At 55.0% G+C, this 56,261-nt stretch carries 54 protein-coding genes, 1 other RNA gene, 1 pseudogene and 2 CRISPR repeat arrays (2 of these 58 cut by a window edge); of the genes and pseudogenes, 35 read left to right on the plus strand and 21 right to left on the minus strand.

Annotated features, from left to right (window positions below):
• From lon to VGM55_RS07940, 5 genes are all read left to right on the plus strand, one after another.
• Positions 1-814: the 3' portion of an endopeptidase La gene (gene lon, locus VGM55_RS07920; RefSeq protein ID WP_331635168.1), read on the plus strand. It extends 1,541 nt beyond the left edge of the window; the window shows 814 of its 2,355 coding nt (coding positions 1,542-2,355); its start codon lies off the left edge, out of view; its stop codon occupies positions 812-814.
• A gap of 209 nt (positions 815-1,023) precedes the next feature.
• Complete coding sequence (gene hupB, locus VGM55_RS07925) at positions 1,024-1,296, plus strand: nucleoid-associated protein HU-beta (protein WP_008454620.1); 273 nt, start codon at positions 1,024-1,026, stop codon at positions 1,294-1,296.
• A 236-nt stretch (positions 1,297-1,532) separates the two neighbouring features.
• Positions 1,533-3,407 carry a peptidylprolyl isomerase gene (ppiD, locus tag VGM55_RS07930; RefSeq protein WP_154185343.1) on the plus strand — a complete coding sequence of 625 codons (1,875 nt, stop codon included), beginning with the start codon at positions 1,533-1,535 and terminating at the stop codon, positions 3,405-3,407.
• 139 nt (positions 3,408-3,546) lie between these two features.
• Positions 3,547-3,903 carry a ComEA family DNA-binding protein gene (locus VGM55_RS07935; protein WP_154185342.1) on the plus strand — a complete coding sequence of 119 codons (357 nt, stop codon included), beginning with the start codon at positions 3,547-3,549 and terminating at the stop codon, positions 3,901-3,903.
• 130 nt (positions 3,904-4,033) lie between these two features.
• Positions 4,034-4,435: a YbgC/FadM family acyl-CoA thioesterase gene (locus VGM55_RS07940; RefSeq protein WP_154185341.1), complete on the plus strand. Its 402-nt coding sequence runs from the start codon at positions 4,034-4,036 to the stop codon at positions 4,433-4,435.
• Between the two features lie 34 nt (positions 4,436-4,469).
• On the opposite strand, the gene queC is transcribed toward VGM55_RS07940, so the two are convergent.
• On the minus strand, positions 4,470-5,165 hold the full coding sequence (queC, locus tag VGM55_RS07945) for a 7-cyano-7-deazaguanine synthase QueC (RefSeq protein ID WP_331635169.1): 696 nt from the start codon (positions 5,163-5,165) through the stop codon (positions 4,470-4,472).
• 75 nt (positions 5,166-5,240) lie between these two features.
• Positions 5,241-6,944 (minus strand): SgrR family transcriptional regulator, encoded by a 1,704-nt coding sequence (locus VGM55_RS07950; RefSeq protein ID WP_154185339.1) that lies wholly within the window; start codon positions 6,942-6,944, stop codon positions 5,241-5,243.
• 93 nt (positions 6,945-7,037) lie between these two features.
• Here VGM55_RS07950 and cof point away from each other — a divergent pair, with 93 nt between their 5' ends.
• Positions 7,038-7,862: an HMP-PP phosphatase gene (gene cof, locus VGM55_RS07955; RefSeq protein WP_331635170.1), complete on the plus strand. Its 825-nt coding sequence runs from the start codon at positions 7,038-7,040 to the stop codon at positions 7,860-7,862.
• Between the two features lie 91 nt (positions 7,863-7,953).
• Here cof and VGM55_RS07960 read toward each other — a convergent pair whose 3' ends face one another.
• Complete coding sequence (locus VGM55_RS07960; protein ID WP_331635171.1) at positions 7,954-9,009, minus strand: PLP-dependent cysteine synthase family protein; 1,056 nt, start codon at positions 9,007-9,009, stop codon at positions 7,954-7,956.
• 115 nt (positions 9,010-9,124) lie between these two features.
• On the opposite strand from VGM55_RS07960, the gene VGM55_RS07965 reads away from it, so the two are divergent.
• The 5 genes from VGM55_RS07965 to amtB all read left to right on the plus strand — a co-directional run bounded on the left by VGM55_RS07965 (position 9,125) and on the right by amtB (position 15,130).
• The gene (locus VGM55_RS07965; RefSeq protein WP_038475037.1) at positions 9,125-9,586 is read left to right on the plus strand and encodes an Lrp/AsnC family transcriptional regulator; all 462 of its coding nucleotides are present in this window, start codon (positions 9,125-9,127) and stop codon (positions 9,584-9,586) included.
• A 74-nt stretch (positions 9,587-9,660) separates the two neighbouring features.
• Positions 9,661-11,442 carry a SmdA family multidrug ABC transporter permease/ATP-binding protein gene (locus VGM55_RS07970; protein WP_331635172.1) on the plus strand — a complete coding sequence of 594 codons (1,782 nt, stop codon included), beginning with the start codon at positions 9,661-9,663 and terminating at the stop codon, positions 11,440-11,442.
• The gene (locus VGM55_RS07975; RefSeq protein ID WP_154185335.1) at positions 11,432-13,207 is read left to right on the plus strand and encodes a SmdB family multidrug efflux ABC transporter permease/ATP-binding protein; all 1,776 of its coding nucleotides are present in this window, start codon (positions 11,432-11,434) and stop codon (positions 13,205-13,207) included. The genes VGM55_RS07970 and VGM55_RS07975 overlap by 11 nt, the downstream gene beginning before the upstream one ends.
• 260 nt (positions 13,208-13,467) lie before the next feature.
• A complete protein-coding gene (gene glnK / locus VGM55_RS07980) occupies positions 13,468-13,806 on the plus strand; it encodes a P-II family nitrogen regulator (protein WP_002891893.1) in 339 nt (112 codons plus the stop codon).
• Between the two features lie 31 nt (positions 13,807-13,837).
• Entirely contained in the window at positions 13,838-15,130 is a 1,293-nt protein-coding gene (gene amtB / locus VGM55_RS07985; RefSeq protein WP_154185334.1) for an ammonium transporter AmtB, read from the plus strand.
• A 59-nt stretch (positions 15,131-15,189) separates the two neighbouring features.
• Here amtB and tesB read toward each other — a convergent pair whose 3' ends face one another.
• Positions 15,190-16,050: an acyl-CoA thioesterase II gene (gene tesB, locus VGM55_RS07990; RefSeq protein ID WP_038475030.1), complete on the minus strand. Its 861-nt coding sequence runs from the start codon at positions 16,048-16,050 to the stop codon at positions 15,190-15,192.
• Positions 16,051-16,250: 200 nt separating this feature from the next.
• Here tesB and VGM55_RS07995 point away from each other — a divergent pair, with 200 nt between their 5' ends.
• Positions 16,251-16,823: a YbaY family lipoprotein gene (locus VGM55_RS07995; protein ID WP_038475027.1), complete on the plus strand. Its 573-nt coding sequence runs from the start codon at positions 16,251-16,253 to the stop codon at positions 16,821-16,823.
• Positions 16,824-16,850: 27 nt separating this feature from the next.
• Here VGM55_RS07995 and VGM55_RS08000 read toward each other — a convergent pair whose 3' ends face one another.
• A complete protein-coding gene (locus tag VGM55_RS08000; protein ID WP_038475025.1) occupies positions 16,851-17,162 on the minus strand; it encodes an MGMT family protein in 312 nt (103 codons plus the stop codon).
• Positions 17,163-17,333: 171 nt separating this feature from the next.
• Between VGM55_RS08000 and ffs the strand changes: the two genes are divergently transcribed.
• Positions 17,334-17,430, plus strand: an RNA gene (gene ffs, locus VGM55_RS08005) — signal recognition particle sRNA small type.
• Between the two features lie 18 nt (positions 17,431-17,448).
• Here the strand turns inward: ffs and VGM55_RS08010 are convergent.
• Positions 17,449-18,342, minus strand: a complete 894-nt coding sequence (locus VGM55_RS08010) for a DMT family transporter (protein ID WP_331635174.1) — start codon at positions 18,340-18,342, stop codon at positions 17,449-17,451.
• 105 nt (positions 18,343-18,447) lie between these two features.
• On the opposite strand from VGM55_RS08010, the gene VGM55_RS08015 reads away from it, so the two are divergent.
• The 3 genes from VGM55_RS08015 to VGM55_RS08025 all read left to right on the plus strand — a co-directional run bounded on the left by VGM55_RS08015 (position 18,448) and on the right by VGM55_RS08025 (position 19,501).
• Positions 18,448-18,894 carry an Lrp/AsnC family transcriptional regulator gene (locus VGM55_RS08015; protein WP_038475021.1) on the plus strand — a complete coding sequence of 149 codons (447 nt, stop codon included), beginning with the start codon at positions 18,448-18,450 and terminating at the stop codon, positions 18,892-18,894.
• Between the two features lie 131 nt (positions 18,895-19,025).
• Complete coding sequence (locus VGM55_RS08020; RefSeq protein WP_038475018.1) at positions 19,026-19,280, plus strand: hypothetical protein; 255 nt, start codon at positions 19,026-19,028, stop codon at positions 19,278-19,280.
• Complete coding sequence (locus VGM55_RS08025; RefSeq protein ID WP_038475016.1) at positions 19,277-19,501, plus strand: hypothetical protein; 225 nt, start codon at positions 19,277-19,279, stop codon at positions 19,499-19,501. Before VGM55_RS08020 ends, VGM55_RS08025 begins: the two co-directional genes overlap by 4 nt.
• Before the next feature lie 75 nt (positions 19,502-19,576).
• Here the strand turns inward: VGM55_RS08025 and VGM55_RS08030 are convergent, their stop codons facing one another.
• The gene (locus VGM55_RS08030) at positions 19,577-21,004 is read right to left on the minus strand and encodes a PLP-dependent aminotransferase family protein (RefSeq protein ID WP_331635175.1); all 1,428 of its coding nucleotides are present in this window, start codon (positions 21,002-21,004) and stop codon (positions 19,577-19,579) included.
• A 91-nt stretch (positions 21,005-21,095) separates the two neighbouring features.
• Here VGM55_RS08030 and VGM55_RS08035 point away from each other — a divergent pair, with 91 nt between their 5' ends.
• Complete coding sequence (locus VGM55_RS08035; RefSeq protein WP_331635206.1) at positions 21,096-21,710, plus strand: hypothetical protein; 615 nt, start codon at positions 21,096-21,098, stop codon at positions 21,708-21,710.
• Positions 21,711-21,773: 63 nt separating this feature from the next.
• The gene (locus VGM55_RS08040) at positions 21,774-22,592 is read left to right on the plus strand and encodes a GNAT family N-acetyltransferase (RefSeq protein ID WP_331635176.1); all 819 of its coding nucleotides are present in this window, start codon (positions 21,774-21,776) and stop codon (positions 22,590-22,592) included.
• Positions 22,593-22,630: 38 nt separating this feature from the next.
• Here the strand turns inward: VGM55_RS08040 and gdhA are convergent, their stop codons facing one another.
• On the minus strand, positions 22,631-23,974 hold the full coding sequence (gdhA, locus tag VGM55_RS08045) for an NADP-specific glutamate dehydrogenase (protein WP_154185329.1): 1,344 nt from the start codon (positions 23,972-23,974) through the stop codon (positions 22,631-22,633).
• A 150-nt stretch (positions 23,975-24,124) separates the two neighbouring features.
• Complete coding sequence (locus VGM55_RS08050; RefSeq protein WP_154185328.1) at positions 24,125-26,350, minus strand: TonB-dependent siderophore receptor; 2,226 nt, start codon at positions 26,348-26,350, stop codon at positions 24,125-24,127.
• A gap of 390 nt (positions 26,351-26,740) precedes the next feature.
• On the opposite strand from VGM55_RS08050, the gene cstA reads away from it, so the two are divergent.
• From cstA to VGM55_RS08085, 7 genes are all read left to right on the plus strand, one after another.
• Positions 26,741-28,846, plus strand: coding sequence for a pyruvate/proton symporter CstA (cstA, locus tag VGM55_RS08055; RefSeq protein WP_331635177.1), 2,106 nt, complete (start codon positions 26,741-26,743; stop codon positions 28,844-28,846).
• Positions 28,847-29,011: 165 nt separating this feature from the next.
• Entirely contained in the window at positions 29,012-29,209 is a 198-nt protein-coding gene (locus VGM55_RS08060; protein WP_331635179.1) for a YbdD/YjiX family protein, read from the plus strand.
• Between the two features lie 125 nt (positions 29,210-29,334).
• Positions 29,335-29,433, plus strand: a complete 99-nt coding sequence (gene ivbL / locus VGM55_RS08065) for an ilvB operon leader peptide IvbL (protein ID WP_071842939.1) — start codon at positions 29,335-29,337, stop codon at positions 29,431-29,433.
• A 108-nt stretch (positions 29,434-29,541) separates the two neighbouring features.
• Positions 29,542-31,230: an acetolactate synthase large subunit gene (ilvB, locus tag VGM55_RS08070; protein WP_331635180.1), complete on the plus strand. Its 1,689-nt coding sequence runs from the start codon at positions 29,542-29,544 to the stop codon at positions 31,228-31,230.
• Positions 31,231-31,260: 30 nt separating this feature from the next.
• Complete coding sequence (ilvN, locus tag VGM55_RS08075) at positions 31,261-31,545, plus strand: acetolactate synthase small subunit (RefSeq protein ID WP_232012452.1); 285 nt, start codon at positions 31,261-31,263, stop codon at positions 31,543-31,545.
• Positions 31,546-31,756: 211 nt separating this feature from the next.
• Positions 31,757-32,086 (plus strand): type II toxin-antitoxin system RelE/ParE family toxin, encoded by a 330-nt coding sequence (locus VGM55_RS08080; protein WP_154185324.1) that lies wholly within the window; start codon positions 31,757-31,759, stop codon positions 32,084-32,086.
• On the plus strand, positions 32,076-32,378 hold the full coding sequence (locus VGM55_RS08085; RefSeq protein WP_038474998.1) for an addiction module antidote protein: 303 nt from the start codon (positions 32,076-32,078) through the stop codon (positions 32,376-32,378). The genes VGM55_RS08080 and VGM55_RS08085 overlap by 11 nt, the downstream gene beginning before the upstream one ends.
• 7 nt (positions 32,379-32,385) lie before the next feature.
• Here VGM55_RS08085 and lldD read toward each other — a convergent pair whose 3' ends face one another.
• From lldD to VGM55_RS08110, 5 genes are all read right to left on the minus strand, one after another.
• Positions 32,386-33,528: an FMN-dependent L-lactate dehydrogenase LldD gene (gene lldD / locus VGM55_RS08090; RefSeq protein WP_154185322.1), complete on the minus strand. Its 1,143-nt coding sequence runs from the start codon at positions 33,526-33,528 to the stop codon at positions 32,386-32,388.
• On the minus strand, positions 33,525-34,313 hold the full coding sequence (lldR, locus tag VGM55_RS08095; RefSeq protein WP_331635181.1) for a transcriptional regulator LldR: 789 nt from the start codon (positions 34,311-34,313) through the stop codon (positions 33,525-33,527). The genes lldD and lldR overlap by 4 nt, the downstream gene beginning before the upstream one ends.
• A complete protein-coding gene (gene lldP, locus VGM55_RS08100; protein WP_331635182.1) occupies positions 34,310-35,965 on the minus strand; it encodes an L-lactate permease in 1,656 nt (551 codons plus the stop codon). Before lldP ends, lldR begins: the two co-directional genes overlap by 4 nt.
• A gap of 217 nt (positions 35,966-36,182) precedes the next feature.
• A complete protein-coding gene (locus VGM55_RS08105) occupies positions 36,183-36,923 on the minus strand; it encodes an SDR family oxidoreductase (protein WP_154185319.1) in 741 nt (246 codons plus the stop codon).
• Positions 36,924-36,936: 13 nt separating this feature from the next.
• Positions 36,937-37,332, minus strand: coding sequence for a (R)-mandelonitrile lyase (locus VGM55_RS08110; protein ID WP_154185318.1), 396 nt, complete (start codon positions 37,330-37,332; stop codon positions 36,937-36,939).
• 156 nt (positions 37,333-37,488) lie between these two features.
• Here VGM55_RS08110 and VGM55_RS08115 point away from each other — a divergent pair, with 156 nt between their 5' ends.
• The 7 genes and pseudogenes from VGM55_RS08115 to cas6f all read left to right on the plus strand — a co-directional run bounded on the left by VGM55_RS08115 (position 37,489) and on the right by cas6f (position 47,774).
• Positions 37,489-38,397 (plus strand): LysR family transcriptional regulator, encoded by a 909-nt coding sequence (locus VGM55_RS08115; RefSeq protein WP_331635184.1) that lies wholly within the window; start codon positions 37,489-37,491, stop codon positions 38,395-38,397.
• 210 nt (positions 38,398-38,607) lie between these two features.
• A CRISPR array of direct repeats spans positions 38,608-39,476; the repeat unit is 28 nt; unit sequence GTTCACTGCCGTACAGGCAGCTTAGAAA.
• A gap of 203 nt (positions 39,477-39,679) precedes the next feature.
• The gene (cas1f, locus tag VGM55_RS08120; protein ID WP_414648221.1) at positions 39,680-40,666 is read left to right on the plus strand and encodes a type I-F CRISPR-associated endonuclease Cas1f; all 987 of its coding nucleotides are present in this window, start codon (positions 39,680-39,682) and stop codon (positions 40,664-40,666) included.
• Positions 40,663-43,919: pseudogene (cas3f, locus tag VGM55_RS08125) on the plus strand (type I-F CRISPR-associated helicase Cas3f). The gene cas1f and the pseudogene cas3f overlap by 4 nt, the downstream one beginning before the upstream one ends.
• A gap of 17 nt (positions 43,920-43,936) precedes the next feature.
• Positions 43,937-45,256, plus strand: a complete 1,320-nt coding sequence (csy1, locus tag VGM55_RS08130; RefSeq protein ID WP_331635186.1) for a type I-F CRISPR-associated protein Csy1 — start codon at positions 43,937-43,939, stop codon at positions 45,254-45,256.
• Complete coding sequence (gene csy2, locus VGM55_RS08135) at positions 45,249-46,202, plus strand: type I-F CRISPR-associated protein Csy2 (RefSeq protein WP_331635187.1); 954 nt, start codon at positions 45,249-45,251, stop codon at positions 46,200-46,202. The genes csy1 and csy2 overlap by 8 nt, the downstream gene beginning before the upstream one ends.
• Positions 46,203-46,213: 11 nt before the next feature.
• The gene (csy3, locus tag VGM55_RS08140; protein WP_331635189.1) at positions 46,214-47,209 is read left to right on the plus strand and encodes a type I-F CRISPR-associated protein Csy3; all 996 of its coding nucleotides are present in this window, start codon (positions 46,214-46,216) and stop codon (positions 47,207-47,209) included.
• A gap of 10 nt (positions 47,210-47,219) precedes the next feature.
• Positions 47,220-47,774 carry a type I-F CRISPR-associated endoribonuclease Cas6/Csy4 gene (cas6f, locus tag VGM55_RS08145; RefSeq protein ID WP_331635190.1) on the plus strand — a complete coding sequence of 185 codons (555 nt, stop codon included), beginning with the start codon at positions 47,220-47,222 and terminating at the stop codon, positions 47,772-47,774.
• A gap of 125 nt (positions 47,775-47,899) precedes the next feature.
• On the opposite strand, the gene VGM55_RS08150 is transcribed toward cas6f, so the two are convergent.
• Positions 47,900-48,784: a LysR substrate-binding domain-containing protein gene (locus VGM55_RS08150; protein ID WP_331635191.1), complete on the minus strand. Its 885-nt coding sequence runs from the start codon at positions 48,782-48,784 to the stop codon at positions 47,900-47,902.
• A gap of 199 nt (positions 48,785-48,983) precedes the next feature.
• On the opposite strand from VGM55_RS08150, the gene VGM55_RS08155 reads away from it, so the two are divergent.
• The 3 genes from VGM55_RS08155 (at position 48,984) to VGM55_RS08165 (ending at position 50,886) form a co-directional block, all read left to right on the plus strand.
• Entirely contained in the window at positions 48,984-49,991 is a 1,008-nt protein-coding gene (locus tag VGM55_RS08155; RefSeq protein ID WP_331635193.1) for a D-cysteine desulfhydrase family protein, read from the plus strand.
• 28 nt (positions 49,992-50,019) lie between these two features.
• Positions 50,020-50,514 carry a peptidoglycan-associated lipoprotein Pal gene (pal, locus tag VGM55_RS08160; protein WP_331635194.1) on the plus strand — a complete coding sequence of 165 codons (495 nt, stop codon included), beginning with the start codon at positions 50,020-50,022 and terminating at the stop codon, positions 50,512-50,514.
• Positions 50,515-50,592: 78 nt separating this feature from the next.
• Positions 50,593-50,886, plus strand: a complete 294-nt coding sequence (locus VGM55_RS08165; protein ID WP_331635195.1) for a hypothetical protein — start codon at positions 50,593-50,595, stop codon at positions 50,884-50,886.
• 225 nt (positions 50,887-51,111) lie between these two features.
• Positions 51,112-52,701: direct repeats of the CRISPR family, unit length 28 nt; unit sequence GTTCACTGCCGTACAGGCAGCTTAGAAA.
• Positions 52,702-52,775: 74 nt separating this feature from the next.
• Here VGM55_RS08165 and VGM55_RS08170 read toward each other — a convergent pair.
• The 6 genes from VGM55_RS08170 to VGM55_RS08195 form a co-directional block, all read right to left on the minus strand.
• Complete coding sequence (locus VGM55_RS08170; protein ID WP_331635197.1) at positions 52,776-53,246, minus strand: DoxX family protein; 471 nt, start codon at positions 53,244-53,246, stop codon at positions 52,776-52,778.
• Positions 53,247-53,265: 19 nt separating this feature from the next.
• Complete coding sequence (locus VGM55_RS08175) at positions 53,266-54,012, minus strand: DNA-binding domain-containing protein (protein WP_331635198.1); 747 nt, start codon at positions 54,010-54,012, stop codon at positions 53,266-53,268.
• On the minus strand, positions 54,009-54,845 hold the full coding sequence (locus VGM55_RS08180; protein WP_331635200.1) for a DUF692 domain-containing protein: 837 nt from the start codon (positions 54,843-54,845) through the stop codon (positions 54,009-54,011). The genes VGM55_RS08175 and VGM55_RS08180 overlap by 4 nt, the downstream gene beginning before the upstream one ends.
• Before the next feature lie 16 nt (positions 54,846-54,861).
• The gene (locus tag VGM55_RS08185; RefSeq protein ID WP_331635201.1) at positions 54,862-55,128 is read right to left on the minus strand and encodes a DUF2282 domain-containing protein; all 267 of its coding nucleotides are present in this window, start codon (positions 55,126-55,128) and stop codon (positions 54,862-54,864) included.
• Between the two features lie 90 nt (positions 55,129-55,218).
• Positions 55,219-55,986: an alpha/beta hydrolase gene (locus VGM55_RS08190; protein ID WP_331635202.1), complete on the minus strand. Its 768-nt coding sequence runs from the start codon at positions 55,984-55,986 to the stop codon at positions 55,219-55,221.
• Between the two features lie 32 nt (positions 55,987-56,018).
• Positions 56,019-56,261 carry the 3' portion of a DUF1471 domain-containing protein gene (locus tag VGM55_RS08195; RefSeq protein ID WP_414648222.1) on the minus strand. It continues 21 nt past the right edge of the window, so only the last 243 of its 264 coding nucleotides appear in the window; its start codon lies off the right edge, out of view — the gene reads right to left on this strand; the stop codon is at positions 56,019-56,021.

The following is a 56,261-nucleotide window of genomic DNA, read 5'->3' on the forward strand; positions in this document are numbered from 1 at the left end:
CGCACTGAAGAAAGGCGAGTTGAAGGTTGATGATAGCGCCATTGTTGGCATTATTCGTTACTACACTCGTGAAGCAGGCGTGCGTAGCCTGGAGCGTGAAATCTCCAAACTGTGCCGTAAAGCGGTGAAACAGCTGCTGCTGGATAAATCGCTTAAGCACATCGAAATCACCGGCGACAACCTGAAGGATTACCTTGGGGTACAGCGCTTTGACTACGGTCGTGCCGACAGCGAAAACCGTGTAGGGCAGGTAACAGGGCTTGCATGGACCGAAGTCGGTGGCGATCTGCTGACTATTGAAACCGCCTGTGTACCGGGTAAAGGCAAGCTGACCTATACCGGCTCTCTCGGTGAAGTTATGCAAGAGTCTATCCAGGCTGCATTGACCGTAGTACGTGCTCGCGCCGAGAAGCTGGGCATAAACGGTGACTTCTACGAGAAACGTGATATCCACGTTCACGTACCTGAAGGGGCAACGCCAAAAGACGGTCCAAGTGCCGGTATTGCAATGTGTACCGCACTGGTTTCTTGCCTGACGGGGAACCCTGTTCGCGCCGATGTGGCGATGACCGGTGAAATTACCCTGCGCGGCCAGGTACTGCCAATTGGTGGCCTGAAAGAGAAACTGCTGGCCGCTCACCGTGGCGGGATTAAAACCGTGCTGATCCCGGACGACAACAAGCGCGATCTGGAAGAGATTCCGGATAATGTGATTGCGGACCTGACTATTCATCCTGTGAAGCGTATTGAGGAAGTTCTGACCCTCGCGCTGCAGAATGAACCTTATGGCATGCAGGTCGTCACGGCAAAATAGTGACCTGACGCAAATACAGTCAATAAAATTGGGGCTGGTAAGTGAATTGTCACTTGCCAGCTTTTTTTTGTGTCGCTAATTTAGTGGCTGGCTGAGCTTATCGTCCACAACTCCTGTTGTAAGGGCATGACGAGCCTGTTATAACTGCTGCGCGGTCGCGCCTGAGGGACATCGGGTGCGATATAAATTATAAAGAGAGGAAGAGAAGAGTGAATAAATCTCAACTGATAGACAAAATTGCCGCAGGTGCTGATATTTCTAAAGCCGCGGCTGGACGTGCGTTAGATGCTGTTATTGCTTCTGTTACTGAATCTCTGCAGTCCGGGGAAGACGTAGCACTGGTAGGTTTTGGTACCTTTGCTGTTAAAGAGCGTGCTGCCCGTACTGGCCGTAACCCTCAAACCGGTAAAGAAATCACCATCGCCGCAGCAAAAGTACCAGGCTTCCGTGCTGGTAAAGCGCTGAAAGACGCTGTTAACTGATTTATTAGCCCCGAATGGCTGGGGTATAGGGTGTCAGGTATCGCAGGGGCGCATCATTCGATGTGCCTTTTTTATTGCCTGAAGCCGAATTTTACGCAGGTATTGATGATTTGCAGCGGGATTCTTGTCACAATACGCCTTTGCGCGCAGCTGTGGGCAGCTCAAGTTCCTAAGGATGCCAGCTTAGCGCCTGCGCAGGTTTACCAAGTCATACTACAGCGGAGTGTTGTTACACCATGATGGACAATTTACGAGCGGCGGCTAACCACGTCGTGCTCAAGATCATTCTGGGTTTGATTATCCTGTCATTCGTTCTGACTGGCGTAGGTAGCTACCTGACTGGCGGTAACAATAATTATGCCGCAAAAGTCAATGGCCAGGAGATTGGCCGCGGCCAGTTCGAGAACGCGGTGGCTAATGAGCGTAATCGCCAGCAGCAACAGCTGGGCGATCGGTTCTCTGAGCTCGCGGCTAACGAAGGCTATATGAAGCAGATGCGCCAGCAGGTGCTCAACCAGATGATTGATGAGGCGCTGCTTGACCAGTATGCCAAACATCTGGGCCTCGCCATCAGCGATGAACAGGTGAAAATGGCTATTTTCAGCCAGCCTGCTTTCCAGAATAACGGCAAGTTTGATAATGCTCGCTACAACGCGATCATCAGCAATATGGGGCTGACGGCAGACCAGTACGCTCAGGCACTGCGTAACCAGCTCACCACTGACCAGCTGATCAAAGCCGTTGTCGGCACCGACTTTATGCTTTCCGGCGAAACCGACGAGCTTGCGGCGCTGGTTTCCCAACAGCGCGTTGTGCGTGAAGCAACCATCGATGTGAAGGCGCTGGCTGCGAAACAAGAGGCGTCCGAGCAGGAAATCAACGCCAGCTACGAGCAGAACAAAAACAGCTACATCACGCCTGAGCAGTTCAAGATAAGCTACATCAAGCTGGACGCGGCTTCCATGCAGGAAGAGGCAAGTGATGCGGACATTCAGTCTTACTACGACCAGCACAAAGACGAATTCACCCAGCCACAGCGTAATCGCTACAGCGTTATTCAGACCAAAACCGAAGATGAAGCAAAAGCGATTCTCGACGAGCTGAACAAAGGCGGGGATTTTGCCGCGCTGGCGAAAGCGAAGTCTGCTGACATCATCTCTGCCCGTAACGGCGGTGATATGGGGTGGCTGGAAGCGTCAACCACGCCTGATGAGTTGAAAAATGCCGGTTTGAAAGAAAAAGGCCAGCTGTCTGGCGTCGTCAAATCTTCCGTTGGTTTCCTGATTGTTCGTCTGGACGACATCCAGCCTGCCGTTGAAAAACCGCTGGCGGAAGTCCGTGGCAGCATCGTTGATAAAGTGAAGCAGGAAAAAGCGATCGATGCTTATTATGCCCTGCAGCAAAAAGTGAGTGATGCTGCAAGCAATGATAACGAGTCTCTGGCAAGTGCAGAGAAAGTTGCTGGCGTGAAGGCTGTTGAAACCGGCTGGTTCGGTCACGACAACCTGCCGGCAGAGCTGAACTTCAAACCGGTTGCCGACGCTATCTTTAGCGGCGGTCTGGTTGGTGGGAACGGCACTCCTGGTAGCAACTCAGACATCATTACCGTCGATGGCGATCGTGCTTTCGTGCTGCGTGTCTCCGAGCACAAAGCCGAAGCGGTTAAACCGCTGGCCGAAGTCCGTGACCAGGTTATCGCATCCGTTAAGCAGCAGAAAGCCGAGCAGCAGGCAAAGCTTGATGCCGACAAACTGCTGAATGCGCTGAAACTGGGTAAAGGCAGTGACGAAATGAAGGCCGCAGGCCTGAGCTTCGGTGACGCGAAAACCCTGAGCCGTACCGGGCAAGATCCTATTAGCCAGGCTGCCTTTGGGCTGCCTCTGCCGGCAAAAGACAAGCCGAGCTTTGGCGTCGCCAACGACATGCAGGGCAACGTTGTATTGCTGTCTCTGGATGAAGTGAAAGCGGGCGCTATGCCGGACGAGCAGAAAAAAGCGATGGTGCAGGGGATTACCCAGAACAATGCCCAGATTGCTTTCGAAGCACTGATGTCTAACCTGCGTAAAGAGGCGAAGATTAAACTGGGCGATATCATCGACCAGCAGCAGTAATCCTCGCAAATTTTTGCAACGCAGTGCAATTCCTGAAGGCCGCTTTCGCGGCCTTTTCCACATTTTAAAATCGGCATTTGTTCCTGCTTTTTTGCCCCGGTATGGTGACCTGGCTGTCAACATACATGGAGGACACAGCATGACATCAGGAATTAAAGCGTTTTCACTTTCCCTCGTTCTGGCAGGCTTACTCGGCTGCGTACCGGCCTACGCTGCAGGGGAAAAAGCCAGTTCGGCTCAGGCCAGTATTTCTTCGCCACAGCTTAAAACTGCTCCTGCAAACGCCATTGAGCAAGGGGAGGGTACGGTCAGTATAAACAGCGCGTCGGCTGAAGAATTGGCTCAAAAGATGAACGGCGTGGGGCTGAAAAAGGCGCAGGCCATCGTGAGCTATCGTGATGAGTTTGGCCCGTTTAAAACCCTGGAGCAGCTACAGGAGGTACCGGGAATCGGTGCGTCACTGGTAGAACGTAATCTGGCTCGCATAAAACTTTGAGTTTACGTGCTCAGGCTTCCACCTGAAGAGAAAAGTTTGCTACGCTCAGTTAGAGGTCATACCAGTTGTCTGGGTATGACCTCATCAACCTCACCTGATTACAACAAAAACAGTACAAGGGTTTCGCGCTATGCAAACACATATCAAAGTTCGTGGATACCATATGGATGTCTACCAACACGTTAATAATGCACGTTATCTGGAGTTCCTCGAGGAGGCTCGCTGGGAAGGGCTGGAAAAGACGACGGGTTTCCAGTGGATGACGGAGCACAATATCGCTTTCATCGTGGTGAACATTAATATCAGCTATCGCCGCCCGGCGGTGCTTGGCGACCTGCTGCGCATTGACAGCAAACTTCAGCAGATTAACGGCAAAAGCGGCGTGCTTAGCCAGGTTGTGACGCTGGAGCCAGAAGGGGAAACCGTGGCTGATGCGCTGCTGACCTTTGTCTGCATTGATTTAAAAACGCAAAAGGCCGTTCCGCTGGAAGGTGAACTGCGCGAGAAGCTGGAACAGATGATGAATTCATAACGGAAGGGCGTGGCCGTCACCACGCCTCAATTGCCTATTTCAGGCCGGTTTTCTGCTTCATCGCCGCCATGGTACCGACTTTATCAGCCAGGTAATGGTTCAATCCGTTAGCGCGTAGATTGCAGGCGGCACATTCCCCGCAGCCGTCGCCCTGAATGCCGTTGTAGCAGGTCAGCGTCTCGTGGCGGATAGTTTCCAGGTGCTGCCAGTAATCGGCCAGCGCCCAGGTTTCCGCCTTATCCAGCCACATTAGTGGCGTTTCAAAACGAATATCTCTTGCCATTCCGAGGCTCACCGCGTGGTTCAGCGCTTTGACAAACTCATCGCGGCAGTCCGGGTAGCCGGAGAAGTCCGTTTCACAAACGCCGGTTATCACGGACTCCGCTTCAACCTGGTAGGCGTAAATCGCCGCCAGCGTCAGGAACAGAATGTTGCGCCCGGGCACAAATGTGCTTGGAATACTGTCATCCTCGGGGTTGTAGCCCGGGACCGGAATGCTGTCCCGCGTCAGGCTGCTGACCGCCAGTTCGTTAAGCAGGGTAACGTCCAGGACTTTATGCGCGCGGGCACCAAGCTTCAGCGACAGCTTTTGGGCTACGTCAATCTCTGCGCGGTGGCGCTGACCATAATCAAACGTCACGCAGTGCACTTCATCATATTGCTGTAAGGCCTGAATCAGGCAGGTGGTGGAGTCCTGCCCGCCGCTGAAAACCACGACTGTACGTTTCATTCTCTATCCTGTCGTTTACTGAAGTATCCGGAAAGGCGTTATGGTAACGCCCGGTAGCCACATGAACCAGCTTCTTCACGCCATACCCGGCGGCGGGAGCCAGGCTTCACAAAAATCAAACCAACCCCAGGCGTTCAGCTCAATACCGTTGACGCCGGGTGGGGCGCTTATCTGGTAGCGATAATTAAACAGCGGCGTGACCACCGCATCCCGCATCAGGCCGTGAAAGACCTCTTTCAGGCCGTCGTGGCGTTCAGGTTCACGGATGTAAACCTGCACCGCATCCAGCGTCGCCTGGAGATGAGCATAGCGGCTGGTATTAAGCAGATTAGGCCAGAGTACGTCGCTACGCAGCCACTGCTCCAGCGTGTATTCCGGCGCTTCACCGATAAGCCGATCCCCCATCACGATATCCGCTTCGGCAAGATGCTGGCAGCCGGCCCAGGTTTTGGCGTCGTGGAAAATAACGGTGAGTTCGCAGCCGCGCTCTGCAAGGTAGCGCTTTAGCTGCTGCGCCATCGCGTGAAGCTCTAACGGTAAATGGTAAACCAGGGTGAGTTTCTCGGGTAATTTAACCGCCTGATGCTGCTCCCAGTCGGGGATTTGCCAGCCTGGGATCATGTCAGTGTTTGGTGTGATCAGCGCGCTGTTGAGCGGCAGAGTGGCTATCATTTCCGGCTCGCGCACGATTTGCATGATTGTTCTGGCTTGCTCAGCGCTAAGACGCCCCTGAGGTTTAATCGCCAGATAGCAGAATCCAAGGCTAATGCTGCTGCTTACCGGACGAAGGTTTTCCAGTTCGTCCTGCTGGCCGATGGCAATTTGAACGGGATGAAGGCAGCTTGTGCCAAGCGCCGTTTCGAAAAGCTGCGGCGTTATCCAGTATTCAATCGCTTTCAATAGCGGGTGTTGCAGGTGGTAACTCTCAAAACTTTCCAGGCGCACCAGATTCTGTTTAAAGCTGGCGAGACGAAATGGCCCGCAGCCCAGCTGTGTATCCAGCGGATGGGCAAGACGGCTGCAATAGCTCGCCAGGCGGTGTGCCAGCCAGTAATCCGGGCGATGCAAAATAAAGCGCAGGCACTGTGCGTGCGGGATCTCGATGCGTTTGACGCTGATAAACAGCCGGCGCAGAGCGGGCAGTTCCAGCAACATCATCAGGCGCTGCTGGAGCTGGTGAGTTTCGACGGGTTCGCCGTTGTGCCAGTGAAGCGTTGAGCGAATAAAAAAGTCCCAGCACAGGCCCTTGTTTGAGATTTGCCAGTGGTGAGCGAGATCGGGCTGCGGCTGCGGGCTTTCCCGGCTAAAGCGAGTCAGGCCTGAAAAGATCTGCCCGGCCAGATGCTGCTCGGCGCGCCCCGGTAAAAAGCCAGGGCCAACGGGATCCAGAGGGCGGTAGTAAGGTATGCGTAGCGTAGGTACATCATTTTGCCACTGGCCGCCAAGAAACGGCTGCAGGAGCTGGCGCAGCTGTTCCGGCGCAAGCTGAGCCAGTTCCAGCGCGTTTTGATGCTGGCCCTTACCCAAAACCTGCTCCATCATGCCGGAACGGACGCTTTCCGGCGAAACCAGAAACGTCAGGTCACCGCGTTTGCCGCGTCCGGACTGCGCACGCCAGCGAAGCCATCCCGCGTCTTCCAGCTGATTAAGCAGCGTTCTGACGTGGCGATCGCTACAAAAGCAGCGCTCTGCCAGCTCGGCGACGGTCACCTGCTGCGGTTCCCCGCCGGAAGGCTGCCATAAACGCTGAAATTGATTGAGTCGATTCAGAAGTCGCATAATAAACCCGGAACATTTTTCCCCAAGTATTCACTATTAGTTCCGTATATTCCAGGGGATACTTTTGCCTGTCACGTCACTTCTGGAGTAACCATGGCTCGTCTGGCTGCATTTGATATGGACGGCACGCTGCTGCTGCCCGACCATCACCTTGGGGACGCAACCCTGAACACGCTGAAGCGCCTGCGTGAAGAGCGCCAGATAACCCTGGCTTTTGCGACCGGTCGTCACGAGCTGGAGATGCGCCATATTCTGGGCAAGCTCGATCTTGAAGCCTTCCTGATCACCGGCAACGGCACCCGAATCCATAGCACGGACGGCGAGCTAATGCACCGTAACGATCTCTCGCCGTGGGCGGTAGAGACGGTATTGCACGGCCATTGGGACACGCAAGCCAGTATGCACGCGTTTAACGATTCGGGCTGGTTGACCAGCCATGAAATCCCGGAAATGCTTCACGCCCATGTGTACAGCGGCTTCCGCCCTCATATCGTCGATCTCCGTACCTTACCGGCTCATGAAGTGACGAAGATCTGTTTTTGTGGCGATCATGACGATCTGTGCCGCCTGCGCATTCAGCTTAATGAGGCGCTGGGTGACAGAGCGTTCCTATGTTTCTCGGCAATGGACTGTCTGGAAGTGCTGCCGATTGGCAGCAACAAGGGCGCGGCGCTCGGCGTTCTGAGCGAACACTTAGGTTTCACCCTGCAGGATTGCATGGCATTTGGCGACGCGATGAACGACCGCGAAATGCTCTCGGCGGTAGGGCACGGCCTGATCATGGGCAACGCTATGCCGCAGCTTAAAGCGGATTTACCTCATCTGCCGGTTATCGGCCACTGCCGTAACCAGGCGGTCTCGCACTATTTGACGCACTGGCTGGACACTCCACATCTCACCTATTCCCCCGAATATTGAGACCTTACAGCACCGGGCATCTAGCCCGGTTTTTTTATACCCGCCTATACTCGTCATACTTCAAGCCGCAGGGGTGTTGGCTGAACTCGCGTTATCCTTGTATGGATATGATTCGGGCAATCTCAGCCTTAAACGGTGAGAGATCCCCAATATGCTCGTTGACCCAGGCGGGATTGTAGTAGGACTCAAGATAGCGCTCGCCGCTGTCGCAAAGCAGCGTCACGATAGAGCCGCTGCGGCCTTCCTCGCGCATTCTGACCGCCAGCTGCAGTACGCCCCACATATTGGTGCCGGTTGAGGCGCCCACCTTACGGCCAAGCTGAGATTCCAGCCATTGCATGGTCGCGACGCTCGCTGCGTCCGGGACGCGCATCATTTCGTCAATCACATCAGGAATAAACGAAGGTTCACAGCGCGGGCGGCCAATGCCTTCGATTTTGCTGCCGACTTCGCTTTTCAGGCTGCAGTCGCGGTGCTGCCAGTAATCGAGAAAGACCGAGTTCTGTGGGTCAACGACCACCAGCTTAGTGTCATGGCCCTGGAAGCGAAGGTAGCGGCCAATAGTCGCTGAAGTGCCGCCGGTGCCGGCGCTCATCACAATATAATCCGGGACAGGGTGCGGCTCATGGCTCATCTGGCGGAAAATACTGTCGGCGATGTTGTTGTTACCGCGCCAGTCTGTAGCGCGTTCGGCATAGGTGAACTGATCCATATAATGGCCGTTCAGCTCGCGGGCAAGCATTTCCGAAGCGGCGTAGATTTCGCAGGCGCTGTCTACAAAATGGCAGCGGCCGCCGTAGAATTCAATTTGTTCAATTTTGCGTTTTGCGGTGCTGGCGGGCATCACCGCGATAAACGGCAGGCCCAGCAGGCGAGCAAAATAGGCTTCAGATACCGCCGTCGAGCCAGAAGAGGCTTCGATAATCGTGGTGCCTTCTTTTATCCAGCCGTTACACAGCCCGTAGAGAAACAGCGAGCGCGCCAGGCGGTGCTTCAGGCTGCCGGTTGGGTGCGTGCTTTCGTCCTTCAGGTACAGCTGAATACCCGGAAAACCCGGTAACGCCAGGCGAATAAGATGCGTATCCGCAGAGCGTTGATAGTCGGCGTTGATCTCACTAATAGCGTTAGTCACCCAGGTGCTGGTCATGGAAAATTCTCGTTTGTTAATTTGTGCTTAGCGTAATTCAAAGTCGGGATAAAAAAGTTGCCATTTTGCCTTTTTAAGGCTTTCATTAGAGAAAATATTTCCCCCTGGTTGCCCCGTGATAGATAAAATTGACCGTAAGCTGCTCTCGATGCTGCAGCAGGACTGTACCCTGTCTTTGCAGGCGCTGGCGGATGCCGTTAATCTGACCACCACGCCGTGCTGGAAACGATTAAAACGCCTGGAAGATGAAGGCTATATTCGTGGCAAAGTCGCGCTGCTGGACCCGGAAAAACTCGGCCTTGGCCTCACGGCGTTTGTGCTGATTAAAACCCAGCAGCACAGCAGCGAGTGGTACTGCAAGTTTGTCTCGGTGGTGGAAGCCATGCCCGAGATATTAGGCTTCTGGCGTCTGGCAGGTGAGTACGACTACCTGATTCGGGTGCAGGTGGCAGACATGAAGCGTTACGACGATTTTTACAAGCGGCTGGTCAATGGCATCCCGGGATTAAGCGATGTCACTTCGAGTTTTGCCATGGAACAGATAAAATACACCACAGCATTACCTCTAACGTTATGATTCCGCTAACCGCGGAACGGTAGCCTTCACTTTTTAGCCCTGGCCGGCTGACAGCATTTCAGGACCTAAACTTCGTGCGATTATTTGCTCAATTAAGCTGGTACTTCACCCGCGAGTGGCGACGCTATCTCGGCGCGGTGGCATTGCTTATTATCATCGCTATTCTGCAGCTTGTGCCGCCAAAAGTGGTGGGCGTGATTGTGGATGGCGTCACGCAGCAGCGTCTCTCCGCTCAGCAGGTGCTGATGTGGATCGGCGTGATGCTGGTTATTGCCGTGGTGGTTTATCTGGTGCGCTACGTCTGGCGCGTTCTGCTGTTCGGGGCGTCTTATCAGCTTGCGGTCGAGCTGCGGGAAAACTATTACCGCCAGCTAAGCCGGCACCATCCTGAATTCTATCTCCGTCACCGTACCGGCGACCTGATGGCGCGCGCCACTAACGATGTGGATCGCGTGGTGTTTGCCGCCGGGGAAGGCGTGCTGACGCTGGTGGACTCGCTGGTCATGGGGCTGGCGGTGCTGATCGTCATGTCGACCCAAATTAGCTGGCAGTTGACCCTGCTGGCGCTGCTGCCGATGCCGATTATGGCGGTCGTCATTAAGCGTGACGGCGCGCGACTGCATGACAGGTTCAAAGTCGCCCAGGCTGCGTTTTCTGCCCTGAACGATCGCACGCAGGAAAGCATGACCAGCATTCGCATGATCAAAGCGTTTGGCCTTGAGGATCGCCAGTCGGCGCTGTTTGCTTCTGAGGCACAAGATGCCGGCGCGAAAAACATGCGTGTTGCACGTATTGATGCGCGTTTCGATCCCACGATTTATGTCGCAATCGGTGCCGCAAACCTGCTGGCCATCGGGGGCGGAAGCTGGATGGTTATCGACGGCACGCTTACCCTCGGGCAGCTCACCAGCTTTGTCATGTACCTTGGGCTGATGATCTGGCCGATGCTGGCCCTGGCATGGATGTTTAATATCGTCGAGCGTGGGAGCGCGGCCTACAGCCGTATTCGCGCCATGCTGGAAGAAGAGCCGGGCGTGGTTGACGGCGGTAAAACGCTGCCGGAAGGGCGCGCTGAACTGGTAGCCTCGATTCGCGAGTTCCACTATCCGCAGGCCGCTCAGCCCACGCTTCAGAACGTTAACTTCACCCTTAAGCCTGGGGAAATGCTCGGCCTGTGCGGGCCAACGGGCTCGGGGAAAAGCACCATTCTTTCCCTGATTCAGCGTCATTTTGACGTTCAGGAAGGGGATATTCGTTACCATGACCTTCCGCTCACGGCGTTGAAAATTGACGGCTGGCGCAGCCGCCTGGCTATCGTCAACCAGACGCCGTTCCTGTTCTCCGACACCGTTGCCAGCAATATTGCGTTGGGTAAGCCGAACGCCACCCAGCAGGAGATTGAGCATGTCGCCCGTCTGGCAAGCGTCCATGAAGATATTCTGCGGCTGCCTCAGGGTTATGACACCGAAGTGGGCGAGCGCGGCGTGATGCTTTCCGGTGGGCAAAAGCAGCGAATTTCCATCGCGCGCGCTCTGCTGCTGGATGCCGAGATCCTGATTCTGGACGACGCACTCTCTGCCGTTGACGGCCGTACCGAGCACCAGATTTTGCACAACCTGCGCCAGTGGGGCGAACACCGCACGGTCATTATTAGCGCCCATCGCCTGTCGGCCTTAACGGAAGCCAGCGAAATTCTGGTCATGCAGCACGGGCATATCGCCCAGCGCGGCAGCCACGAAGGCCTGGCGTCTCAGCCCGGCTGGTACCGTGATATGTACCGTTATCAGCAGCTGGAGGCCGCGCTGGACGAGGCGCCGGAGCAGGAAGACGTCAGGGAGAGCGCCGATGAGCCGTAAACAACAGTGGCCTACCATTAAACGCCTGCTGGCTTACGGGTCTCCGTGGCGCAAACCGCTTGGCGGAGCGATGCTGATGCTTTGGGTGGCGGCCGCGGCGGAAGTCTGTGGGCCGGTGCTGGTCAGCTACTTCATCGATAACATGGTCGCTAAAAACCAGATGCCGCTCGGCCTCGCCGCCGGGCTGGCCGTGGCCTATATTCTGCTGTCGATAAGCGCCGCAGGGCTGCACTATCTCCAGGCGCTGCTGTTTAACAAAGCGGCCGTGGGCGTGGTACAAAAACTGCGTACCGACGTCATGGATGCCGCATTGCGCCAGCCGTTGAGCGCATTCGATACCCAGCCCGTTGGGCAACTTATCTCCCGCGTGACGAACGACACCGAAGTGATTCGCGACCTGTATGTCACCGTCGTGGCGACGGTGCTGCGCAGCGCGGCGTTAATTGGTGCCATGCTGGTGGCGATGTTTACGCTCGACTGGCGAATGGCGCTGGTGGCGATAACCATTTTCCCGGCGGTGATCGTCGTGATGTTTATCTACCAGCGCTACAGCACGCCGATTGTGCGCCGCGTCCGCAGCTACCTGGCGGACATTAACGACGGATTTAACGAAGTCATCAACGGCATGAGCGTGATTCAGCAGTTCCGTCAGCAGGCTCGCTTCGGCGAGCGCATGGGGCAGGCGAGCCGCTCTCACTATTTAGCGCGCATGCAAACGCTGCGGCTCGACGGCTGGCTTCTGCGTCCGCTGCTGAGCCTGTTTTCGGCGATGATCCTGTGCGGCCTGCTGATGCTGTTTGGCTTCACTTCCCGGGGCACCATTGAAGTCGGCGTGCTATATGCCTTTATTAACTACCTTGGCCGCCTGAACGAACCGCTGATCGAACTGACGACCCAGCAGTCGATCCTGCAGCAGGCGGTGGTTGCCGGCGAGCGCGTGTTTGAGCTGATGGACGGTAAACGCCAGGATTACGGCAACGATAACCGGCCGCTCGCCAGCGGCGCTATTTCCGTCGACAACGTATCGTTTGCCTACCGTGGCGATCGTCTGGTGCTGCAGGACATTAGCCTGGAAGTACCTTCGCGCAGCTTTATTGCGCTGGTCGGGCATACCGGCAGCGGCAAAAGCACCCTGGCTAACCTGATGATGGGCTATTACCCGCTCACAAAAGGGGAAATTCGCCTTGATGGGCGGCCGCTGGACTCCCTCAGCCATGAAACGCTGCGCCGCGGCGTGGCGATGGTGCAGCAGGATCCGGTGGTGATGGCTGATTCGTTCTTCGCCAACGTGACTCTGGGGCGAGATATCAGCGAAGAGGCGGTCTGGCAGGCGCTGGAAACGGTACAGCTGGCCGAACTGGCTCGTGCACTGCCGGAAGGCATTCATACTCGCCTGGGCGAGCAGGGCAATAACCTCTCCGTCGGCCAGAAGCAGCTGCTTGCGCTGGCGCGTGTGCTGGTTGAAGCGCCGCAGATCCTGATCCTCGATGAGGCCACGGCGAACATCGACTCCGGCACCGAGCAGGCTATCCAGCGTGCGCTGGCGGTGGTTCGTCAGCACACGACGCTGGTGGTGATTGCCCACCGTCTGTCTACCATTACCGATGCGGACACCATTCTGGTGCTGCATCGCGGTCAGGCCGTGGAGCGCGGCACCCACAGTGAACTGCTGGCGCAGCAGGGCCGCTACTGGCAGATGTATCAGCTGCAGCTGGCGGGTGAAGAACTTGCCGCCGCCGCGCAGGAAGAATCGCTGACCGCCTGATGCACCACAAACAGGCAATAAGCCGCTAAAAAACCAATGCCTCTCCGCGTTGGTGCAACACGAAAACGCATCCTGCACCGCAGTGGTGCGTTTTTTCTTTTCAGACTAATCCCGCCCGACCTCACTCCTTATCCCGGCTTTCTGGTAAGCCGCCTGAAGCCTGAAAACGTGCTGAATCACGCTGGTTTTTTATTCCTGGCATGGGCTTTGCTTTGCTCTCTACGTGCAGGTAACGACCTAATTCTGAGTGGAGAGGATTTATGAAGCTGGTAACCGTGGTAATCAAACCGTTCAAGCTTGAAGACGTGCGTGAAGCGCTCTCTTCAATCGGTATTCAAGGGCTTACCGTGACCGAAGTTAAAGGTTTCGGTCGCCAGAAAGGCCATGCGGAGCTTTACCGTGGTGCCGAGTACAGCGTCAACTTCCTGCCCAAAGTAAAAATTGATGTCGCTATTGCTGACGACCAGCTCGATGAAGTTATCGACGTGATCAGCAAAGCCGCCTACACCGGCAAAATCGGTGACGGGAAAATCTTCGTTGCAGAACTGCAACGCGTTATTCGTATTCGTACCGGCGAAGCCGACGAAGCCGCTCTGTAACTGCTGGCAAGCCTTGATTGGGATGGGAAAAATGAAAAAACTAGCTGCACTCCTTGGTTTAGGTGGACTGGCATTACTGCCGACGCTCGCCTTCGCTGCGGACGCGCCTGCGGTCGCGGACAAAGCTGACAATGCCTTTATGATGATATGCACCGCGATGGTGCTGTTTATGACCATCCCAGGGCTGGCGCTGTTCTATGGCGGCCTGATTCGCTCCAAAAACGTGCTGTCGATGCTGACGCAAATCTCCGTTACCTTCGCGCTGGTTTGCGTGCTGTGGGTGGTTTACGGCTATAGCCTGGCGTTCGGTACCGGGAACAACTTCTTCGGTAACTTTGACTGGGTAATGCTGAAAAACATCCAGCTGAAAGCACTAATGGGTACCTTCTATCAGTATATCCACGTTGCGTTCCAGGGCTCCTTCGCCTGTATTACCGTGGGGCTGGTGGTGGGCTCGCTGTCCGAGCGCGTGCGCTTCTCTGCGGTGGTGATTTTTGCTGCTGTATGGCTGACGCTTTCCTATGTGCCAATTGCGCACATGGTATGGGGCGGCGGTATCCTGGCAACGCACGGCGCGCTGGACTTTGCGGGCGGTACCGTGGTGCACATTAACGCCGCTGTTGCTGGCCTGGTGGGCGCTTACCTGGTGGGCAAACGCGTCGGCTTCGGCAAAGAAGCCTTCAAGCCGCACAACCTGCCAATGGTGTTTATCGGTACCGCAATCCTCTACTTCGGCTGGTTTGGCTTTAACGCCGGCTCCGCAAGTGCGGCAAACGAAATCGCTGCGCTGGCATTCGTGAACACCGTCGTAGCAACGGCCGGGGCGATTCTCTCCTGGGTCTTTGGCGAGTGGGCGCTGCGCGGTAAACCTTCCCTGCTGGGAGCATGTTCTGGTGCAATCGCAGGCCTGGTTGGCATTACCCCAGCGTGTGGTTACGTCGGTGTGGGCGGTGCGCTGCTGATTGGTCTGGTTGTTGGTCTGGCCGGCCTGTGGGGCGTGACTACGCTGAAAAAATGGCTCAACGTTGATGACCCATGCGATGTGTTCGGCGTGCACGGCGTCTGCGGCATCATCGGCTGCATCATGACCGGCATCTTCGCGGCAACTTCTTTGGGGGGCGTAGGCTATGCCGAAGGCGTGACCATGGGACATCAGGTTCTGGTTCAGCTGGAAAGCGTGGCGATTACTATCGTCTGGTCAGGCGTTGTCGCGTTCATCGCGTTCAAAATTGCTGACCTGACCGTAGGGCTGCGTGTGCCGGAAGAGCAGGAGCGCGAAGGCCTGGATGTGAACAGCCACGGCGAAAACGCTTACAACAACTAATCCGTTATGAATATTAAGAACCTCGCCTGGTCGGCGAGGTTTTTTTATTTCAGCGTTAACTACCCGCGATGGCGCATCACACCTTCCTGAACCGTAGACGCCACTAACACCCCATCCTGAGTGTAAAACTCCCCGCGCACAAAGCCGCGAGCGCTCGAAGCCGACGTACTTTCAACGCTATAAAGCAGCCAGTCATTCATGTCGAACGGACGGTGGAACCACATAGAATGATCGATGGTGGCGACCTGCATGCCAGGCTCCAGGAACCCTACGCCATGCGGCTGCAGGGCAACCGGCAGGAAGTTAAAGTCTGACGCATAGCCGAGCAGATACTGATGCACACGCAGATCCTGCGGCATGCTGCCGTTAGCACGGATCCAGACCTGGCGTGAAGGTTGATCGACGTGGCCTTTCAGCGGGTTATGGAAGACCACCGGGCGGATCTCCAGCGGCTTCTCGCTAAGGAACTTCTCTTTCGCGTGCGGCGGCAGGAATTTCTCCAGAGAGCGGGCGATGTCTGTTTCAGACACCAGGCCGTCCGGCTTCGGCGCTGGCGGCATCTCTTTCTGGTGCTCATAGCCAGATTCAGGCGCCTGGAATGACGCGGTCATGTAAAAGATCGGCTTTCCGTTCTGTACCGCAGCGACACGACGAGCGCTAAAGCTGTTGCCGTCGCGCAGGGTTTCTACGTCATAAACAATCGGTTTTTGGCTGTCGCCAGGGCGTAAAAAATAGCTGTGGAAAGAGTGAACGAGACGGTCTTCAGGCACGGTTTCTTTTGCCGCATAAAGCGCCTGGCCGACAACTTGCCCGCCGAATACCTGGCGTAAGCCTAAATCCTCGCTTTGGCCACGAAACAGTCCCTCTTCAATTTTTTCCAGGTTAAGTAACGCCAATAAATTGCTGAGCGCCTGACTCATAAAATGTCCTCAATAAGGGGGAATGTGGCAAATTTCCGTGATTATAACATGCCCACAAACTATGCATTTGACGAGTCGCTGTTGGGAACATTCCTGGTTTTGGGCAGAATTCAGTGATCTGTGCCACACTTAAGCCGTTAAGCGTGTTTTTCAACGGGGTTCGTCCCCGGCGCTACATTGATAATAAGGAGAAAAAATCAATGAAACTTGTGCCTATGTTAAGTGCCTTGGCTATCGCGGTTGCTGTTGCAGGTTGTGCACACAAAAGTGCTGATGTCCCAACGCCTGCGCCGAGCGCCTCCGCCGGGGCCGCATCTGCTCAGCAGGCCGACATCGCATTGCCTAACGTATCCGGTACGGTATGGATCCGTCAGCGGGTTGCTCTGCCGCCGGACGCGGTGCTTACTGTGACCGTCTCCGACGCTTCACTGGCCGATGCACCGTCTAAAGTGATTGCACAAAAAGTGGTGCGTACCGAAGGCAAACAGGCGCCTTTCAGCTTCGTGATACCGTTCAATCCGTCTGATATTCAGCCGAAGGCACGTATCCTGCTGAGCGCAGCAATTACCGTTAACGATAAGCTGATGTTTATCACCGATACCTTCCAGCCGATCATCAATGAAGGCGGGACGAAGGCGGATCTGACGCTGGTGCCGGTACAGAATACCGCAATCCCGCTTCAGCAGAGCGGTGGGGCGGCAAGCACCGTGCCGTCAACCTCGCCAACTCAGGTAACGCCATCTTCGGCGGTGCCTGCGCCAACGACTTACTAAAGCTAAACGCCTCCGAATGGGGGCGTTTTAATATTTCCAGCGGTAACGCAGCATATCGATATGCCCATCCCCTGACACCATCACGCCTTCTGAAAGCAGCGCCTGACGCTGACGCTGGAGATCCGGGCCGGTTAACGAGATAACACCTTGTCGATTCACTACTCGATGCCACGGCAAACGGCTGCCTTCCGGCAGGCGCTTAAGCACGCCTCCAACCTGGCGAGCGGCCCTCGGTGACCCGGCAAGCGCTGCAATTTCGCCATAGGTCGTGACGTAACCTTCGGGAATGGCGGCAACAATTTGGTAAACCCGCTGCGGGAAGGAATCGTGATTATCCATAGTGAACTCCTGACAAAATCGCATCTAAGGATAATCGGCGGCGGGGAAAGCACCAAGTTAAACCGTTGATGCGCAATAAACCAACACCTGACCGCCGCCGGCTTGCAATTGCCGGAGTCTATGTGGATAATGCGCCAGCGCGTTGGATAACAACGCTCTCAATGGGGGCCCTGTTGGTTCTCCCGCAACACTAACTTGTGAACTCGGTCAGGTCCGGAAGGAAGCAGCCGCAGCAGGCGTCGTGTGTGCCGGGATGTAGCTGGCAGGGCCCCCACCCAATTCTGGCTTACCCCTTCGCCAGCACCGTTCTAGCCCTGCGCTTTTCTCCCCAACCCAGATTGATCCCCGCTGCAGCCAGCAGAATCATTGCGCCGCCGATAAACTGAATCGGGCTCAGGCTGTGATTGAAGACAAAGCGATCCACTATCACCGCCACAATCGGGTAGATAAACGAGAGCGAGGCGGTAATCGACGTCGGCAGCTTCTGAATCGCGCCGTACAGCAGCTGGTACATAATGCCGGTATGAAGCACGCCCAGCATCACCATCATTCCCCAATGCATAAACGTCATGTGCTGCTGGAAATCCACCAGCGGCAGCAGTAGAAGCGTGCCAATGGCTACCTGAACGAGGGCAATTTGCTGCGGAGGCACGCCTTTCAGCTGGCGGGTGATAAGCGCCGTCAGGGCATAAAAGAACGCGGCACCCAGTGCCATCACAATGCCCAGCAGCCAGCCGCTATTACCGTCATGGCTCAGCCCGCTAGACAGCACCAGCAGCATGCCGGCAAACGATGCAGCCAGCCAGAGCCACCTGCTGCGGCTGACTTTCTCTTTCAGAATAAAAACGCCCATCCCGACCAGCATCAGCGGCTGCGTATTGTAGAGCACCGTGGCCAGCCCGATGGACGTTCGTGAATAGGCGGCGAACAGCAGCAGCCAGTTCACGACCAGCGCCACGCCGCCGAGGGCGGCGATCAAAACAACTTTGCGATTCAGATGGCTGCGCCAGTTGCCGCTAAGCATGCCCAAAATAAACAGCGTGATAGTTGCGAAAACGCAGCGCCAGAAAACGACGTTGGCAATAGGCTGCCGAGAAAACACCACCAGTGCGCCGATGGTGCCGGAGATGAGCATCGCTGCAATCATTTGCAGGCTGCCGGTTTTTATCTCACGAGTCATTTTGTCTCTCCAGAATAAAGAGCTTTATTCTGCGCACTGTGGCAGGCTCGTTGAAGTGCTAAAATTAGGTCATAAAATCCTTTTGCCTTTATAAATGAGATAAAAATGAGTGATTACCTTCCTGATGATATCGACAGGCATATTCTGGCTATTCTTGCGGCAGATGCCCGTATCTCTCTGAAAGTATTAAGCGGAAAAATTGGTCTTTCTTCGCCGAGTACCGCAGAACGAGTGAAGCGGCTGGAAGAGCGCGGCGTGATTAACGGCTACACCATGAACGCTAATCTGCCGGCTCTGGGTTACACCCTGCAGGGACTGGTACGTATGAAACCTTTACCGGGCATGTTGCACAAAGTGGAGAAGATGATTCAGGCGATTCCTGAATGCATAGAATGCGACAAAATTACTGGTGAGGATTGCTTCATCATCAGGCTGGTGATTCGCTCTATTGAGCAACTGGATGAAATCCTTGATGAGCTGGCCGAGTTCGCCCAGTGCAATACTTCTATCGTTAAAAGCACGCCGGTAAAGCGCAGGCTGCCGCCTTTGTAATGGCTTAACCCGGATATATTTTACGGGTATTTGAATTATGACAGAAATATTAAATTTACCGTGCTGGCTGGATCTTATTTATTCTCTATAGTATTAAACACCAACCTCTGTTTAAGCATTAAGGATTTGCAATGACGACGGCTACGTTGAACGTAAAAATAAGTATCGAGTTAAAAGAGAAGATTCGTCACTATGCGGAAGAAAATAGTGAAACCCTGGCAAGCGTAACGGAGAGACTTCTGTCAAAAGCTTTTGATGATCTCGACGGTGATGTGGGCGTCGACGAAGATGACGTAGACAGCCAGCACACCTCTGAGACTCGCGTAACGCCATTAAACGATCGTGAGATCAAGGCATTGCGTAAACTGCTGAAGAAGAAAAAATGAACGCCGGTACGGACAGTACCGCCTACGACTATCAGCAAGCCTGTGAATTATTGCGCTCGGGCTACCTGAAAAAAGTGAAGCTGGGCTGGAATATTGGCAGCGATGAGTTTTTCCGTATCGCTTCTGACTGGTGCGATACCGGGGCCAGTATTAAAAAAGAGGGTGAACATTTCACCATTACCCTAAAAGGGTTTGCCATTCCGCGAATTTCACAGCATTAATTTTTAGCGTCGCTTATTGCTAATCTTACAGAATATTATTTCCCTCTTTTATTTTAGAGGGAAATAATCCGCTTTCTAAAATACCATTCCCCTCAGACTTTCATTTCTCGTTGCCGCCAGGTGCTGCCACAACGGCTGCAGCCGCTGGAGGGCAAGCTGCATCTCTTTGGGCTCAAGGCTAAAGGGCAGGCGTAAAAATCGTTCAAAGGCTCCCTCAACGCCAAACCGGGGCCCGGCGCCGATGCGAATACCCTGACTTTCTGCCGAGGCGGCAAAAATCGTGGCCAGCGGCTTAGGCAGTTCCACCCACCACGACAATCCGCCTTCCGGAGGAGACGTTTGCCAGTCAGGGAACAGCGTTTGCATCGTGGCGAAGCTGGTCTCGCAGCGCTGGCGGAGCATTTCTCTGCGTTGAGGCAGAAAAAGCGCCGCGTCGTTGAAGAGTTGAATGGCGGCCAACTGCTCCAGCAGCGGCGTACCCAAATCAAAGGTATTGCGGACTTGTATCAGCGAACTGATGGTTTTAGCCGAGGCTCTAATCCAGCCCAGGCGCAGCCCGCCCCAGAAGCTTTTCCCGGCTGAACCCAGGGAAATAGTACGATCCTCTAAGCCAAAGGCGGCCAGCGGGGCAGGAGGCGGTGCGTCAAACCAGAGGTCGGCCATTGTTTCATCTACAACCAGCGTCGTGTGGCTGCGGGCGGCAATCTCGTTCACCCTTTGGCGCGTGGCGGGGTCCATACAGCGGCCGGTTGGGTTATGGAAATCGGGAATTAAGTAAGCCAGCCGAGGGGAGGTTTGCGCGATGGTTGCCGCCAGGCCGTCAACATCCCAGCCGCTTGCGGGTAGGCTGACCGGAACAGGGCGGCAGGAGGCGCCACGGATGGCCGCCAGCGCCATCGGGTAAGTGGGGTGATCGACCACCACGCGATCGCCTGGGCCGGTAAATAGCCGCAGAACCAACCCCAGCCCGCTGACGGCGCCGTTGACCACCATGATTTGGTCTGGCGTGGTGGGTAAGCCACGGGACGCATAGTGCCGCGCTATGGCTTCTCTAAGCTCCGGCAAACCCTGACTGTCATAGCCGGTAGAGGATAAATGTTCCGGCAGGAAAGTGAGCGCGGTGGAATAGGCCCGGTGAATTTCAGGCCCGGCGCTGAGGGCCGCAGTGGAAAGATCCAGTACCGGGGCGTTGCCGGGCAGCGGAGATACGGCCGGGCTGCTTTCGGGCAGCATGGTGACCGAGCCTGAGCCCTGTCGGCTGAGCAGATAGCCCTCCTCACGCAGCTGTGCCAGCGCAGAAGCCACCGTGGTGCGGCTTACGCCCAGCGCGCCCGAAAGCTCTCTTTCACCCGGCAGCCTGCTGTCGAGCGGCAGTCTGCCGTCCAGAATCAACAGCCGTAGCCCGTCGGCTAACTGGCGATACACCGGCGAGCGGGATGACGCCTGGTGCCAGTGGCCCAGCAGGCGTGTTAAAGACGAAGTACCGATTCTGCGCAGCGTCATAGCAGTCCACTTTCTGATAACTGGACCTTAATACTAAGTCCATTTTGCGAGAGGGTATAGCCATAAAAACACAACGAGGATATTTATCATGATGGCTCGCCGCCTGCTGCAGCTCTATACCGGCCTGGTCTTTTACGGTGTCTCAACCGCGATGTTTGTTCGCGCAGATTTGGGGGCCGATCCGTGGAACGTCTTCCATCTCGGCGTGGCGAGGCTGTTTTCGTTAAACCTGGGGCTGGTAATGATAATCGTTGGCGCGCTGGTGCTGCTGTTGTGGATCCCGCTGCGCCAGCGTCCTGGGCTGGGCACCATCAGCAACGTGATTGTTTTAGGGCTGGCTGCGGATGCCACGCTGGCGTTAATGCCGCCGCTGGAATCGCTTGTGGCGCGTTCGTTTTTGCTGGCAGGCGCGTTGATCGTGAATGCGCTGGCGACCGGAATGTACATTGGCGCAGGTTTTGGCGCCGGGCCACGAGACGGCCTGATGACCGGGATCAATGCCAGAACAGGCTGGTCCGTGCGCAGCGTGCGTACCGCCATCGAGGTGACCGTGCTGCTCTCCGGCTGGCTGATGGGCGGCAGTTTTGGCGTGGGCACCGTGCTTTATGCTCTGGCTATCGGGCCGCTGATCCAGCTTTGCCTGCCGTGGTTTCGCGTTAAGCCGTTGAATAAATCGGGGTCTGTAGCACCCGAGCCGATATCGTGATCCTTCGACATGTGCTAAACACTCTGTTCCGAAGAATAAAATTCGCTTCGAGCGGGGGATAGCATGCAGCACGAGATCGTCAGCAAACCGGCGCTTAACTGGAACAGTTTCCAGCTGGCAGAGATATTGACCCATTGCTTTGAACAGTACGTGGTGCCGTTCCGACTTGACGGGGAAACCTTCGGCTGGCGATTCGTCTCTGAAGATCTTTTCCCCGGCGACAGCCTCGTCTGGCTTGACCGCGGGGAGCCTAAAGCCATGGCGCTGGTGACCCGGCGCGGGCAAACCTGTCGCCTTGCCGCGTTTGCCATTCGTCCGGAGCTGCGCGGGCAGGGGTTAGGCAAAATCTTCATTCAGCAACTGATCGACGAAGCGCGGGCTCGTGGCGATAAGCAGTTTTTCCTTGAAGTGATCTTAGGCAACGAGGGCGGGCTGGCGCTGTATGAGCGAATGGGCTTTGTGCGCCAGCAAACGCTGGTGGGCTTTCACTCCTCTGGCGTGCCGGAAGGCGAAGCCGACGGGGAGCAGGCAGAAGTCGACCCGCTGCAAATGACTCATAGAATGATGGCCAGTAACGACGCGCCGCTGCCGTGGCTTTGTGCGGCTGAAACGCTGTATAAGCTGCCCGGTAAGGCCTTTGTGCTGGATGATGTGGCCTATGCGATGGTTATCCCGGGTGAGATACCGAAGTTAAGAGGGCTGTTTGTTGAGCCGCATGCGCGACGGAAAGGGAAGGCCAAAAAACTGCTGGCTTTACTTCAGCATCGGTTCCCTGGAGTAGTGACTATCCCCAGCCTGCCCGAAGCCGTTGCGCCGTTATTTTTAAGCAGCGGTTTTACTCAGGATGCGCTCCAGCAGTACGAAATGAAGCTGACCTTGTAGATGAAAATGGGTGAGGGCGAAGGCCCTCACCGCGTAAGTTACAGCACGCCCTGAGCCAGCATCGCGTCCGCAACTTTGACGAACCCGGCGATGTTTGCGCCGCGCACATACTGCGTTTGTTTCCCTTCTCCGCCGTACTCCACGCAGGCCTGGTGAATATCAAGCATGATGTGGTGCAGGCGAATATCCACTTTTTCAGCCTTCCAGCTCAGGCGAGCGGCGTTCTGTGCCATCTCCAGCCCTGAGGTTGCCACGCCGCCCGCGTTTGCCGCTTTGCCCGGCGCAAACAGCACGCCGGCTTCCACAAACAAATCCGTAGCGGCGATCGTTGTCGGCATATTTGCCCCTTCGGCTACGGCCTTCACGCCGTTGGCGATGAGCGTTTGTGCCGCGTCGACGTCCAGCTCGTTTTGAGTTGCGCACGGCAGAGCAATATCAACCGGCACGCTCCACGGCTGCTGGCCTTCCAGGTAAGTGAGGCCAAATTCGCGGGCATAATCTGCTACGCGACCGTCGCGGCTGGCTTTGATTTCGCACAGGCGTGCCAGTTTTTCTGCGCTAAAGCCTGCTTCGTCGACCACGGTGCCGTTGGAGTCGGAGGCGGTGACCACGCGTGCGCCGAGCGACATGGCTTTTTCAATCGCATACTGGGCCACGTTGCCGGAGCCGGAAACCGCCACGCGCATGCCTTCGAAGCCCAGGCCGTGGCGCTGTAGCATGGCATCGGTGAAGTAAATCAGCCCGTAGCCGGTCGCTTCAGGGCGGATCAGGCTACCGCCGAACGACAGCCCTTTGCCCGTGAACACGCAGGCGGTGTTGTTGGAGAGCTTTTTCATCATCCCCGCCATGTAGCCGACTTCGCGGCCGCCAACGCCGATATCGCCCGCCGGAACGTCGGTGTCCGGGCCCAGATGGCGGTACAGCTCAAGCATCAGCGCCTGGCAAAAACGCATGATTTCGCCTTCGCTTTTGCCTTTAGGGTTAAAGTCGCTGCCGCCTTTGCCACCGCCCATCGGCAGCGTGGTGAGGGCATTTTTAAAGGTCTGTTCAAAGCCGAGAAACTTCAGGATCGACAGGTTAACGGAAGGGTGGAAGCGCATCCCGCCCTTGAAGGGGCCAATCGCCGAGCTGAACTGCACGCGCCATGCCCGGTTAACCTGCACCTGATTGTTGTCATCCACCCAGGCTACGCGAAACTGGATCACGCGTTCGGGTTCAACCAGGCGTTCCAGCAGCGCCTGCTGGCGGTACTGCGGATTGTTCTCAAGAAACGGCCACAGCGTGCTCATAACTTCGCGAACCGCCTGAGCGAATTCAACCTGATGCGGGTCGCGTGACTGTACTGAGGTTAAAAAGTCTTCGAGAGAGTGTGCTTGAGCCATCAGAGGTAACTCCTTGTTGAAGGTCGTGTTGTGTGCGTTTTTTGTATGGTTTTTTCGACTATAACATTTTCTTATGAACGGGCATCAAGCGATTTTTTCACCAGCAAGGTGAAGAAAGAGGGGGAGGCTAATTAGCCTCCCGGAGAGGGTTTAGAAGTGCGTATTGACGCTCATGTAATACGTGCGGCCAGACTCGTTGTAGGTCTCGGCACCCGCGCCATACATATAAGCGTTGGTGGTGGCATTCCCGGTGGTCTGGGCGTTACCCGCGCGCCAGTGGCGCTTATCCAGCAGGTTATCAATGCCGGCGGTTAAGCTGACGTTTTTGGTCGCGTCCCAGGTCGCGCTCATGCCAATGATGCTATAAGGGCTGACCTCGTTGGTGTCGCTGCCGGTAACCGGTTCGCCCTTGTAGTTGTACTTCTTCGGAGCCTGCTTGCCGTACCAGGTCAGGGTGCTTTGCAGCGAAACATCCTGATGAACCTGCCAGCTCAGCGTCGAGTTAAGGGTGTATTCCGGGATGATCGACAGGCGATCGCCGGTTTCCTTATTTTTGCTTTGCAGCATATAAGTCAGGTTGTTGTTCCAGCTTACGGTGTCCGTCAGCGGCAGATTAATGGTGCCTTCCAGCCCTTCCACAACCGCTTTTGGCACGTTGCCCCACTGATAGATATCGGTTTTCTTGCTGTTAGAGGCAACAGGCGAATAACCGGATTCGATCTTGTTGCGGTAGTCGTTTCTAAACCAGGTGATCCCGGCCTGATAGCCGTCGCGCTTGAACTCCAGCCCAATCTCTTTGTTGACGCTGGTTTCGGCTTTCAAATCCTCGTTGCCCATCAGGTAACAGGCCCCTGCGCTCGCGGCACAGCCCTGGCCACGGCTATAGAGAATGTAGTTCGGGTTAGTCTGATACAGGCTTGGCGCCTTGTAGGCGCGGGCAATACCGAGCTTCAGCGTCAGGTCTTCCACCAGCTCCTGGCTAAGGTTCAGCGACGGGCTCCAGTTATTCCCCACGATGGAGTGATGATCGAAGCGCAGACCCGGCGTCAGCATAGTGCTGCTGGTTATCTCCATGTTGTTCTCGGCGAACAGGGAGAAGATTTCTGCTTTCGAATAAGGGCTGCGGATGGTGGACGACATACCCGGAATCGCACCGCCTTCGCTCAATGACTGGCTGTTCGACGAACCATCCTTCATGCGTTGCTGATTCCATTCGCTGCCGAGGGTGAGGTTTTGGTTCACCAGCAGGTCAAACGGAATGCTCGCTTCGCTGTGCAGCAGCACATCGCTAAGGTCGATATCCGAGAACTGATTATTGGCGAAGATCCCTTCCGTGCCGCCCGCCAGGCCTTCGTTCATGCGCGAGTTGCGGGTGTGTTCGTACTGCACCCAGGAGTTGGTGGTGACGCCGTTATCCCAGCCGCCGGTCCAGGTGACGGCATAGTTCTGGCGGTAGAGGCGGTTAGTCTCTTTGCCGTAGTTATCCTTCACCAACTGGTTGCTGTTGGTGTTTTGTGTATCACCCGAGTAGAGGTTGCCCTGGCGGCTGTAGCCTGTTTCAAACTCCAGCGCCTGCATCGGTGCAAACTCCCAGCGGATTAGCCCGTTCAGGTCTTTATGGATAACCCCTTCGCGGCCGGCAGGAAGCGTGCTGGCGTAGGATCCGGTGCGCAGCGACTGATGTCCCTGGTTGATGTCCCAGGCATCCGCCTGCGTTTTGTCCAGGTTGCCGTAAAGCCGGAAGCTGACGTCATCCCCCAGCGGCCCCGTCAGGCTGAAGTTGGTGCGTTTTGTCGAGCCTTCGTCTTTGTGTTCCGGCGCGTTGAAATAGGTATTCCAGCTGCCGTGGAACTCGTTGCTGCTGCGTTTGGTAATAATGTTCACCACGCCGCCCGCCGCGCCGTTACCGTAGCGAGCCGCCGCCGGGCCACGCAGGACTTCAATACGCTCGATCATTTCAGGCGGAATCCACGAGGCATCGCCTCGGGTATCACGCTCGCCGCGCCAGCCAAGGCGGACGGAATTACGGCTGGTGACCGGTTTACCGTCAATCAGGATCAGCGTGTTTTCTGGCCCCATGCCGCGAATATCAATCTGGCGGCCGTTGCCGCGCTGCCCGCTGGTAGAGTTGCCGGTAAGGTTAACCCCTGGCATGGTACGAATGATTTCAGAGACGTCACGCGCGACAGGGTGCTTCTTTAATTCTTCGGAGGTGATAATCGACACGCCGGGTGCCTGCAGCGTTTGCTGGGCAGCGGTGACGACCAGCGTGTCTTCATTTTCTACGGGTGCCGTCTCTGCTGCCGCCGAAAAGGCAGTGCCGTAGAGGCCCAGACTCACCAACGTGGCGAGGGAGTACGATAATGTATTGTTCATTATTTATCCTGAGTGTCACCGCCTGCGTCCCGTAAACTCCTTTCCGAAATGAGGAAGGACGCGGCAAAAGTGTCTGGAGTTGAAAGTGCGGAAACACGCTATTGCAAATGAAAATAATTATCAATGTCTTTCTCAGTTGGCATTTGAAACCAATTAATTCCGCTAATTAATCATCCCTGGTTATCAATCCCCGCGTTAACCATTCACCAATCTGATATTCCACAATTGACCTGCCGACTTTACGGTTGCGATACATATTTAGGTGATCTCATTAACAAACTGAGGTAAATGCCCCGCGTTTTGCCCGCTTCAGATTGTGAGAACCGCTATTCCAGGCTAGATAAAAAATGTAACAACTCTCGGTATCCACTTAGAAAACGGACAAAATTGATGGATAGATTTGGGAAACACCTCGTCTGGGTCGTGCTTGCTTTGATAGGCGCATTTGCCCTCGGCTACATCGCTTTGAATCGTGGTGAGCAGATAAATGCGCTGTGGATTGTCATTGCCTCCGTCTGTATTTACCTGATTGCCTACCGCTACTACGGTTTGTTTATCGCGAAACGCGTGCTGACGGTGGATGCCACGCGCATGACGCCGGCCGTGCGGAACAATGACGGTCTTGATTACGTCCCAACGGATAAAAAGGTGCTGTTTGGCCACCACTTTGCCGCTATTGCTGGGGCGGGGCCGCTGGTGGGGCCGGTACTTGCTGCGCAAATGGGGTATCTGCCGGGCATGCTTTGGCTGCTGGCGGGCGTGGTGCTGGCAGGAGCCGTACAGGACTTTATGGTGCTGTTTGTCTCCACGCGCCGCAACGGGCGCTCTCTGGGGGAGCTGGTTAAAGAAGAAATGGGCAACACCGCGGGCGTTATCGCGTTAGTGGCCTGCTTTATGATCATGGTGATTATCCTGGCCGTGCTGGCGATGATCGTGGTGAAGGCGCTGACCCATAGCCCTTGGGGTACATACACCGTTGCCTTTACCATCCCGCTGGCGCTGTTTATGGGCGTCTATATTCGCTATTTGCGCCCGGGGCGCATTGGCGAAGTGTCGGTGATTGGCCTGGTGATGCTGGTATTTGCCATTATCTCCGGCGGCTGGGTGGCGGAGAGTGAAACCTGGGCACCGTACTTTGACTATACCGGCGTACAGCTGACGTGGATGCTGGTGGGCTATGGCTTTGTGGCTTCAGTGCTGCCGGTGTGGCTGCTGCTGGCGCCGCGCGACTACCTCTCCACCTTCCTGAAAATTGGCACCATCATCGGGCTGGCGATCGGCATTTTGATCATGCGCCCGACGCTGCAGATGCCTTCATTAACAAAATTCATCGATGGTACCGGCCCGGTCTGGAGCGGTGACTTGTTCCCGTTCCTGTTTATCACCATCGCCTGCGGGGCTGTTTCTGGCTTCCACGCGCTGATAGCTTCCGGCACCACGCCGAAAATGCTGGCGAATGAAAATCAGGCCTGCTTCATTGGCTACGGCGGCATGCTGATGGAATCCTTTGTCGCCATCATGGCGCTGGTGGCGGCCTGTGTTATCGACCCTGGCGTGTACTTCGCGATGAACAGCCCGATGGCCGTACTGGCTCCGGCAGGCACGGCTGACGTTGTGGCTTCTGCCGCGCAGGTGGTGAGCGGGTGGGGCTTCCATATCACCCCGGAAACGCTGACCACTATCGCCAGTGAAGTCGGCGAGCAGAGCATTATCTCTCGCGCCGGCGGGGCACCAACGCTTGCCGTGGGGATGGCGTACATTCTGCACGGCGCGTTGGGCGGGCTGATGGACGTCTCGTTCTGGTATCACTTTGCCATTCTGTTTGAAGCGCTGTTCATCCTGACGGCGGTGGATGCCGGGACTCGCGCGGCGCGCTTTATGCTGCAAGACCTGCTGGGAGTCATTTCACCCGGGCTGAAAAGAACCGACTCGCTGCCGGCCAACCTGCTTGCAACCGGGCTTTGCGTACTGGCATGGGGCTACTTCCTGCATCAGGGCGTGGTCGACCCGCTGGGCGGCATCAACACGCTGTGGCCGCTGTTCGGCATCGCCAACCAGATGCTGGCGGGCATGGCGCTGATGCTCTGTGCGGTTGTGCTGTTCAAGATGAAGAAGCAGCGCTATGCGTGGGTTGCTCTGATGCCGACCGCCTGGCTGCTGGTTTGTACTTTAACGGCAGGCTGGCAAAAAGCGTTCAGTTCGGATGCGAAAGTGGGCTTCCTGGCTATCGCCAACAAATTCCAGGCGATGATCGACAGCGGGAATATTCCGGCGCAGTACACGCAGTCGCAGCTTAGCCAACTGGTGTTCAATAACCGCCTGGACGCGGGGCTGACCATATTCTTTATGGTGGTAGTTGTGGTGCTCGGCTGGTTCTCGCTGAAAACCGCGCTCAAAGCGCTGAAGTCTGACCAACCAACGTCGAGTGAGACGCCGTACGAGCCGATGCCTGAGAATTATCAGGAGATCGTGGCGCAGGCGAAAAGCGTGCATTGATTTTTACCCTCACCCTAACCCTCTCCCTGCAAGGGAGAGGGGATAGATCAGGCATCTTTATTCCCCCACCCCCCTTTTGGGAGAGGGGATAGATCAGGCTTCTTTATTCCCCCCTCTCCCCTTTGGGGAGAGGGCCGGGGTGAGGGGCCGCACACTGGAGACACTATGTTCGATAATCTCGCCAAAGCCGGGAAATACCTCGGCCAGGCCGCAAAAATGATGATTGGCGTACCCGATTACGACAACTACGTGCAGCACATACGCCAGACCCATCCGGAGCAAACTCCCATGACCTACGAAGAGTTTTTCCGCGAACGTCAGGATGCGCGCTACGGCGGTAAAGGCGGCGGACGCTGCTGCTAAAACTTAGCATTTAACAAAAATGTGACATTTCGCTCGTTTTTTAGCGGCCAGCAAAAATCCTGTTGTGCGAAACCGGCGAGTGTGATTTTATCAATGACGACTTTTAACACAGATTCAGGAAACCCATGACCCATTCCCTGCCAACTTCGACCCTACTACTTACCGCGCTACCAGCCGCGGTGGTCGTCGTGCGTGTGGTGGTGGTCGTCGGCAATGCGCCGTAGGGACTGAATCAACGCATCGATTCCAAACCCCGCCGGCGCAAACCGGGCGGGGTTTCTTGTTTTAAGTGCCTGCCCAGAAGCGAACCGGCTTATTAGAAGGACTGGAGCATGGCAATTTCGGACACACCCTCACAACGCATCACCGGCGCTCAGCTGATTGTAAAAATGCTGGAGCATCACGGGATCACCACGGTTAGCGGCATTCCAGGCGGCACCGTTCTGCCGCTCTACAATGCCCTGAGCCAAAGCACCCGCATTCGCCACGTACTGGCTCGCCACGAGCAGGGCGCGGGATTTATGGCGCAGGGCATGGCGCGTACCAGTGGCAAACCGGCGGTCTGCATTGCCTGTAGCGGGCCGGGTGCGACTAACCTGGTTACCGCCATCGCCGACGCGCGTCTCGACTCCATCCCGCTGGTTTGTATCACCGGCCAGGTACCAACCTCGATGATTGGCGCCGATGCTTTCCAGGAAGTTGATACCTACGGCATCTCCATTCCTATCACCAAACATAACTACCTGGTGCGCAGCATCAGCGAGCTGCCGCAGGTGATTACCGACGCCTTCCGCATTGCGCAGTCTGGCCGCCCTGGCCCGGTATGGATCGACATTCCAAAAGACATTCAGACCGCTGAAATCGACATCGCCGAACTGCCTGCGGTGGCCGCGCCTTCGGCTGCTCCGGCTTTTGACCATCAGGATATCGCCCGTGCGGCGGCGATGATCAACGACGCTAAGCGTCCGGTGCTTTACCTGGGCGGCGGAATCATCAGCGCAGGCGCGGCGGAGCAGGCGCGTGAGCTGGCGGAGCGAGCCGGGCTGCCGACAACCATGACGCTGATGGCGCTGGGCACGATCCCCGCGCAGCACCCGCTTTCCCTGGGAATGCTGGGGATGCACGGGGCGCGTAGTACCAACTTTATCCTTCACGAAGCGGACCTGCTGATCGTGCTTGGCGCTCGCTTTGACGACCGCGCGATTGGTAAAACCGAAGAATTTTGCCCGAATGCAAAAATTATCCACGTCGATATCGACCGCGCCGAGCTGGGCAAAATTAAGCAGGCTAACGTGGCTATTCGCGGCGACGTGCGTGAAGTCCTGAGCCAGCTTATCCCGCAAACCAAAACTTCCCAGCGCAGCGAGTGGCTGCAAACGGTGGGTGACTTGCAGCGCGAGTTCCCGTTTGCCACGCCGGGCGCGGACAACCCGCTGATGCCTTACGGGCTTATCAAAGCCGCAGCGGCGTGTGTGGATGACGAAGCTATCGTCACCACCGACGTAGGCCAGCACCAGATGTGGGTGGCTCAGGCCTATCCGCTCAATCGTCCTCGCCAGTGGTTGACGTCGGGCGGGCTGGGCACCATGGGCTTTGGCTTACCGGCCGCGGTTGGCGCGGCGCTGGCTGAGCCTGGCCGCAAGGTGCTGTGCTTCTCCGGCGACGGCAGCCTGATGATGAATATCCAGGAAATGGCCACCGCCGCTGAAAACAATCTGGATGTGAAAATCATCCTGATGAACAACCAGGCATTGGGGCTGGTACACCAGCAGCAGACGCTGTTTTACCAGCAGAATATCTTCGCCGCGACCTATCCTGGCATGACGGATTTCATTACTATCGCGCGCGGTTTTGGCCTCGCGACCTGTGACCTGAACAAGGCGGAAGATCCGCACGCCGCGCTGCAGGAGGCGATTTCTCGCCCGGGCCCTTGCCTGATTCACGTTCGCATCGACGCGGATGAAAAAGTCTACCCGATGGTGCCGCCGGGTGCCGCCAACACTCAGATGATTGGAGAGTAAGCCATGCAACCATCAATCACTAAACAATCTATCGCTAAACAGTCAACCGTCATTCTGGAACTAACTGTGCGCAACCACCCGGGCGTGATGTCACATATTTGCGGCCTGTTTGCCCGTCGGGCGTTCAACGTCGAGGGCATTCTCTGCCTGCCGCTGCCGGAAGGGGACCAGAGTCGCATCTGGCTGCAGGTGGGGGACGACCAGCGGCTGGAGCAGATGGTCAGCCAGGTCGACAAGCTGGAGGATGTGGTGCAGATAATCCGCCACGCCGACGACCCGGGCATCTTTAACCGCCTGACCGCATTTGTGCAGTAAGTCAATGAAACCGGGGCTTTCAGGCATATTTTTGAAAGCCCCGCGCCCGGATGCATAAACCCCGGAAGCTGCGCCGCAATCCCGGCATGCCATAGAACGATTTCAACCAACCTCAAGTAAAAATCCGTTAGCCTGCCTTGAGAAAAATAAGCGCGACTAAATTTTGTTCGTGCTTGTTTGTTGCTTTAAAGCTACACTCAAGGAGTCAAGGATGAACATGATTACGTTCTTCGAAACGACAGAAGGAAAAATGCCTTTCAAGGATTGGCTGCGGGCGCTAAAGAATGCGAGAGCAAAAACCAAAATAGTCATGAGGATCGACCGACTTTCTTTTGGTAACCCCGGCGATAGTAAACCCTGCGGGCAAGGCGTATGGGAAATGCGCATCGATGAAGGGCCTGGTTACAGGGTGTATTACGCCCAAGACGGTAAAGCAGCCTGGCTCTTACTGGCGGGAGGAGATAAACGTGACCAACAGACGGATATCGAACGCGCGACAAAATGGTGGCTTGAGCATAAAGGGAGAAAAAATGAAATTTAGCGAATTTGATCAAACGGTTATTGATATGCTTCGCGAAGATCACGCCTTCGCCGTGGACTATCTTAAAGAAGCCTTTATTGGGCTGGACGGTGAAGATGGCGAAGCCATGTTTCTTATTGCCATGCGCCGCCTGGTGGAGGCCAGAGGCGGGTTTACGGAGATTGCCAGAGCGGCAAATCTAAACCGAGAAACGCTTTATCGCACGCTGTCTGAGCGTGGAAACCCCACCATCAAAACCACCAAAAAGGTACTACATGCGGTGGGGATCCACTTCTCAGAGATTGCAGGCTAGCCGCAGATCAGAAGCCCTGGCGAACCAGCAGCTCAGGCGTAATCTCGGCGATAGACTTCGCGCCGGTCAGCGTCATCGCCACACGCATCTCTTTCTCAATCAGGTTTAGCAGGTTGCTGACGCCAGCCTCGCCGTGGGTGGCCAGCGCATACAGGAAGGCGCGTCCCAGCAGTACCGTGTCGGCGCCTAGCGCAATCATACGCACCACGTCCAGGCCGTTGCGGATGCCGCTATCCGCCAGAATTGTAATATCGCCTTTTACCGCATCGGCAATAGCGGGCAGGGCGCGTGCGGAAGAGAGCACGCCGTCCAGCTGACGGCCGCCGTGGTTAGACACCACAATACCGTCTGCGCCAAAGCGAACCGCATCGCGGGCATCTTCCGGATCGAGGATCCCTTTAATCACCATCGGGCCATCCCAGAACTCGCGGATCCACTCCAGATCTTTCCACGATATTGACGGATCAAAGTTGTTCGCCAGCCAGCCGATATAATCTTCCAGCCCGGTCGGTTTACCGAGGTAGGCGGAGATATTGCCGAGATCGTGCGGGCGGCCGTTTAAGCCGACATCCCATGCCCACTGCGGGTGCGTTACGGCCTGAAGATAACGACGCATCGCCGCGTTAGGGCCGCTCATGCCTGAGTGTGCATCACGGTAGCGAGCGCCCGGCGTTGGCATATCGACGGTAAACACCAGCGTAGAGCATCCGGCGGCTTTCGCCCGCTCCAGCGCATTGCGCATAAAACCGCGATCTTTCAGGACATAGAGTTGGAACCACATCGGGCGGCTGATGGCGGGAGCGACTTCTTCAATAGGGCAAACGGACACCGTCGACAGGGTAAAAGGAATGCCTTTCGCCGCGGCGGCTTTTGCGGCCTGAACTTCTCCCCGGCGCGCATACATGCCGCAAAGCCCCACGGGGCCGAGGGCCACCGGCATAGACAGCGTTTCGTTAAACAGCCTGGTTTCCAGACTCAGCGCCGACATGTTTTTCAGCACGCGCTGCTTGAGCGCCACCTGTGCCAAATCCTCCACGTTACGTTTCAGGGTATGCTCGGCATAGGCCCCGCCGTCGATGTAGTGGAATAAAAAGGGCGGCAGAATGCGCTCGGCGGCGGCACGGTAGTCGGTTGCTGCGGAAATAATCATCGTTTCTTTTCCCTTATTTGATCACTTGCTTCGTCCGGGAGGCGGGTAACACGTGCCTGACGGGCTTCATCTTCCTGCAGGGTCTTGATGGTGGCGTGCACGTAGCCGAGGTGCGACTGGGCGGCTCGTCTTGCGCGCTCGGCGTCTCCGGCAAGAATCGCCTGCAACAGTTCGTCGTGCTGCTCGGTTAGCCCGGCAAAAATGGCCGGAACGGTATACATGCGCTGGCGGCTGTGAAGCACCGAAGATTGCAGCAGGTCGAAGAACCCGCGCATGGTCTGCAGCAGCACGATATTGTGGGAGGCTTCGGCTATTGCCAGGTGAAAGCGAACGTCGGCCTGCGCGGCGAGATCCGGGTCGTCGCTCTCTTTAAACTTGAGCGTGGCATCAAAACAGGCGATCAGCTTTTCTTTGTCGGCCTGCGTCGCCCGCATAGCCGCGTACCAGGCCGTGCTGCCTTCAATGGAGTGTCTCGCTTCGAGGATATCCAGCTGGTAATTGGGATCGCCCTCAACCAGCGTTTTCAGCGGCTGCACGATGCGTTGTTCCGACCATTGTTCGGTCTGGTAGCGTAGATAAGTGCCGCCGCCGCGTCGGCTGGCCAGCACGCCTTCGCCAATCAGCTTCTGAATCGCCTCGCGTAAAATCGAGCGCGAACAGCCCAGCTCGGCAGCCAGCTGACGTTCGGCGGGCAACCGCATGCCCGCCTCCAGGTTACGTTCATTAATCAGCGCCTTAACACGCTCAACCATCTGGTCGGCAAGGCGCGGAACAGCTTCGGTCATGGGATCATCCAGGTTAAAACATAGGCCTGCAGCGTGGTAATCACGCCCACCATGCAGGTGAAAATCAGACTGTGCTTCACGGTGAAGCGGAACAGGTCTGACTCTTTCCCCACCAGCCCCACCGCCGCACAGGCAATGGCTATCGACTGCGGCGAAATCATCTTGCCGGTGACGCCGCCGGTGGTATTGGCCGCCACCAGAAGCAGGTCCGACACGCCAATCTGCTGCGCGGTGGTTGCCTGCAGGGCGGCAAACAGCGCGTTAGAAGAGGTGTCCGACCCGGTCAGGAACACGCCCAGCCAGCCAAGGAACGGCGAGAAGAAGGTAAAGGCATGGCCGGTGTGCGCCAGCGCCAGGGCAAGCGTGGCCGACAGCCCGGAATAGTTGGAGATAAAAGCAAACGCCAGCACCATGCCGATCGAGTAAATCGGCAGCGCCAGCTCCTTCAGCGTTTCCCCAAAGGTTGCCAGCGCCGCTTTTGGCTTCATGCGCAGGTAGACAATAGAGATCAGCGCCGCGACCAGGATGGCCGTGCCGGTGGCTGACAGCCAGTCGAACTTAAAGACTGCCGCGTAAGGCGCACTGGCGGCAACCACCGGCGGCATTTTGGCGACCAGGTTATCCAGGAACGGTACCGAGAAATTATAGACCCAGTCCGCCATCGCGCCGCCTTTAGCGAACAGCGCTTTAAACGGCGGGATGCTCCACAGCGTGACCGTGGCCGTTAAGAACAGGAACGGCATCCAGGCTTTGACAATCTGCCCGGTGGTATATTTTTGCGAAGACTGCTCTTGCACGGTTTCAGCCGCACCCTCGCTATCAAAGCGGAAAATACGCACCGGCTTCCAGACCCGCAGGAATGCCGTCAGGCACACCAGCGACACCAGCGATGAGATGATGTCCGGCAGCTCAGGGCCGATAAAGTTGGAGCTGAGATACTGCGCGATAGCAAATGAACCGCCCGCCACGATCACCGCCGGCCAGGTCTCTTTGATGCCGCGCCAGCCGTCCATAATCGCCATGATCCAGAACAGGACGATGATCGTCAGGAACGGCAGCTGGCGGCCGACCATCTGGCCTATCTCGAAGCTGTCCAGACCGGTGACCTGCCCGGCAACGATAATCGGGATCCCCATTGCGCCGAAGGCCACCGGTGCGGTGTTCACGATCAGGCACAAACCGGCGGCATAAAGCGGCTTAAAGCCGAGGCCGACCAGCAGGGCGGCGGTAATGGCAACCGGCGCGCCAAACCCGGCGGCGCCTTCGAGAAATGCCCCGAAAGAGAAGCCGACAATCAGCATTTGCAGGCGCTGGTCCGGCGTAATCGACAGGATAGAGGAGCGAATAATGTCGAACTGGCCGGTCTTTACCGAGATCTTGTAGACAAACACCGCGGCGACGATTATCCAGGCAATCGGCCACAGACCATAGAAGAAGCCATAAACCACTGAAGCAAGCGCTCTGTCCACCGGCATGCGGTAAAGAAACAGTGCGACGAGCAGCGCAAGCAATACCGTCAGCGTCGCGGCTTTGTAGCCCTTCATGCGCAGCTTAATCAGCGCGAAAAAGAAGAACAGGATCGGGATCGCGGCAATCAGGCTCGACAGCCAGATATTCCCGAGCGGGTCGTAGAGTTGTTGCCAGACTTGCATGCAGGTGTTCTCCAGGGTGAGGCGTTTATCGTTTTTTATTAGATTGGTAGGACCAACTTTGCTTTGTAGAGCAAATGATGGCTAATGGTTAATCTTGTGTTAACGGATGGCAACGGTCTGGCGAGCCTTTATCGGCATTTTGTAGAAAAGGGCACGTTTTTAGTGAAATTGGTAGGACCAAAAGGCCTCTCCTCCGGGCGGAAAAGAGGACGAAATGTTAAAGCTCCTGGCGGGTAGGGCGGAACAGGATTTCGTTGATGTCGACATCCTCCGGCTGGCTGATGGCGAAGGCGACCACGCTGGCAAAGGACTCGGCGGAGATCGCAACGTCGTCGTAGAACTGCTGGATATTGGCCGCCACGTCTGCTTCGGTAATGCTGGTCACCAGCTCGCTCTCAACCGCCCCCGGCGAAATAATTGTCGTGCGGATGTTGTAAGGCTTCACTTCCTGACGCAACCCTTCAGAGATCACCCGCACCGCCGTTTTGGTGGCCGCGTAAACCGCGCTGCCCGCGCGAACTTTGTGGCCCGCGACGGAAGAGGTATTGATGATGTGGCCACTTTTTTGCTGCTGCATGTAAGGCAGGGCAGCGGCAATGCCATATAGCACGCCCTTAAGGTTGACGTCGATCATCGCATTCCAGTCGTCGAACTTTTTGCGTTCCAGCAGCGAATGCGGCATCAGACCCGCATTGTTGACCATGACATCCACTCGCCCGTACAGCGCAATGGCCTTATCGACCAGCGCCTGTACCTGATCCGGCTGTGTGACGTCGGTCTGCACCGCTGCTTCCGGGCTCAGGTTAAGATCCTGCGCCAGTTTTTTTAGCCGATCGAGACGGCGAGCGCCCAGCACTAGCTTAGCACCGTCTTTGACCAGGCGACGCGCCAGGGCCTCACCCAGGCCGCTGCTGGCGCCGGCGATCACCACAACTTTATTTTCAATGCCTTGTGTCATGTAACCTCCATCGCTATTTTTTGTATTGCTCATCGCTGACTTTTTCCAGCCATTCAACCGGGCTGCCGTTTAATGACTCGGCAATCGCGATATGCGTCATTGCCGTTTCTGGCGACGCCCCGTGCCAGTGTTTCACCCCTTCGGGGATCCAGGCGATATCGCCCTGGTTCAGGTCCTGAATCTCTCCGCCCCATTCCTGCAGCCAGCCGCGCCCCTGGGTAACGATCAGCGTTTGGCCAAGTGGGTGTGTATGCCAGGCCGTGCGTGCGCCGGGTTCAAAGGTGACGGTAGCCCCGCCTACACGTGCGTTTTCCGTGCCGCTAAATGGCGCATCAATGCGCACCGTGCCGGTGAAATAGTTCTCCGGGCCTCTCTGAGAAGGCTGGGATCCGCTGCGGGTAATTTTCATGTTGTACTCCAGATAGCGCATTCATTGATCGTAGAAATACAGTAGACGCGATTGGCGCAGGGGACTAGCCGGTGAAATGTATAAGAGCTTATGAATCCAGCTCATGAATCTCGCTATACTGGAGGGATTCTGTCACTGATTGAGGCGCGTTCGTCCATGCTAAAAGAGAACTTTCACGATCTCATGTCATTTATGGCAGTGGCGCGTGAACGCAGTTTTACCCGGGCGGCGGCAAAACTTGGCGTTTCCCAGTCAGCCCTAAGCCACGCGATTCGCGGGCTTGAAGAGCGCCTCCAGCTTCGCTTACTCACCCGCACGACGCGGAGCGTTGCGCCGACCGAAGCCGGAGAAAAGCTGCTTGCCAGCCTGGCGCCGCGTTTTGCTGACCTGGAGAACGAACTTGCCGTTCTGAGTGAAATGCGCGAGCGCCCGGCCGGTAATATTCGCCTTAACGCGGCGGAGCACAGCGTACAGTCGGTGCTATGGCCGGTGCTGCAAACCTTTCTGGTCGACTACCCGGACATCAACGTAGAAATTAGCGTGGACAACGCGTTGACCGACATCGTCAGCGGGCGGTTCGACGCGGGTATTCGTCTCGGCGAGCAGGTGGCAAAAGATATGGTAGCCGTACGCATTGGCCCGGAGCTCAGTATGTCGGTGGTTGGTTCGCCCGCTTATTTTGACAAGCACGGTTATCCGACCACGCCGCAGGATCTCCAGCAGCACAACTGCATCAATATGCGTCTTCCCACTTTCGGTGGACTTTATGCCTGGGAGTTCGAAAAAGACGGGCGCGAGCTAAAAATTCGTGTCGAAGGGCAATTAACATTCAATAGCCTTCGCCAGCGCATTGATGCCGCGTTGCTCGGCCTGGGGCTGGCTTTTGTCCCGAGCGATACGGTGACCGACAAGATTGCCGAAGGGCGGCTGGTGCGGGTGCTTGAGGCCTGGTGCAAACCGTTCCCCGGCTATTACCTTTATTACCCCAGCCGCAAGCAGCACACGACTGCCTTCTCTCTGCTGGTGGATGCGCTGAGATATTCGTCCCCACCCACAGATGATTAATGGATTATCGATGAGTTTTTCCGAACGATTTGCGAGTCGTTGCTGAAAATTCACCGATGCCGAAGCCTGAACGTTCCCAGACCCTTTTTTTAGCCCTGCTCGTAACTTATTGATTTGTCGATTCTGCGCCGTTGTCCCTAAAAAAGGGTGTGAAGTGGGAAAGAGATGGTTTTACCTATTGCAACAGAGGGTTAGCTGTGAAAAGCTCTTGTTCACTGCCGTACAGGCAGCTTAGAAACATGCCCGAGGCATACAACTGGCGCGCACGACGTTCACTGCCGTACAGGCAGCTTAGAAAGATACCAAATACCAGTACTGGTGTCCTGAACAGTTCACTGCCGTACAGGCAGCTTAGAAAACTAATCCATGTCATCAATGTTTCAATGACTGGTTCACTGCCGTATAGGCAGCTTAGAAATTACACATAATCCCGGACCGTGGGCAATCACAGTTCACTGCCGTACAGGCAGCTTAGAAAAGAGAGAACGCAACACGGTGTGACAGGATATCGTTCACTGCCGTACAGGCAGCTTAGAAATTCGAATCATACCACGGCACCGTTTATCACGAGTTCACTGCCGTACAGGCAGCTTAGAAAAGTCCCGGTTGCCCCGATAGGGATACCGAGATGTTCACTGCCGTACAGGCAGCTTAGAAATCAGACTGCGTGTATGTGGAACTGACGGCGTATGTTCACTGCCGTACAGGCAGCTTAGAAAGGTCCATGTCCCGCTATAGGTCCGGGCAATCGGTTCACTGCCGTACAGGCAGCTTAGAAAAAAATTCAATTTCGCGTTGACCTGCTGCATCTGTTCACTGCCGTACAGGCAGCTTAGAAATGTTCCTCGTTGGTCATTTTCAGGCTGCCGGCGTTCACTGCCGTACAGGCAGCTTAGAAAGCAATCAGAAGGGGAACAAGTTCACAGAACGGGTTCACTGCCGTACAGGCAGCTTAGAAAGCACTGATAAATTCATTAAGGATTGAACATGAGTTCACTGCCGTACAGGCAGCTTAGAAAGCTAAAGACCTGCTGCCAGTTCTGTTTGTCATGTTCACTGCCGTACAGGCAGCTTAGAAATGATATATTCATGAAAATTATATGTCCTGGCTCATTCATTCTCGTGTTGATGGTTTTTGTTATTTCGTTTTCGTGCTTGAGAGTGAAATGAAAGCTGCTCTCTCAGGTTGATGATCCTTTTGTATTACTTATCTTGAATTATTTCTCAGTGTTTAAGTAAAAAAGCGTTATGATGTTTTCCAGAGTGCGTTGTATTCAATTGCATGGATGTAATCTTTATGTTAATGCCTTCTGATTTAAAAACTATTCTGCATTCCAAACGAGCTAATATTTATTATCTTCAATACTGCCGGGTGCTGGTTAACGGCGGGCGAGTGGAATATGTCACGGATGAGGGAAAGTCTTCGCTTTACTGGAATATCCCCATCGCGAATACCACGGTGGTGATGCTGGGTACCGGAACTTCAGTCACGCAGGCTGCAATGCGAGAGTTTGCAAGGGCTGGCGTATTAGTTGGCTTCTGCGGCAGTGACGGCACACCTCTTTATTCTGGTAACGAAGTTGATATTGACGTGTCATGGATCACCCCGCAAAGTGAATATCGCCCGACAGAGTATCTACAGGACTGGGTGTCATTTTGGTTTGATGAAGATAAACGGTTGATGGCCGCTAAGCGTTTTCAACATATTCGTTTGCAGCAAATAGAGCGTAACTGGTCTGGCGCCAGAATACTACGAGAAACACGTTTTAATCCTCAAGCCACAATATTAAAAGATAAACTAGAGCGTTTTCATATCGGAATAGAAAAAGCGGCCAGCCATAATGAGTTGATGCTGCAGGAGGCGCAGCTCACCAAAGCCCTTTATAAATTAGCCAGTGATGCGGTGCAGTACGGTGACTTTACGCGTTCTAAACGTGGTGGAGGAACTGACGGCGCTAACCGTTTATTAGATCAAGGTAACTATTTGGCATACGGGCTCGCTGCGGTAGCAACTTGGGTGACGGGAATACCGCATGGCCTCGCGGTGCTACACGGCAAGACGCGGCGAGGTGGGCTGGTTTTTGACCTGGCGGATTTGATCAAAGATGCACTGATATTGCCGCAGGCGTTTATTGCGGCAATGGAAGGCGAGGACAACCAAACTTTTCGCCAGCGCTGTATTACCGGGTTTCAGCAGTCTGCCGCGCTGGATTTAATGATTGAAACGCTCCAGGAAACAGCAGCTGCATTAAAAGGCGAGCAAAAATGAACGTCCTGATTGTCTCGCAGTGCAGCAAAAAAGCGCGAGAGCAAAGCTGTCAGATCCTCGACCAGTTTGCGGAACGCAAAGGGGACGGCTGCTGGCAAACGATGATTACGCAGCAAGGGCTGGATACGCTAAGGCGTTTACTTCGTAAGAGCGCCCGCCGAAATACGGCCGTAGCCTGCCATTGGGTCAAGAAAAGCGGGCAAACGGAACTGCTGTGGATTGTCGGCAATCTTCGCCGGTTTAACGTCCACGGCTCGGTGCCAACTAATCGTACTTCGAGAGATATTCTGCGCAGCAAGCATGAATCTGGCTGGCGCAGCATCGAGTCCATTGCCGTGCTGACCGCCATTGCCGGTCTGTTTCATGATTTTGGCAAAGCGGGAGCTTTATTCCAGAAAGGATTAAAAAACGCCTCAGCCCGTGGCTACCAGCCGTTTCGCCATGAGTGGCTGTCCGTAAGGCTGTTTCAGGCGCTGGTCGGGCAGCAAACCGATGAGCAATGGCTGGCGCGGCTCGGCGAACTGAAACCCGCTGATGAAAAAACGTTGCTGGCGCAGCTTTACAAAGATACGCAGGAACGAACGGAAAGCCCGTTTATTAGTTTGCCTCCGATGGCGCAGGTTGTGGCCTGGCTTATTCTGTCCCATCACCGTTTACCACAATACTTAAGGAAAGATGCTCCCCCCGGCTTTGAACAGGATAACTGGCTGACGGCGCAGCTTAATGCCAACTGGAACTCATGTAATCATCTCAAGGATGGCTGGTCAGCCCGGGATTTTAAAGACGTCTGGCGCTTTCCTGAGGGAACGCCTTTGCAGAGCAGCACCTGGCGCGAGAAGGCCCGGCAGTTGGCAAAGCGGGCCGCGCACGCGGTCTCTGTTTATGAATTTGGCAGCTGGATCAGGTTTTCACCTTACATATGGCGCGTCTGTCGCTCATGCTCGCCGATCATTTTTACTCTTCGCAGATGCCTCTCACTGCGTGGCAGGATGCGGCTTATGCCGCCTGGGCGAACACCGATCGGGCAACGGGGCAGCTCAAGCAGAAGCTGGATGAGCACAATATTGGCGTCGCGCATCATGCGTTTTTATTAGGCAGAACGCTCCCCGTGCTGCGCGAGCATTTACCGGCGATTACCCGGCATAAGGGCTTTCGTGAACGGGCGAAACATCCTCATTTTCACTGGCAAAACCGCGCGTGGGACGTGGCTCAAGGGCTGCGCGAACGGGCGGAAAGACAGGGTTTTTTCGGTATCAACATGGCTTCAACAGGCTGTGGCAAGACCTTCGCTAATGCACGAATTATGTATGCCTTATCTAATGAGGATAAAGGCTGCCGCTTTACCGTCGCACTGGGGCTGCGCACCCTGACGCTGCAGACCGGAGATGCGCTTCGGGAAAAACTGAATCTGGGCGAGGACGATCTTGCGGTGTTAATCGGTTCTTCCGCCGTGCGTGAGCTGCATGACGATAAAAATAAAGAAGAAGATGATATCGACCGCAGCAGCGCTTCAGAAGAAGCGTTATTCGAAGGGCATCAGTATGTTCATTATGACGGCGTGATTAACCAGGGGCCGCTGCGTCAGCTGCTGGATCGCGATCCAAAGCTCAGCAAGCTTATCAACGCCCCGGTGCTGGTCTCGACAATCGACCATATTATGCCCGCGACAGAAGGAACGCGCGGTGGGAAGCAAATTGCGCCCATGCTGCGCCTGCTCACCAGCGACCTGGTGCTTGATGAACCCGATGATTTTGATATTGCCGATCAGCATGCGCTTTGCCGCCTGGTGAACTGGGCGGGAATGCTGGGCAGCCGGGTGCTGCTCTCATCCGCGACGCTGCCGCCGTCGTTGGTACTGGCGCTTTACAGTGCTTATCTCTCCGGGCGAAAAGCCTTCCAGCAGGCCTGTGGGGAACCGGGGCAGCCGCTAAATGTCTGCTGTGCCTGGTTTGATGAGGATGAATCCTGCCCCGCTGAGTTTGGGGCTGCGCAGTCTTTCTATGAGCACCATAATCAGTTCGTGCAGCGTCGGGCTAAAAGGCTGGCGGTGAAGCCGGTTATCCGGGAAGCGAAACTGCTTCCCGTTGAGGCGGCCGATGGGGAAACGGCGTCGCTTGCTGCTACGCTGCAGCGCGAAATTCTTAGTTTGCATGCCAGCCACCATCAAACGCATCCCAACGGAAAGACGGCCTCGCTGGGGCTGATGCGAATGGCAAATATTAATCCTCTGGTGGCGACGGCCAGGGAGCTGATGTCGCTCCCTTCGCCGGAAGGATATTGTATTCATTACTGTATTTACCACAGCCAGCACCCGTTGCTGTTCCGTTCGCATATTGAAAAACGCCTGGACGCGGTGTTTTCTCGCCATGATGAACAGTCGCTGTGGCGGCAGCCCGAAATTCAGAAAGCCATCGAGCATAATCCTGCGATGAATCAAATATTTGTCGTGCTGGGGACTTCTGTCATTGAGGTTGGCCGGGATTGGGATGCGGACTGGGGCATTGCAGAGCCCAGCTCAATGCGCTCGATTATCCAGTTTGCCGGCCGCATTCAGCGGCACCGACAGCAAAAGCCGAACAGCGCCAATCTTCTGATCCTCAGCAAAAATATGCGCGCACTGCGTCCGGGCACCCAAAAAGCGGCCTACTGCAAGCCCGGCTTTGAAAACGATACATACAGGCTGAGCAGCCACGATCTCGCCGATATCCTTCACCCTGAGCAATATCAATTTGTAAATTCGGTGCCGCGCATTCTTGAGCCCACCGAAAATTATCGCAAAACGAAGCCTTACCATAATCTCAGCACCCTTGAGCACGGGCGCAGCTATGGCGATCTGCTGGGAGCTATAGAGGCTAACAAACGGCCTCCGGCTGCAGCCTGGTGGCGCAAAAAAATTAGCTGGAGCAGCGAGCTGCAGAGGCTGACGCCATTCAGGCAGTCTCAGTCTGAAGAGCAGCTGTTTTTGTTTATGGCAGAAGAAGAGGACGAACCGACTTTCTGTGTGCTGGATGATAAGGGCTGGAAGGAGGCGGGGGGAATCGACCCCGTTGAGCTGCCGCTTGCAGAGGGGGTTTGTTCCTGGCTGGAAAGTGATTATGCCACGGTGATGCTCGAGCTGGCGGAGCGCAAAAGCATGGAACTTCAACAGGTCAGCCGCTTCTATGGCGAGATTAATTTACGGGTTAGCAAGGCTGGTGATACCGCCTGGCTTTATCACCCTTTGTTGGGCGTGTTTCGGAAACAGAACACGTAACTGGTTCAGGGGAATGTATGTCACAAAAGGAACTCACGACGTTTATCGTTGAATACATCGCAGGACGACGGCAAACCAAACTCGATGCCTTCGACAAAGATGCCGCCAAGCGCCTGGCGGCAGATAGCGCGCTAGAAAGTGAAATATTGCAGGAGCGCCGCGAGCTTGAGTTGCGCTATGCGCCCGGTAACTGGCTGACGGATGCGGCAAAGCGGGCGGGGCAAATTAGCCTTGTCACGCACGCCGCTAAATTCACCCACGGTGATTCCAAAAGCAGCAGTATTTTTACCGAAAACGATGCTGTAGAAGGTTACCTTTCAACTTCAACGTTGAATAACCCTGCGGCGGATGCCGTGGGCAATGCTGCGGCGCTGGATATAGCGAAGTTGCTGCAAACCGAAGTGGACGGCGATTCTCTGCTGGCCTGCCTGAAGCGCAACGACGACTCAGCGCTGGCGGCGCTGGCTGAAAGTCCGCAGCAGCTTGCCGAGTGGCTGGATGGATTTTCGCGAGCGCTGACGATAAAAGATCCCATTTCCCATAAATTGGCGAAGCAGATCTATTTCCCCGTCGCCGAGGGCTATCACCTGTTGAGCCCGCTGTTTTCCAGCTCTCTGGCTCAGGCCATGCACCAAAAAATGGTTGCTCACCGCTTTAGTGAGGCATCGAAAGCCGCCTGGAAGGCACGCGGTAAAAATGAGTGGCATCCGGAAATTTTGGTGATGTTTCCCAACACCGCCGTGGTCAATTTTGGCGGTACAAAGCCGCAAAATATTTCTTTATTAAACAGTGTTCGAGGTGGGCGTACGTGGCTGCTTCCTGCTCAGCCCCCCGCCTGGGAAGCTCAGGATAAAAAGCCGCTTGGCATGACCACAATCTTTGCTCCCGGCGCCTTTGAACGTGCGACAAGACATGCCCGTCGACAGCTTATTCATCTGTTGGTGAGTACCGGAGAAACAAAAAACGCTCGTATTCGTCGGCAGCGCGACCGCTACATCGACGAGATGATCGATGTGCTCTTCAACATTGCCGCAGGTATTCAGCGTGAAGAGTGGGCGGGTTGGACTCAGGACTCAGAATGTAAATTATCTGAACATCAGCGGCTGTGGCTCGATCCTTATCGGGCTGTTACCGACGAAGCTTTCCGTGCCACGCGCGAGAAGGGTGACTGGCAGATGGATGTGGCGAATGATTTTGCCCGCTGGCTGAACGGACATCTTAAGGCCGGAGGGATAGGCGCTGAGCTGACAGAGCAAAAAGAGTGGCGAACAAAACCGCTGTTCCGCCAGCGCCTGCGCGAGATGGAACGCTCTTTCAGGAGATATCGCCATGAGTAAGCTTATCGTTTTACATCGCCTGAAGGTTGAAAATGCCAACGCCATTGCGGGGCTGACCTGGGGCTTCCCGGCAATCACCCATTTTCTGGGGTACACGCATGCGCTTTCCAGAAAGCTTGAGGCCAGCCACGGCATTACGCTGAGCGGATGCGGCGTGGTATGCCACAGCCATCAGGTGCATGCCCATACCTCCGGGCGCGACTACCAGTTTGCCTTAACCCGCAACCCGCTGACACGTGAGGGAAAAACGGCCGCTTTTAATGAAGAAGGCCGTATGCACATGACGGTCTCTCTGCTGCTGGAATGCCACGGCGAGATTGCCAACGGCGATGCGGGATTCCGGGCTTTGGAAGAGCACATCGAAACGCTGTGTCAGACGCAAAAGCTGGCCGGTGGCTCCATCACGGGGATGCGTAACGTCCGCGTTCATGAGCTGACTGCTGCTAAGGACATATGGCGAGAGATTCGCTATAGCCTGATGCCTTGCTTTGTTCTTCTCGACCGCTCGTCCTTGCTGGAGACTCACTTCCAGCAGCTGCAACAGCAGCAGTCAGACGTGGACAAGCTTGATGCCTGGCTCGATTTCGCGGCGCTCAAAATGAAATCTGACGAATCAGGAAACTGGCAATACCAGCCAAAACCAGAGGCGGGTGGCTACCTGGTTCCTTTGATGACCGGCTGGCAGCGAATATCTCCTCTTTATGAAGCCGGTACTGTCGCCAATGCGCGTGATGCCGAGTCGCCGTTCTGCTTTGCCGAAGCGGTTTACGGCGTGGGGGAATGGCGTGGCATGCACAGGATTGCGACGCCTGAAGACGCATTCTGGCGCTATCGCACCACGGAAACCGGCTACTACTGCTGCGGCCCGCTCGTTCATGAAGATGATGAACTGGAAGCCGATGCAGAGCTGGAAGCAGATGAACCTATTATTTTTGATGACATTTAAGGGACTATATCATGGCGAAAAATACGACGATTAAAACGGCTTCTGTACTGGCCTTTGAGCGCAAACTGGCGAACTCTGACGCACTGTTATTTGCTGGCGACTGGCAGGGTAACAGCTGGCTGCCGGTAAAAGTCCAGGAGAAAGCTGTGCGGGGCACTATCTCCAACCGCTTAAAAAATGCGGTAGCCAGCGATCCTGCAAAGCTGGATGCCGAAATCCAGAAAGCCAATCTGCAGCGTGTGGATGTGTCTGCATTGCCTGCGGACGCCGACACCTTAAAAATGGCCTTCAGCCTCCGCATTTTGGGCAACCTGGCCACGCCGTCGGTTTGTAACGATCGCGCTTATCAGGCTGAGCTTGAAGACGTGATCAATGGCTATATCGCGGAAAACGGTTTTGCTGAACTGGCGCTGCGTTACGCCTCAAACCTGGCCAATGGCCGCTTCCTGTGGCGTAACCGTGTGGGTGCAGAGCAGGTGAAAGTGGTCGTTAAAGGGAGTAAAACCTGGGAATTTAACGCCCATGATTACTCGCTGCGTGACTTTGGTAACAAAGACGAATCGCTGAACGCGCTGGCGGCAGAAATCGAACTCGGCCTGAAGGGTGAAAGCTTTGTGCTGCTGAATGTTGAAGCTTATGTTCGCCTGGGGCAGGGGCAAGAAGTGTTCCCTTCTCAGGAACTGGTACTGGATAGCAACAGCAGCAAGAGCAAAGTGCTGTATCAGGTGGACGGCGTCGCGGCTCTGCACTCCCAGAAGGTGGGCAACGCGCTGAGAACTATTGATACCTGGCACCCGCAGGTAGAAGCGCTCGGCGCTATTGCGGTAGAGCCATACGGCTCAGTCACCAGCCGTGGTGTGGCCTGCCGTCAGCCAAAAGAGAAAATGGACTTCTACACTCTGCTCGATAACTGGGTGACAAAAGGTGACAAGCCGTCGGTTGAACAGCAGCACTTTGTGATGGCCGTGCTTATCCGTGGTGGCGTATTCGGCGAGAAAGCAGACTAAGGGCGGGCCTATGGACAGCTATCAGGATATCCGGGTTCTTCCGGACCCAGAGTTTAAGTCAACGATGCTGCTCTCAGCCTTATTCGCCAAACTGCATCGGGCGCTTGCGGCTCGCGAAACAGGTGACATCGGCGTTAGTTTTCCTGGGCACAGCAAAACGCCGGGCGAAGTGCTGCGTCTGCACGGTGAACGCGCGGCACTTGAGGCTCTGGAGGCAACTGGCTGGCGCGCAGGCCTGAACGACTATTGCTTCAGCTCAGGCGTGCAAGCCGTTCCGGAAGTTAAGGGCTGGCGATGCGTTTCCCGTGTGCAGGTCAAAAGCAGCGCAGACAGGCTGCTGCGCCGCTCCGTTCGTAAGGGATGGATCACCGAGGAAGAAGCACAGCAGCGTATTGTAAATCAGCAGGATCAAAGCTCCGATCTGCCTTTTATACTGATGAAGAGTTTATCCTCTAAGCAGGCATTTCGGTTATTCATCCTGCACGGGGAGCTATTTCCCTCTCCGGTAGAGGGCAAATTTAGCCTCTACGGTTTAAGTGCCAAAGCGACCATTCCCTGGTTTTAATCTGCAATCCGGGCGGGAAACCGCCCGGTTTTTCTCTGGTGTATTGATTCCATTTTGCGCATTGCCGCTCAGGCCGGTGGGGGGCATGGCGACAGTAACAGCCGCTTCCGTGCAAGTGAGTGCGTTCAGGCAGAACATTTCTCAAGCGTAAACTGGATAAAGCGATCCAGTTTAGGCACAACGTTTTTCTTCATTGGGTAGAGCAAATGCACGGGGCGCGGTGAGGGAAGGTAGTCCTCCAGCAGTGCAACCAGTCTGCCCGCTTTAATATCTGCCTCAATTAAAAATCGTGGCTGCATCAGCACGCCGTTATTTTTTAGCGCCGCCTCCCGTAAGGCATAGCCATCGTTGCTGCGCATGACCCAGCTATCAGGCCACGGAATTTCTTGGCCATCATGTCGCAAACGCCAGGTGAAATTATTGTTCCACGTCGAGTGTGAAAGCAGGCGGTGGTGGTGTAAATCATCGGGGGTTTGCGGTATGCCATATTTTTCCAGGTACGCAGGCGTGGCACAAATCGACATAGCATAATTAAGCAGTGATTTAGCAACCAGGGCGTAATCGCGTAAATAGCCAATACGAAATGCGCAGTCGTACCCCTCAGAAATCAAGTCGACTGGGTGGTTATTCAGAATCAGCTCAACCTGAATCTTCGGATACAGGCTCATAAATTCAGCCACAATTGGGGCGACTATCTCTTTCCCCAGCGTCATCGGGGCGCTGACGCGGAGCAGCCCCTGAGGCTCGGCCTGCAAACCTTCTATCACTTCGTAGCTTTCATTCACTTTGGCTATGATGGACAAGGCATATTCATAGAATATTTGGCCAGGGTGCGTCACTGTCATGGTTCGGGTAGTGCGCTGTAATAGTTCAGTTTTTAGTTCTTTTTCAAGCGCATGAATATATTTCGTGACCATGACAACCGAAATTTCTAATTTCTTTGCCGCGGCAGTAAACGTTTTCTCTTCAACGACGCAGGTAAAAATCTCCATCGCCCTAAATTTGTTCATTTTTAACCTCTGGTTAAATCAGTATAAACTTTGTATGGATTTATTTTTTCTTCTTTTTTGGTTATTTTTCTCTGCGAGTTTTTAACGGGGTAAAGAAAAGTGCGTTCTTATGAAACCAGAGTGAGTAACATACTTTTTATTAAGGTTATGTATTAGCCCTGTGATTTGTCAAGCATATCTGCTGAGGTGTTTACTGATTATGTCTAAATTCACTCCCCCAGGAAAGAAAAAATTAATTGGTAGCGCAACGCCGATTGTCAGACTGAATAATTTTGAGCGTTCTCTTGGCCTTGTTCATGATGAAATAAAAATATACGCCAAACGAGATGATTTGACGGCGTTAGGCGGCGGTGGGAATAAAACAAGGAAGCTTGAGTACCATTTGCATCAGGCTGCATTAACGGGGGCAACAAGAATCGTCACAACCGGGGGATTGCAGTCAAACCATGCACGTTTAACCGCGGCGTGCTGTGCTCACCAAAACATTTCTTGCACATTGATTCTTTCGAATAATGTCGCTATTCAGGATGATGAGTACCAGTCGAATGGTAATGTTCTTCTTGATTCATTATTTGGGGCTGAAATTATCAAGGCGCTACCGAGTGATAATGTTGGGGAGTTAACAACATCCGTTATTTCTCAATATGAACAGGCTGGAGAAAATGTTTATTTTATTCCGTTAGGTGGATCTACTGCGTTGGGTTGCATGGGATATGTTGATGCTGCGGTTGAAATTGCTGAGCAAGAGCGCGAGATGGGCACAACGTTCACACATATTTATGTGGCTAACGGCAGTTCCGGGACGCAGGCAGGACTTATCGCGGGTTTCACGCTTTTAGCTCACCCGGTTGATATCAAAGGGTACTCTGTATTGTTTGATAAAGCCGTGACCCAACAAAATACAAAGCGATTGGTGAACGAAACGCTTGCTTTACAGGCGTCAGCGTCAAGCGCATTTAGCGTAAACATTGATGATTCACAGCTAGGAAAGGGTTATGGTTCTCTGACAAAAGACATGCGTGATGCACTGGAATGTTTAGCCAGAACGGAAGGGTTGCTGTTAGACCCGGTCTATTCGGGTAAGGCCTTTGCCGGGTTGGTGCACGATATCAAGGTCAAAAAAATTGCCCGAGGGGCAAATGTTCTTTTCATTATGACGGGGGGCGCTCCTGGCTTATTCGCCTATTCTCGCCGCCTGCAAAATTAATTCATCCTTAAATTATCAGGAATAAAAAATGAGTGTAATGACTCGTCTGTTCTCCATTTTATTGTTGGCGCTTTCTCTTTCTGCCTGCCAGGGATCACATACTGAAAATAGCAAGGTGGCAACGGATTATGCCGCTGAACTTGACAGCAGCACAAGTTTTAGTCATCAACTGTTAGCGCTGTCTAAAAATAATATTATTTATTTTCCGTTGGATAGCAGCGCGATAGCTGATGAATATACCGAGTATTTAAAAGCTACAGGAACGTTTCTGGTGAATAACCCAACGGTAGGTGTTGTTATTGAAGGGCATGCGGATGAGCGCGGCACACCGGAATATAATATCGTGCTGGGTGAAAAAAGAGCAAGGACGGTCGAAAGCGTGCTGATGAGCTATGGCGTTCGTGCAGAACAGCTGGATGTTGTTTCGTTCGGTAAATCACGCCCGGCTATCTTAGGCCATAATGAAACGTCCTGGAGTATGAACCGGCGTGCGGTATTAGATTTCCAGGAACTTCCTGAGTAACAAGTTTTGTCTTTTTTGTGTCGGATTACAGTATTACGCATTTTTTATTTTCTGTGGCTGGCTTATTGTTCTCCCGTGATGGCAATGCAGCAATATGTGCTTGATTGCCCCGGACGAAATTTGATGACGGTAACGGTGACGGATTATGTGATTACGACGCTACACTGGGACAATGAATTTATCGTCGCTCCTCGAGCGATAAATATCGTTGATAAAAACCATGAAGCGTTGTCTGTGTATTTATTTGTGAATCAGGACGTGCTGACCATTAATTGCAGCCAGAATTTGTACCGTTTTGCATACCGTAGCCAGCGAGTGGTGACCTGCCATAAGGTCAGAGATATTTCTGTCCGTGTCTGGAACAAGACATAGGTTGTTGATGTTGTTTTGCCGGGCCCCGTTATGCCCGGTTTTTTTTTACCTGTTCCGGCCATTATTCTGCCCGTTCCCTGGCTAAATGTTTGCAGACCCTTTTTTAAGTCGTCTTCGTAACCCATTGATTTATCAATTCAGCAGAGTCGTGTCCAAAAAAGGGTATGAAGAGTAAAAGAGACCGCTTTATCTGTTGCAACAAGGCGTTAGCTGTGAAAAGCTCGTGTTCACTGCCGTACAGGCAGCTTAGAAATTTGCTGCGGAACGACTTCAGCTTGGTTGATTGTTCACTGCCGTACAGGCAGCTTAGAAATGCGCGCGGGTATCATCAAAGGAGCGATGCTGGTTCACTGCCGTACAGGCAGCTTAGAAATAGATAATCTGTTGAACCATTTGCGTGCTAACGTTCACTGCCGTACAGGCAGCTTAGAAACGTCAAGTCGTCACGCTGTGGCCGGGGTTGATGTTCACTGCCGTACAGGCAGCTTAGAAAAGCATCGGTGGGCATTCTGGCCCTGGTTCTTCGTTCACTGCCGTACAGGCAGCTTAGAAAATGACCGAACACGTTCGCTGCCGACGCTTTACGTTCACTGCCGTACAGGCAGCTTAGAAACGTGCGGATGAGATTGCGCAGCGTGCGCGCCAGTTCACTGCCGTACAGGCAGCTTAGAAAGAAGGGGGCGATGCGCCGTCTGGTTATGTGCTGTTCACTGCCGTACAGGCAGCTTAGAAAAGACAGGCAGGGCAAACCCAACCCTCGCCGCGGTTCACTGCCGTACAGGCAGCTTAGAAAGGAAAGGTCTTGGTGTTGGTCCTGTTATGCAGGTTCACTGCCGTACAGGCAGCTTAGAAATCTGGCACATCAACCGCATTCACCGGCTGATTGTTCACTGCCGTACAGGCAGCTTAGAAAAGAGAGCAGCAGATACTCAAGGCTGCGCAATCGTTCACTGCCGTACAGGCAGCTTAGAAAGCCAAAAACAGCAGGCTGGAAAAGGTTGTTGAGTTCACTGCCGTACAGGCAGCTTAGAAATGAATAAAACTGGGCGCGCACCGGCGACGGTTGTTCACTGCCGTACAGGCAGCTTAGAAAGCGGGCAAAAACGACTCTACAGCGCCGTGGATGTTCACTGCCGTACAGGCAGCTTAGAAACACACCTTACGTGCAAATTTGATACGCTGGATGTTCACTGCCGTACAGGCAGCTTAGAAATTCAACACCTGGGTAGGTACGAATGGACGGGCGTTCACTGCCGTACAGGCAGCTTAGAAACTTATGCCGGATGTATGGAACGACCTGGAAGACGTTCACTGCCGTACAGGCAGCTTAGAAATAAGCCTAAGAAAGCCATCAAACCAGAGCCGGGTTCACTGCCGTACAGGCAGCTTAGAAAACGTAATTAGCGATAGCAGCGTCGGAAGTGATGTTCACTGCCGTACAGGCAGCTTAGAAATTTACCTTACGAGCATCCATGACCGGCACGTCGTTCACTGCCGTACAGGCAGCTTAGAAAGTGGAAATGGTATAGCAATCCTCTCTTCCCTTGTTCACTGCCGTACAGGCAGCTTAGAAAAAGGTTTTGGCGGGCGTGACTCTGGGCCGTTGCGTTCACTGCCGTACAGGCAGCTTAGAAAACCGGCCTCGGCCAGGGTGTTTACCAGCTCGTGTTCACTGCCGTACAGGCAGCTTAGAAAAGACTGGCACCGGCGGGTGCTTTATCCAGATCGTTCACTGCCGTACAGGCAGCTTAGAAAATGCCGCGATTGTGGCGAAGGTGAAAGAGGCCGTTCACTGCCGTACAGGCAGCTTAGAAACTGTTTCGATACAGTTCACTGCCGTGCAGGCAGCAGGCGAGGCGCGATAAATTAAGTGTCTCCCCTGCATTCCCTCACGCCAGCTTCAGCACTCTGTCCAGTGACCAGCGGCCTGCGCCGCGGGCGATAATCAGCAGCAGTAAACCGCCCCAAATCAGGTGCGTAGGCCATGCGTCCGGGTAGACAAAAATTTCAATCACCAGCGTCATACACATCAGGCCTGCGGCGGCGAAGCGTGAAAACAGGCCCAGCACCAGCAGAACAGGGAAGGTGTGCTCGGCAAACGTGGCGAGGTGCGCGGCGATGTTATAGGGGATAAGCGGCAGCGCGTATTCGGTGCGGAACAGCTCGTAGGTGGACGGTTTTAGCGTCATAAATCCGGTCACTTTGGTGCGGCCGGAGAGGAAGAACACGGCGGCAATGCCCACGCGGGCTATCAATAGCAGCAAATTGTCACCAATACTTCTCTGGATCCGGCCCCAGAGTCTATTCCACAGCGAGCGAACTCCCTGCTGCATCATTTTTTGTTCAGATACTTTCATCATTTAACCTCAAAGAGTGTGATTAAGATGCGGCGAATACGCCGCATCTGAGCAGGTTGCGGAAAAAAGGGCCGAGGGCGAGGGTTGGCTCGGCAATCAGGGCCTGTTCGCTGGCCTGGTCAAGGGTTGCTCCCTGGCGGCAGGCGGTCAGAAAAACCGCGCCGCCCTGGCTTAAGGGTTCGGCAAAAATTTGCTGCTGACGGCGAACCAGCAGGGCGCCTTCCCCCTGCCAGTGAATCGTCTCCGGCGTTACTGTCTGATAGCGGTTGAACGCCCAGAGCGTGAACACCGGCAGCGTGGCATGCCAGTACCAGCGAACGCTGTCCCGCGGCGGTAATGAACGGGTGCCTAACGTCTCCGGAGGAATATTTGTCAGCGTATGTACATCCAGCGGGGCCGAAGACTCAGCGCAAAATACCTCCAGCCAGAGCCTGTCCAGCTCCGCTACCGCGCTTAAATACGGCAGCTCGCGGGCTGGTGGATACGTGGCGATAAAAGCAGGGAAGGCGTCGCCGTAGCGAATTAATTCCCCTTCTCGTGGCGGTTGTTCAAGCGCATAGCCGCGCGCCATTTCACGGAAAAAGTCGCTGCCGGTAAGCTGAGAAACGCAGGGGAAGTTCGCTTCCAGAGCGTCAACGCAGGCTTTGATCACGCCATTGCGGTAAACGGCAAGCCCGGATTGCGTCTGGAAATGGCTAAGTTCAGGACGTGCTTCGCCATACAGCAGGCCAATAAACGCCTCGTGGTAGCGGCTTAAGTGAGTGCTCATTCGGCGGCTCCCATTGCGTCGAGGATGCACTGCGCACGCTGCTGTTCGGCCAGCAACACGCTAAACGCGGGCAGGTTGTCATCCCGTTCAATAAGCGTGGGTTTTGTTCCCGTTCGCTGAATCAGTTGCTTATACAGCAGCCAGACATCCTCGGAGACTGACCGATCGTGGCTGTCAATCAGCAAATCACTGCCGCCTTCGTCGGTACTAAAGCCCGCCAGGTGGATCTCGGTGACACGTTCGACCGGGAAACGGCTCAGCCACGCAGTGGCATCAAAACCGAGATTATGGGCGCTGAGCCAGACGTTATTCAGATCGAGCAGCAGTCCGCATCCGCTCCGGCGGCTGACTTCATCGAGAAACTCGATTTCGTCCCACTCGTGTTCCGGCATCTGCAAATAATGCGTAGGGTTTTCCAGCGATATCTGGCAGCCCAGCGTATCCTGCGTTCGCTGAATATTGTCGATAACGCGGTGCATCAACCTTGTCGTCCTTGGTACCGGCAGCAGGTCAGGGTAATAAATACCGTTCCAGCGCGACCAGGCGAGATGCTCTGAAACGAGCGCGGGTTTGATGTCAGCTACTAACGCTCTTAGCTGCGCGAGCAATTGAACGTCCGGCGGCTCGTCACCAGCCAGCGAGAGTGAAACGCCGTGTAACGAAATCTGGTGCTGCTGGCGGATGGCTGCCAGCCATTCTCTGCGCGGGCCACCCGCCATGAGATAATTTTCACTGTGAACCTCGAACCAGAGGGTTGATGGACTGGCCAGGGCGTCGGCGTAATGCTCGGGCTTAAGGCCTAATCCGGCACCTAAAGGATGTGTCATCGTCATGGGAGTGGCCCTTTTATTAACCTTCGGTCAGCGAGCCGTGGCCATTTGGCGTTTGAATCGACGTGCAGGTGCCTGTCGGCACCATCTTGTAGGCATTTTTCTGGTAATCGACCTTAGAAGTCCCTGCGCAGGTGGTGCCCGCGCCGGCCTTGCAGTCGTTATCAGCAGCTTTGGCAATACCAAAACAGCGCTCAAGGTTTGGCCCGGTTAATTCGGCGGCAAAGGACGCCGCGCTGAAAGAAACCAAAGACAGGGCAATAGCGGACATAGCAATACGGTTCATTGTGTTCTCCAGATAGTTAAAATGAATTTAGGGGCTAAATAGTCGGCTAATTATTGAGAGCGTTATTTCCTCCTTATTGAACAAGGCGTGTTAATTCCCCGAAGTAATATTCACGGCTTTAAATATCGTGCGGGCGACATTTCTCGGGTCGTAAAGCATCGGCACGTGGCTGACCGGCAGTTCAGTGACGTGAGCATGGATTTTCTTCGCCATCGCTCGCTCCAGGTCCGGGTTAATCATTCGGTCATTGCTGCCGACCAGGAACCAGCTTGGCTTCTGCTGCCAGGCGGCGGTGGTCACTTTTTCGGTGAAGCTTGCGGCGGCAATCGGCATCTGGGTGATGCCGATAATGTTCTGCGCTTCAGGCGTCGCATCCTGGGCAAAGTCAGTGGCGACGGCCTTCGGGTCGAGGCTCAGGAAGCCGTCCGCGCCCTTGATGATTTTTGCGCTGCCAGGCGGGGCGGGGAAGCTGTTAGCCAGGTCGGCCGTTGACTGGCCTGGCGACGGCGCAAAGGCGTTGATGTACACCAGCCCTTTCACTTTCTGGTCGTTGCCCGCCTCGGTAATCACCGTGCCGCCCCAGGAATGACCGACCAGAATAACGTCGCCTTTGGCGCGGGCGATGGCGCGTTTGGTCGCCGCTACGTCATCTTTCAGCGACGTGAGCGGGATTTGCGCGGTGATGATTTCGTAATGGCGCGTTTGCAGCACGGGGATCACCTGCTCCCTGCTGCCGGTGGCATCGGCGAAGGCGCCGTGCACTAACACGATGGTGTGCTGCGCTTCCGCCTGGGCGGCAAATCCGGTCATCAGGCCAGCCGCAGCCAGCGCCAGCAGCGTTTTACGCGTGGGTTTCATTTCATTTTCCTGTTTTAGGGGGAGGGAATAAATTAGCGGTAAATATCGGCGCTGCCGAAGTAGCTGTTGTTGCCGCCAGCGGAGACAACTCGCCAGGCGCTGGCGCCAGCTTTCTCGGCTTTCTGAGCCAGTTTTTCATTAAGCTGGTCGAGAGACAGCGTGGTGCTCTCGCTTTCAGTGACGGTGCCAATTTTTACCAGGCCCTGTGCGCTATGAACTTCTTTGGCAGCAAAAGCGGGTGCGACAGCAGCGGCAAGGACGAGCGGGAGAATAAC

The sequence above is a fragment of the Cedecea sp. genome (genome assembly GCF_036500665.1).
In the GTDB taxonomy this organism is placed as follows: domain Bacteria; phylum Pseudomonadota; class Gammaproteobacteria; order Enterobacterales; family Enterobacteriaceae; genus Cedecea.

Coding starts and splice junctions, on each gene's coding strand:
- ppiD (WP_154185343.1), top strand. CDS start 1,533: ATGATGGACAATTTACGAGCGGCGGCTAACCACGTCGTGCTCAAGATC.
- VGM55_RS07935 (WP_154185342.1), top strand. CDS start 3,547: ATGACATCAGGAATTAAAGCGTTTTCACTTTCCCTCGTTCTGGCAGGC.
- VGM55_RS07940 (WP_154185341.1), top strand. CDS start 4,034: ATGCAAACACATATCAAAGTTCGTGGATACCATATGGATGTCTACCAA.
- queC (WP_331635169.1), bottom strand. CDS start 5,165: ATGAAACGTACAGTCGTGGTTTTCAGCGGCGGGCAGGACTCCACCACC.
- VGM55_RS07950 (WP_154185339.1), bottom strand. CDS start 6,944: ATGCGACTTCTGAATCGACTCAATCAATTTCAGCGTTTATGGCAGCCT.
- cof (WP_331635170.1), top strand. CDS start 7,038: ATGGCTCGTCTGGCTGCATTTGATATGGACGGCACGCTGCTGCTGCCC.
- VGM55_RS07960 (WP_331635171.1), bottom strand. CDS start 9,009: ATGACCAGCACCTGGGTGACTAACGCTATTAGTGAGATCAACGCCGAC.
- VGM55_RS07975 (WP_154185335.1), top strand. CDS start 11,432: ATGAGCCGTAAACAACAGTGGCCTACCATTAAACGCCTGCTGGCTTAC.
- glnK (WP_002891893.1), top strand. CDS start 13,468: ATGAAGCTGGTAACCGTGGTAATCAAACCGTTCAAGCTTGAAGACGTG.
- amtB (WP_154185334.1), top strand. CDS start 13,838: ATGAAAAAACTAGCTGCACTCCTTGGTTTAGGTGGACTGGCATTACTG.
- tesB (WP_038475030.1), bottom strand. CDS start 16,050: ATGAGTCAGGCGCTCAGCAATTTATTGGCGTTACTTAACCTGGAAAAA.
- VGM55_RS07995 (WP_038475027.1), top strand. CDS start 16,251: ATGAAACTTGTGCCTATGTTAAGTGCCTTGGCTATCGCGGTTGCTGTT.
- VGM55_RS08000 (WP_038475025.1), bottom strand. CDS start 17,162: ATGGATAATCACGATTCCTTCCCGCAGCGGGTTTACCAAATTGTTGCC.
- VGM55_RS08010 (WP_331635174.1), bottom strand. CDS start 18,342: ATGACTCGTGAGATAAAAACCGGCAGCCTGCAAATGATTGCAGCGATG.
- VGM55_RS08015 (WP_038475021.1), top strand. CDS start 18,448: ATGAGTGATTACCTTCCTGATGATATCGACAGGCATATTCTGGCTATT.
- VGM55_RS08020 (WP_038475018.1), top strand. CDS start 19,026: ATGACGACGGCTACGTTGAACGTAAAAATAAGTATCGAGTTAAAAGAG.
- VGM55_RS08025 (WP_038475016.1), top strand. CDS start 19,277: ATGAACGCCGGTACGGACAGTACCGCCTACGACTATCAGCAAGCCTGT.
- VGM55_RS08030 (WP_331635175.1), bottom strand. CDS start 21,004: ATGACGCTGCGCAGAATCGGTACTTCGTCTTTAACACGCCTGCTGGGC.
- VGM55_RS08035 (WP_331635206.1), top strand. CDS start 21,096: ATGGCTCGCCGCCTGCTGCAGCTCTATACCGGCCTGGTCTTTTACGGT.
- VGM55_RS08040 (WP_331635176.1), top strand. CDS start 21,774: ATGCAGCACGAGATCGTCAGCAAACCGGCGCTTAACTGGAACAGTTTC.
- gdhA (WP_154185329.1), bottom strand. CDS start 23,974: ATGGCTCAAGCACACTCTCTCGAAGACTTTTTAACCTCAGTACAGTCA.
- VGM55_RS08050 (WP_154185328.1), bottom strand. CDS start 26,350: ATGAACAATACATTATCGTACTCCCTCGCCACGTTGGTGAGTCTGGGC.
- cstA (WP_331635177.1), top strand. CDS start 26,741: ATGGATAGATTTGGGAAACACCTCGTCTGGGTCGTGCTTGCTTTGATA.
- VGM55_RS08060 (WP_331635179.1), top strand. CDS start 29,012: ATGTTCGATAATCTCGCCAAAGCCGGGAAATACCTCGGCCAGGCCGCA.
- ivbL (WP_071842939.1), top strand. CDS start 29,335: ATGACCCATTCCCTGCCAACTTCGACCCTACTACTTACCGCGCTACCA.
- ilvB (WP_331635180.1), top strand. CDS start 29,542: ATGGCAATTTCGGACACACCCTCACAACGCATCACCGGCGCTCAGCTG.
- VGM55_RS08080 (WP_154185324.1), top strand. CDS start 31,757: ATGAACATGATTACGTTCTTCGAAACGACAGAAGGAAAAATGCCTTTC.
- VGM55_RS08085 (WP_038474998.1), top strand. CDS start 32,076: ATGAAATTTAGCGAATTTGATCAAACGGTTATTGATATGCTTCGCGAA.
- lldD (WP_154185322.1), bottom strand. CDS start 33,528: ATGATTATTTCCGCAGCAACCGACTACCGTGCCGCCGCCGAGCGCATT.
- lldR (WP_331635181.1), bottom strand. CDS start 34,313: ATGACCGAAGCTGTTCCGCGCCTTGCCGACCAGATGGTTGAGCGTGTT.
- lldP (WP_331635182.1), bottom strand. CDS start 35,965: ATGCAAGTCTGGCAACAACTCTACGACCCGCTCGGGAATATCTGGCTG.
- VGM55_RS08105 (WP_154185319.1), bottom strand. CDS start 36,923: ATGACACAAGGCATTGAAAATAAAGTTGTGGTGATCGCCGGCGCCAGC.
- VGM55_RS08110 (WP_154185318.1), bottom strand. CDS start 37,332: ATGAAAATTACCCGCAGCGGATCCCAGCCTTCTCAGAGAGGCCCGGAG.
- VGM55_RS08115 (WP_331635184.1), top strand. CDS start 37,489: ATGCTAAAAGAGAACTTTCACGATCTCATGTCATTTATGGCAGTGGCG.
- cas1f (WP_414648221.1), top strand. CDS start 39,680: ATGGATGTAATCTTTATGTTAATGCCTTCTGATTTAAAAACTATTCTG.
- csy1 (WP_331635186.1), top strand. CDS start 43,937: ATGTCACAAAAGGAACTCACGACGTTTATCGTTGAATACATCGCAGGA.
- csy2 (WP_331635187.1), top strand. CDS start 45,249: ATGAGTAAGCTTATCGTTTTACATCGCCTGAAGGTTGAAAATGCCAAC.
- csy3 (WP_331635189.1), top strand. CDS start 46,214: ATGGCGAAAAATACGACGATTAAAACGGCTTCTGTACTGGCCTTTGAG.
- cas6f (WP_331635190.1), top strand. CDS start 47,220: ATGGACAGCTATCAGGATATCCGGGTTCTTCCGGACCCAGAGTTTAAG.
- VGM55_RS08150 (WP_331635191.1), bottom strand. CDS start 48,784: ATGAACAAATTTAGGGCGATGGAGATTTTTACCTGCGTCGTTGAAGAG.
- VGM55_RS08155 (WP_331635193.1), top strand. CDS start 48,984: ATGTCTAAATTCACTCCCCCAGGAAAGAAAAAATTAATTGGTAGCGCA.
- pal (WP_331635194.1), top strand. CDS start 50,020: ATGAGTGTAATGACTCGTCTGTTCTCCATTTTATTGTTGGCGCTTTCT.
- VGM55_RS08165 (WP_331635195.1), top strand. CDS start 50,593: ATGGCAATGCAGCAATATGTGCTTGATTGCCCCGGACGAAATTTGATG.
- VGM55_RS08170 (WP_331635197.1), bottom strand. CDS start 53,246: ATGATGAAAGTATCTGAACAAAAAATGATGCAGCAGGGAGTTCGCTCG.
- VGM55_RS08175 (WP_331635198.1), bottom strand. CDS start 54,012: ATGAGCACTCACTTAAGCCGCTACCACGAGGCGTTTATTGGCCTGCTG.
- VGM55_RS08180 (WP_331635200.1), bottom strand. CDS start 54,845: ATGACGATGACACATCCTTTAGGTGCCGGATTAGGCCTTAAGCCCGAG.
- VGM55_RS08185 (WP_331635201.1), bottom strand. CDS start 55,128: ATGAACCGTATTGCTATGTCCGCTATTGCCCTGTCTTTGGTTTCTTTC.
- VGM55_RS08190 (WP_331635202.1), bottom strand. CDS start 55,986: ATGAAACCCACGCGTAAAACGCTGCTGGCGCTGGCTGCGGCTGGCCTG.